54 protein-coding genes and 1 pseudogene (2 of these 55 only partly in view) are annotated in these 57,671 nt (G+C 62.5%); 32 read left to right on the top strand and 23 right to left on the bottom strand.

What is annotated here, in order from left to right; translation table 11 throughout:
• The 4 genes from alaS to ACVWWJ_RS16735 form a co-directional block, all read right to left on the bottom strand.
• A protein-coding gene (alaS, locus tag ACVWWJ_RS16720) for an alanine--tRNA ligase (RefSeq protein WP_456968773.1) crosses the window boundary here: on the bottom strand, nucleotides 1-1,954 show its 5' portion. The gene continues 680 nt to the left of window position 1, outside the view; the window shows 1,954 of its 2,634 coding nt (coding positions 1-1,954); its start codon is at nucleotides 1,952-1,954; the stop codon falls past the left edge of the window.
• Nucleotides 1,955-2,025: 71 nt separating this feature from the next.
• Complete coding sequence (locus tag ACVWWJ_RS16725; protein ID WP_456968774.1) at nucleotides 2,026-2,532, bottom strand: regulatory protein RecX; 507 nt, start codon at nucleotides 2,530-2,532, stop codon at nucleotides 2,026-2,028.
• Nucleotides 2,519-3,559, bottom strand: coding sequence for a recombinase RecA (gene recA / locus ACVWWJ_RS16730; RefSeq protein ID WP_159892397.1), 1,041 nt, complete (start codon nucleotides 3,557-3,559; stop codon nucleotides 2,519-2,521). Before recA ends, ACVWWJ_RS16725 begins: the two co-directional genes overlap by 14 nt.
• Before the next feature lie 100 nt (nucleotides 3,560-3,659).
• Nucleotides 3,660-4,169, bottom strand: coding sequence for a CinA family protein (locus tag ACVWWJ_RS16735; RefSeq protein WP_159892399.1), 510 nt, complete (start codon nucleotides 4,167-4,169; stop codon nucleotides 3,660-3,662).
• A gap of 998 nt (nucleotides 4,170-5,167) precedes the next feature.
• Between ACVWWJ_RS16735 and ACVWWJ_RS16740 the strand changes: the two genes are divergently transcribed.
• From ACVWWJ_RS16740 to ACVWWJ_RS16880, 29 genes and pseudogenes are all read left to right on the top strand, one after another.
• Nucleotides 5,168-5,671, top strand: a complete 504-nt coding sequence (locus ACVWWJ_RS16740; protein ID WP_456968775.1) for a hypothetical protein — start codon at nucleotides 5,168-5,170, stop codon at nucleotides 5,669-5,671.
• 38 nt (nucleotides 5,672-5,709) lie between these two features.
• A complete protein-coding gene (locus ACVWWJ_RS16745) occupies nucleotides 5,710-6,687 on the top strand; it encodes a virB8 family protein (protein WP_456968776.1) in 978 nt (325 codons plus the stop codon).
• 26 nt (nucleotides 6,688-6,713) lie between these two features.
• Nucleotides 6,714-7,451 carry a TrbG/VirB9 family P-type conjugative transfer protein gene (locus ACVWWJ_RS16750; protein WP_456969727.1) on the top strand — a complete coding sequence of 246 codons (738 nt, stop codon included), beginning with the start codon at nucleotides 6,714-6,716 and terminating at the stop codon, nucleotides 7,449-7,451.
• A complete protein-coding gene (locus ACVWWJ_RS16755; protein WP_456968777.1) occupies nucleotides 7,448-8,731 on the top strand; it encodes a TrbI/VirB10 family protein in 1,284 nt (427 codons plus the stop codon). Before ACVWWJ_RS16750 ends, ACVWWJ_RS16755 begins: the two co-directional genes overlap by 4 nt.
• A gap of 10 nt (nucleotides 8,732-8,741) precedes the next feature.
• Complete coding sequence (virB11, locus tag ACVWWJ_RS16760) at nucleotides 8,742-9,785, top strand: P-type DNA transfer ATPase VirB11 (RefSeq protein ID WP_456968778.1); 1,044 nt, start codon at nucleotides 8,742-8,744, stop codon at nucleotides 9,783-9,785.
• 50 nt (nucleotides 9,786-9,835) lie between these two features.
• Nucleotides 9,836-10,247 (top strand): annotated as a pseudogene (locus ACVWWJ_RS16765) (lytic transglycosylase domain-containing protein); the annotation flags it as partial.
• 846 nt (nucleotides 10,248-11,093) lie between these two features.
• A complete protein-coding gene (locus tag ACVWWJ_RS16770; protein ID WP_456968779.1) occupies nucleotides 11,094-11,528 on the top strand; it encodes a TrbC/VirB2 family protein in 435 nt (144 codons plus the stop codon).
• Nucleotides 11,521-11,829: a type IV secretion system protein VirB3 gene (locus tag ACVWWJ_RS16775; protein WP_456968780.1), complete on the top strand. Its 309-nt coding sequence runs from the start codon at nucleotides 11,521-11,523 to the stop codon at nucleotides 11,827-11,829. Before ACVWWJ_RS16770 ends, ACVWWJ_RS16775 begins: the two co-directional genes overlap by 8 nt.
• A 66-nt stretch (nucleotides 11,830-11,895) precedes the next feature.
• Nucleotides 11,896-14,367 carry a VirB4 family type IV secretion/conjugal transfer ATPase gene (locus tag ACVWWJ_RS16780; RefSeq protein WP_456968781.1) on the top strand — a complete coding sequence of 824 codons (2,472 nt, stop codon included), beginning with the start codon at nucleotides 11,896-11,898 and terminating at the stop codon, nucleotides 14,365-14,367.
• A 26-nt stretch (nucleotides 14,368-14,393) separates the two neighbouring features.
• Nucleotides 14,394-15,305 (top strand): hypothetical protein, encoded by a 912-nt coding sequence (locus ACVWWJ_RS16785; protein ID WP_456968782.1) that lies wholly within the window; start codon nucleotides 14,394-14,396, stop codon nucleotides 15,303-15,305.
• Nucleotides 15,306-15,392: 87 nt separating this feature from the next.
• Nucleotides 15,393-16,550, top strand: a complete 1,158-nt coding sequence (locus ACVWWJ_RS16790; RefSeq protein WP_456968783.1) for a type IV secretion system protein — start codon at nucleotides 15,393-15,395, stop codon at nucleotides 16,548-16,550.
• Nucleotides 16,551-16,710: 160 nt separating this feature from the next.
• Nucleotides 16,711-17,061: a DUF4189 domain-containing protein gene (locus tag ACVWWJ_RS16795; protein ID WP_456968784.1), complete on the top strand. Its 351-nt coding sequence runs from the start codon at nucleotides 16,711-16,713 to the stop codon at nucleotides 17,059-17,061.
• Between the two features lie 281 nt (nucleotides 17,062-17,342).
• A complete protein-coding gene (locus tag ACVWWJ_RS16800) occupies nucleotides 17,343-17,843 on the top strand; it encodes a DUF4189 domain-containing protein (RefSeq protein WP_456968785.1) in 501 nt (166 codons plus the stop codon).
• A gap of 481 nt (nucleotides 17,844-18,324) precedes the next feature.
• Complete coding sequence (locus ACVWWJ_RS16805; RefSeq protein ID WP_456969728.1) at nucleotides 18,325-18,822, top strand: DUF4189 domain-containing protein; 498 nt, start codon at nucleotides 18,325-18,327, stop codon at nucleotides 18,820-18,822.
• A gap of 602 nt (nucleotides 18,823-19,424) precedes the next feature.
• Entirely contained in the window at nucleotides 19,425-19,883 is a 459-nt protein-coding gene (locus tag ACVWWJ_RS16810; RefSeq protein WP_456969729.1) for a DUF4189 domain-containing protein, read from the top strand.
• Nucleotides 19,884-20,224: 341 nt separating this feature from the next.
• Nucleotides 20,225-20,815, top strand: coding sequence for a hypothetical protein (locus ACVWWJ_RS16815; protein ID WP_456968786.1), 591 nt, complete (start codon nucleotides 20,225-20,227; stop codon nucleotides 20,813-20,815).
• A gap of 81 nt (nucleotides 20,816-20,896) precedes the next feature.
• Entirely contained in the window at nucleotides 20,897-22,162 is a 1,266-nt protein-coding gene (locus ACVWWJ_RS16820) for an XVIPCD domain-containing protein (RefSeq protein WP_456968787.1), read from the top strand.
• Between the two features lie 61 nt (nucleotides 22,163-22,223).
• Nucleotides 22,224-22,793, top strand: a complete 570-nt coding sequence (locus ACVWWJ_RS16825; protein WP_456968788.1) for a hypothetical protein — start codon at nucleotides 22,224-22,226, stop codon at nucleotides 22,791-22,793.
• A 19-nt stretch (nucleotides 22,794-22,812) separates the two neighbouring features.
• Nucleotides 22,813-24,084 (top strand): XVIPCD domain-containing protein, encoded by a 1,272-nt coding sequence (locus tag ACVWWJ_RS16830; RefSeq protein WP_456968789.1) that lies wholly within the window; start codon nucleotides 22,813-22,815, stop codon nucleotides 24,082-24,084.
• Nucleotides 24,085-24,231: 147 nt separating this feature from the next.
• Nucleotides 24,232-24,693: a hypothetical protein gene (locus ACVWWJ_RS16835; protein WP_456968790.1), complete on the top strand. Its 462-nt coding sequence runs from the start codon at nucleotides 24,232-24,234 to the stop codon at nucleotides 24,691-24,693.
• 33 nt (nucleotides 24,694-24,726) lie between these two features.
• Nucleotides 24,727-25,992 (top strand): XVIPCD domain-containing protein, encoded by a 1,266-nt coding sequence (locus ACVWWJ_RS16840; RefSeq protein ID WP_456968791.1) that lies wholly within the window; start codon nucleotides 24,727-24,729, stop codon nucleotides 25,990-25,992.
• A gap of 113 nt (nucleotides 25,993-26,105) precedes the next feature.
• On the top strand, nucleotides 26,106-26,696 hold the full coding sequence (locus ACVWWJ_RS16845; protein ID WP_456968792.1) for a hypothetical protein: 591 nt from the start codon (nucleotides 26,106-26,108) through the stop codon (nucleotides 26,694-26,696).
• Nucleotides 26,693-28,147, top strand: a complete 1,455-nt coding sequence (locus tag ACVWWJ_RS16850; protein WP_456968793.1) for an XVIPCD domain-containing protein — start codon at nucleotides 26,693-26,695, stop codon at nucleotides 28,145-28,147. Before ACVWWJ_RS16845 ends, ACVWWJ_RS16850 begins: the two co-directional genes overlap by 4 nt.
• Nucleotides 28,148-28,163: 16 nt before the next feature.
• Nucleotides 28,164-28,778, top strand: a complete 615-nt coding sequence (locus ACVWWJ_RS16855) for a hypothetical protein (RefSeq protein ID WP_456968794.1) — start codon at nucleotides 28,164-28,166, stop codon at nucleotides 28,776-28,778.
• A 102-nt stretch (nucleotides 28,779-28,880) separates the two neighbouring features.
• Complete coding sequence (locus ACVWWJ_RS16860; RefSeq protein ID WP_456968795.1) at nucleotides 28,881-29,195, top strand: hypothetical protein; 315 nt, start codon at nucleotides 28,881-28,883, stop codon at nucleotides 29,193-29,195.
• Between the two features lie 85 nt (nucleotides 29,196-29,280).
• Nucleotides 29,281-30,963, top strand: coding sequence for a type IV secretory system conjugative DNA transfer family protein (locus tag ACVWWJ_RS16865; protein WP_456968796.1), 1,683 nt, complete (start codon nucleotides 29,281-29,283; stop codon nucleotides 30,961-30,963).
• Between the two features lie 100 nt (nucleotides 30,964-31,063).
• Nucleotides 31,064-31,846, top strand: coding sequence for a hypothetical protein (locus ACVWWJ_RS16870; RefSeq protein WP_456968797.1), 783 nt, complete (start codon nucleotides 31,064-31,066; stop codon nucleotides 31,844-31,846).
• Nucleotides 31,847-31,884: 38 nt separating this feature from the next.
• Nucleotides 31,885-33,288 carry an XVIPCD domain-containing protein gene (locus ACVWWJ_RS16875; RefSeq protein ID WP_456968798.1) on the top strand — a complete coding sequence of 468 codons (1,404 nt, stop codon included), beginning with the start codon at nucleotides 31,885-31,887 and terminating at the stop codon, nucleotides 33,286-33,288.
• Between the two features lie 475 nt (nucleotides 33,289-33,763).
• A complete protein-coding gene (locus ACVWWJ_RS16880) occupies nucleotides 33,764-34,006 on the top strand; it encodes a hypothetical protein (RefSeq protein ID WP_159892685.1) in 243 nt (80 codons plus the stop codon).
• Nucleotides 34,007-34,017: 11 nt separating this feature from the next.
• Here ACVWWJ_RS16880 and ACVWWJ_RS16885 read toward each other — a convergent pair whose 3' ends face one another.
• From ACVWWJ_RS16885 to ACVWWJ_RS16895, 3 genes are all read right to left on the bottom strand, one after another.
• Nucleotides 34,018-34,902: an alpha/beta fold hydrolase gene (locus ACVWWJ_RS16885; RefSeq protein WP_456968799.1), complete on the bottom strand. Its 885-nt coding sequence runs from the start codon at nucleotides 34,900-34,902 to the stop codon at nucleotides 34,018-34,020.
• A 76-nt stretch (nucleotides 34,903-34,978) separates the two neighbouring features.
• On the bottom strand, nucleotides 34,979-35,467 hold the full coding sequence (locus ACVWWJ_RS16890; protein WP_456968800.1) for a type II toxin-antitoxin system YhaV family toxin: 489 nt from the start codon (nucleotides 35,465-35,467) through the stop codon (nucleotides 34,979-34,981).
• Nucleotides 35,468-35,479: 12 nt separating this feature from the next.
• Nucleotides 35,480-35,812: a type II toxin-antitoxin system PrlF family antitoxin gene (locus tag ACVWWJ_RS16895; protein WP_456968801.1), complete on the bottom strand. Its 333-nt coding sequence runs from the start codon at nucleotides 35,810-35,812 to the stop codon at nucleotides 35,480-35,482.
• Nucleotides 35,813-35,971: 159 nt separating this feature from the next.
• Here ACVWWJ_RS16895 and mutS point away from each other — a divergent pair, with 159 nt between their 5' ends.
• The gene (mutS, locus tag ACVWWJ_RS16900) at nucleotides 35,972-38,557 is read left to right on the top strand and encodes a DNA mismatch repair protein MutS (protein ID WP_456968802.1); all 2,586 of its coding nucleotides are present in this window, start codon (nucleotides 35,972-35,974) and stop codon (nucleotides 38,555-38,557) included.
• Nucleotides 38,558-38,717: 160 nt separating this feature from the next.
• Here the strand turns inward: mutS and ACVWWJ_RS16905 are convergent, their stop codons facing one another.
• The 5 genes from ACVWWJ_RS16905 to htpX all read right to left on the bottom strand — a co-directional run bounded on the left by ACVWWJ_RS16905 (nucleotide 38,718) and on the right by htpX (nucleotide 43,941).
• On the bottom strand, nucleotides 38,718-39,458 hold the full coding sequence (locus tag ACVWWJ_RS16905) for a hypothetical protein (RefSeq protein ID WP_456968803.1): 741 nt from the start codon (nucleotides 39,456-39,458) through the stop codon (nucleotides 38,718-38,720).
• Between the two features lie 2 nt (nucleotides 39,459-39,460).
• Nucleotides 39,461-39,859, bottom strand: coding sequence for an RNA-binding S4 domain-containing protein (locus ACVWWJ_RS16910; protein WP_456968804.1), 399 nt, complete (start codon nucleotides 39,857-39,859; stop codon nucleotides 39,461-39,463).
• Between the two features lie 40 nt (nucleotides 39,860-39,899).
• Entirely contained in the window at nucleotides 39,900-40,805 is a 906-nt protein-coding gene (locus ACVWWJ_RS16915) for an AEC family transporter (RefSeq protein WP_456968805.1), read from the bottom strand.
• A gap of 147 nt (nucleotides 40,806-40,952) precedes the next feature.
• Complete coding sequence (gene htpG, locus ACVWWJ_RS16920; RefSeq protein ID WP_456968806.1) at nucleotides 40,953-42,818, bottom strand: molecular chaperone HtpG; 1,866 nt, start codon at nucleotides 42,816-42,818, stop codon at nucleotides 40,953-40,955.
• Nucleotides 42,819-43,050: 232 nt separating this feature from the next.
• On the bottom strand, nucleotides 43,051-43,941 hold the full coding sequence (gene htpX / locus ACVWWJ_RS16925) for a protease HtpX (protein WP_159892671.1): 891 nt from the start codon (nucleotides 43,939-43,941) through the stop codon (nucleotides 43,051-43,053).
• A gap of 208 nt (nucleotides 43,942-44,149) precedes the next feature.
• Here htpX and gluQRS point away from each other — a divergent pair, with 208 nt between their 5' ends.
• Nucleotides 44,150-45,022: a tRNA glutamyl-Q(34) synthetase GluQRS gene (gene gluQRS / locus ACVWWJ_RS16930; RefSeq protein ID WP_456968807.1), complete on the top strand. Its 873-nt coding sequence runs from the start codon at nucleotides 44,150-44,152 to the stop codon at nucleotides 45,020-45,022.
• 57 nt (nucleotides 45,023-45,079) lie between these two features.
• Nucleotides 45,080-45,820 carry an acetoacetyl-CoA reductase gene (gene phbB / locus ACVWWJ_RS16935; RefSeq protein WP_456969730.1) on the top strand — a complete coding sequence of 247 codons (741 nt, stop codon included), beginning with the start codon at nucleotides 45,080-45,082 and terminating at the stop codon, nucleotides 45,818-45,820.
• Nucleotides 45,821-45,827: 7 nt separating this feature from the next.
• Here phbB and ACVWWJ_RS16940 read toward each other — a convergent pair whose 3' ends face one another.
• The 11 genes from ACVWWJ_RS16940 to ACVWWJ_RS16990 form a co-directional block, all read right to left on the bottom strand.
• Entirely contained in the window at nucleotides 45,828-46,934 is a 1,107-nt protein-coding gene (locus tag ACVWWJ_RS16940) for a catalase family protein (protein ID WP_456968808.1), read from the bottom strand.
• Nucleotides 46,935-47,016: 82 nt separating this feature from the next.
• Entirely contained in the window at nucleotides 47,017-48,684 is a 1,668-nt protein-coding gene (locus ACVWWJ_RS16945) for a ShlB/FhaC/HecB family hemolysin secretion/activation protein (RefSeq protein WP_456968809.1), read from the bottom strand.
• 77 nt (nucleotides 48,685-48,761) lie between these two features.
• Nucleotides 48,762-50,267 (bottom strand): collagen-like triple helix repeat-containing protein, encoded by a 1,506-nt coding sequence (locus ACVWWJ_RS16950; RefSeq protein WP_456968810.1) that lies wholly within the window; start codon nucleotides 50,265-50,267, stop codon nucleotides 48,762-48,764.
• A gap of 603 nt (nucleotides 50,268-50,870) precedes the next feature.
• The gene (locus tag ACVWWJ_RS16955) at nucleotides 50,871-51,176 is read right to left on the bottom strand and encodes an STAS domain-containing protein (protein ID WP_456968811.1); all 306 of its coding nucleotides are present in this window, start codon (nucleotides 51,174-51,176) and stop codon (nucleotides 50,871-50,873) included.
• 11 nt (nucleotides 51,177-51,187) lie between these two features.
• Nucleotides 51,188-52,150 carry a methyl-accepting chemotaxis protein gene (locus tag ACVWWJ_RS16960; protein WP_456968812.1) on the bottom strand — a complete coding sequence of 321 codons (963 nt, stop codon included), beginning with the start codon at nucleotides 52,148-52,150 and terminating at the stop codon, nucleotides 51,188-51,190.
• 233 nt (nucleotides 52,151-52,383) lie between these two features.
• On the bottom strand, nucleotides 52,384-53,484 hold the full coding sequence (locus ACVWWJ_RS16965) for a protein-glutamate methylesterase/protein-glutamine glutaminase (protein WP_159893479.1): 1,101 nt from the start codon (nucleotides 53,482-53,484) through the stop codon (nucleotides 52,384-52,386).
• A 56-nt stretch (nucleotides 53,485-53,540) separates the two neighbouring features.
• Nucleotides 53,541-54,200 carry a chemoreceptor glutamine deamidase CheD gene (gene cheD, locus ACVWWJ_RS16970; RefSeq protein ID WP_456968813.1) on the bottom strand — a complete coding sequence of 220 codons (660 nt, stop codon included), beginning with the start codon at nucleotides 54,198-54,200 and terminating at the stop codon, nucleotides 53,541-53,543.
• On the bottom strand, nucleotides 54,197-55,069 hold the full coding sequence (locus ACVWWJ_RS16975) for a CheR family methyltransferase (protein ID WP_456968814.1): 873 nt from the start codon (nucleotides 55,067-55,069) through the stop codon (nucleotides 54,197-54,199). Before ACVWWJ_RS16975 ends, cheD begins: the two co-directional genes overlap by 4 nt.
• Before the next feature lie 3 nt (nucleotides 55,070-55,072).
• Nucleotides 55,073-56,788: a methyl-accepting chemotaxis protein gene (locus ACVWWJ_RS16980; protein WP_456968815.1), complete on the bottom strand. Its 1,716-nt coding sequence runs from the start codon at nucleotides 56,786-56,788 to the stop codon at nucleotides 55,073-55,075.
• Nucleotides 56,789-56,839: 51 nt separating this feature from the next.
• Nucleotides 56,840-57,355: a chemotaxis protein CheW gene (locus ACVWWJ_RS16985; protein WP_456968816.1), complete on the bottom strand. Its 516-nt coding sequence runs from the start codon at nucleotides 57,353-57,355 to the stop codon at nucleotides 56,840-56,842.
• Between the two features lie 271 nt (nucleotides 57,356-57,626).
• Nucleotides 57,627-57,671, bottom strand: the end of a protein-coding gene (locus tag ACVWWJ_RS16990) for a chemotaxis protein CheA (protein ID WP_456968817.1). It continues 1,935 nt past the right edge of the window; only the last 45 of its 1,980 coding nucleotides appear in the window; the start codon falls outside the window, past its right edge; it ends in the stop codon at nucleotides 57,627-57,629.

The raw sequence follows: 57,671 nt of genomic DNA on the forward strand, positions 1-57,671 counted from the left end.
CGCCGTACTTCTCGCCGAACAAGGCCATCGCGCCGAACTCGATCGCCTCGTCGTAGCCCATGTTGTGGATTTCGGCCTGGTCGTTGTGACGGACTTCGTCGTTGACCATGCGTTCGATAAGTGCGAGCTCTTCTGCCGTCACCGGCTTGAAGTGCGAGAAGTCGAAACGCAGGCGCTCCGGCGCAACCAGCGAGCCCTTCTGCGACACGTGATCGCCGAGCACCGTCCGCAGTGCGGCATGCAGCAGATGCGTGGCCGAATGGTTGAGCACCGTGGCCTGACGCTGCGACGCATCGACTGATGCGCCGACGACATCGCCCTTGTTGAGTGGCGCCGAACCCTGCCAGCTGCCGAAGTGCGCGAAAAACGCACCGCCGACCTTCTGCGTATCCTGCACCGCGAGGGCGCCGGACGGGTTGCGGATCATGCCGGTGTCACCGACCTGACCGCCGGATTCCGCGTAGAAAGGCGTGCGGTCCAGGAGGAGGAAAGCCTCCTGGCCGTCGGACAACTGGTCGACAGCCTTGCCGTCGCGCACGATGGCGACGACCTTCGCATCGGCCAGCTCGAGCGAGTCGTAGCCGGCGAAAACCGTCGGCGATACGGCGCTGGCCACGTCAGCCGGCAACTGGGCCTTGCTGCCAAAGTTGCTCGCCGCACGGGCACGCGCACGCTGCTCACCCATGGACTGCTCGAAGCCGTCCATGTCGACACTCATGCCACGCTCGCGGGCGATGTCGGCCGTGAGGTCGACCGGGAATCCGTAGGTGTCGTACAGACGGAAAGCGTCGGCACCAGGAATGACCTGGCCCGCCTTCGAAGCGATGTCGTCAAAGAGGCGCATGCCGTGCTCGAGCGTCTCGCCGAAGCGGTCTTCCTCGGTCTTCAGCGCCTGCTCCACGAAGGACTGCTTCTTCGCGATGTCCGGATAGGCATCACCCATCTCGGCCACCAGCGGCGCGACCATCTTCCAGAAGAAATCGCCTCGCACGCCCAGCATCCAGCCGTGGCGCAACGCGCGACGAATGATGCGACGGAGCACGTAGCCACGACCCTCGTTCGACGGCAGCACGCCATCGACGATGAGGAAGGAACAGGCACGGATGTGATCGGCGATGACACGCAGCGACTTGTTCGAGATGTCCGCCGTGCCGGTGAGGCGTGAGGCCTCTTCGATCAGGTGGGCGAAGAGGTCGATCTCGTAGTTCGAATGCATGTGCTGGAGCACGGCAGCCAGACGCTCGAGGCCCATGCCGGTATCGACGCAGGGCGCCGGCAGCGGCGACAGTGTCCCGTCGGGCGCACGGTCGAACTGCATGAACACGAGATTCCAGATCTCGATGTAACGGTCGCCATCTTCGTCCGGCGAACCCGGAGGGCCACCGGCCACATCCGGACCATGATCGAAGAAGATCTCCGTGCACGGACCGCAGGGGCCGGTATCGGCCATCTGCCAGAAGTTGTCGGAGGCGAACGGGGCGCCCTTGTTGTCGCCAATGCGGACGATGCGCTCCGCCGGGACGCCGACTTCCTTGTTCCAGATGTCGTACGCCTCGTCATCCGTGTGATACACGGTGACCCACAGCCGCTCGGCCGGCAGTTTGTAAACACTGGTGAGCAATTCCCACGCGTAGCGGATGGCATCGCGCTTGAAATAGTCGCCAAACGACCAGTTGCCCAGCATCTCGAAGAAGGTGTGATGGCGGGCGGTGTAGCCCACGGCATCGAGGTCGTTGTGCTTGCCGCCCGCGCGCAGGCAGCGCTGGACGTCGGCCGCACGAACGTAGCCCGGCTTTTCGCTGCCGAGGAAGACGTTCTTGAAGGGGACCATGCCCGAGTTGGTGAACAACAGGGTCGGATCGTTCGACGGCACCAGCGATGCCGACGGCACGATGGTGTGGTCCTTGGAACGGAAGAAGTCGAGGAAGGTCGAACGGATTTCGGCGGTTTTCATGAGCTATCGTGGCTTGGGAGCTGCGAGACATGTCGCGGAGACGCTCCGTCCAGAATCAAGGCTCGCTGCCTTCAATCGTCGTCGGTGTCTTCCGCATCGGCGTGGGTTAGAACACGTACTGTGGCGGCGGCGAAGCCTCGACGCAAGAGGAATTGCGCCCGTCGTACCCGCTCTGCGGGGTCAGCGGACGGCCCGCCGTAGCGGCGACGCAGCTGACTGGAGGCTAGATCATGCCAATCCACGTCGGCGGACTCGATGAGCTCGCGGATCACGGCGTCGGCGATGCCCTGGCTACGCAGCTCCATGCGGATGCGAGCCGGCCCGTAGCCCTGCCCTATCCGGCTGCGCATGAGCGACGCGGCAAAGCGGTCGTCATCCTGGTAGCCCTGGTCGCCGAGCCGGGCAACGGCATCGGTGGTCTCTTCACGAGCAAAACCGCCGCGATCAAGCTTCTGCTTGAGTTCGCGGCGGGAATGCTCGCGCCGGGCCAACAGGCCGAGCGCCTTGTCGTACGCGGTGCGGGTGGGACGATCGGCCGTGCCGTCGCCCTTCCCCGCGCCTTTATCAGACTTCCTCAAGCTCGTCGGCTTCCGTCGAGGCTTCAGCCTTCGGGCCGGCCTTGACGAGCAGACGCGAGCGCAGCTCGGCGTCCACTTCGTTGGCGATGGCCGGGTTGTCGCGCAGGAACTGACGGACGTTTTCCTTGCCCTGGCCGATCCGATCGCCCTTGTAGCTGTACCAGGCGCCCGCCTTGTCGATCAGGTTCTCGCGCACGCCCAGCTCGATGATCTCGCCTTCGCGCGAGGTACCTTCGCCGTAGAGGATCTCGAATTCAGCCTGACGGAACGGCGGCGCCACCTTGTTCTTCACGACCTTCACGCGGGTCTCCGAACCGATGACTTCGTCGCCCTTCTTGACCGCGCCGATACGGCGGATGTCGAGACGGACCGAGGCGTAGAACTTCAGTGCGTTACCACCGGTGGTGGTTTCCGGGCTGCCGAACATCACGCCGATCTTCATGCGGATCTGGTTGATGAAGATGACCAGGCAGTTCGTCTTTTTGATGTTGGCGGTCAGCTTGCGCAGCGCCTGGCTCATCAGACGGGCGTGAAGGCCGACGTGGGAATCGCCCATTTCGCCTTCGATTTCCGCCTTCGGGGTGAGCGCGGCGACCGAATCGACCACGACCATGTCCACGGCGCCCGACCGTACCAGCATGTCGGCGATCTCGAGAGCCTGCTCGCCGGTATCCGGCTGGCTGACCAGGAGGTCGGCGACATTGACGCCCAGCTTTTCGGCGTAGCTCGGGTCGAGCGCGTGCTCGGCGTCGACGAAGGCCGCCGTGCCGCCAGCGCGCTGGCAGGACGCGATGGCCTGAAGGGTCAGCGTGGTCTTACCCGAGGATTCCGGGCCATAGATTTCGACGACGCGGCCGCGCGGGAGACCGCCAATACCGAGGGCGATGTCCAGGCCGAGCGAGCCGGTCGACACGGTGTCGATCGTATCGTCGGCGCGGTCGCCAAGACGCATGACGGCACCCTTGCCGAACTGCTTTTCAATCTGGCCGAGGGCACTCGCCAGCGCCTTGCGCTTATTGTCGTCCATCGTCATATATCCGGGTCTCGTGTGTAGGTAAGTATCTTGCCCGACCGTGGTCTCAGGGACTGCGATCCGCAGTCGCCAAGTGTGCCACAGGGGAGGTGGCTCAGCCCCTGAGCTCGGAGGTCATTCCAGCAAGTGCCCGGGCCACCGTCTGTCGGCGTACTGCCTCGCGATCGCCGGAAAAATGGAAGAGTTCGGCACGGGCATACCCACCCCGGCGCTTCCAGCCGATCCACACCGTCCCCACCGGCTTGTCGGGCGTGCCACCCGACGGCCCGGCAATGCCGGTCACCGCCACGGCGACGCCGGCGCCGTATCGGGCCAGGGCGCCGGAGACCATCTCCAGAACAGTCTCCTCGCTCACCGCGCCGGTCCGCTCAAGCGTGCGTGGGTTGACCCCGAGCAGGGATTCTTTCGCACTGTAGCTATACGTAACGACGCCCGCCTCGAACCACGCCGAACTCCCGGCCAGGTCGGTGAGGGTCTTGGCGATCCACCCACCCGTACACGACTCGGCCGTCGCGACCATGACGCGCTTCTCCTGGGCGGCAGTGGCGACGTCCTGAGCCAACGCCATGAGGTCGGCGTCGGTGGGAATGGCTGGCGAATCCATGGGCAGGTCCTGGGGGGCTGGGAAAGGGAGAGTTTCTACTCCCGGAGCTTTCCGATGTCGATGCGAGGACCGGCACGACCGCGGCATTTTTCAGAAAACTTCTACGGTCCTTGCGTTGTCGCGGCGACCTCGCGTCGCTATCATGACAATCAATAGGTGACGTTATTTTGCCTCCTTTTGATTGCCGTAAGTTATCCGTTATATGCGACTTGCCTGGCGTCGCCCTACACCGCGCGAGGGCGAGACCGCGCCCATCTCGGGCATACGCCTACGTCTCTCGATGAGCGAGGGCGACTCACCAGTCCGCCTTCGTTCATTCAACATTTCTTCCGCCCCCCTCCTCCGTCGTGGAGCAATGTTCGATCGCTTGCCGCAACCTCCTGAAAACATCGCGGTGTCGCACGCCTGAAACGGAGCAATGACAACTTACCGGCTTCGAAAGCAGCCACAAAATGGTTACAACCGCAACATTCACGAGCCTTACACATTTCCGGCATTTGAGTGCGCCAATGCACACTTGTGCAGTGACGCACGTCGCGCCAGACGGCGTTTCACGCATGTTACATGCCAGCAATGTGTGACAAAGACCACAAAAACACGCACATGGACCACTAGTCAGAAATTTCTTGTTGCGTTATGTTTACGTTGCGGACAGGGATCCGCGAAAAGGGGTGGGGATACACGGTCGGTAAGACGCAACTATAAGTGGGCGATACCATTATCGCCCCTGAGGCGCGCGGCCACTCTTCGCTGGCACGTTATGCAAGGGGCGCAATTGCGCTCGTACAGGATGTTGTATGGATGATTTGCATGTCGCTCGGGGCCAGTTGGCCGCCGTTCCAGTCAGTTCCAGGGATACCGCTCAAGCCGCGCCTTCCGCGCGGTGGCTGCCCATTTCGTAGCGTTGTAAACGCCTTTCCGGCTGCGCCTTCGGCGAGGAGCCGTGGCGCCTGCTGCCTACGTTTTCACTTTGCCTTTCGATGACTTATGAGCCAAGCGTGAATAGAACCCTGAATCCCCTCGCCCTCGGCCTTGTTTCCGCACTCGCCATGCTCCTTTCCGCCTGCGGCACGCCCGCGGCGAAGGACTTCGGTGGCAGTTGGAAGCCGGTCAACCGCTACGACGACAAAACCGTCGAGATTCCCCTCGCCGTTCCGTACACCTACTACGCGGCGCCGATGGACGGCACGCTGAAGGTCATGCTCACGCGTTGGTCGACGGACACGGGCATAAAGCTCGATTACAAGCTTCGTTCCGACTTCACCCTGCCGAAGACAGCGTCGGCCATACACACGACTGAAGGGCGAGATGCGGCGTCGCAGCTGAGCGCGATCTACGCGCCGCAGGGCATCGTCGTGCTCATCGACGGACCAGAGATTGTCGTTGAGGAGGCAAGCGCCATCGTGCCGCCCGCTCCGGCCGCACCTGTCGCCGCGCCTGAAACCAAGAATAGCGCTGAAGGCCCGGCACCGGCTCCCAGCGCGAAAACGGCAGCAAAGTGATGCGATTCAGCGTTGTGACCAAGGCAGGCATTCGTTAAATGCGAAACAAAAAAGACTCCCCCAAGATCGATGCCGCCGTTTCGAAATCTGTCGATTTCGAAATCGCCGTCGGCGACCTCGCCCGCCGCAGCGAACGGCGTGCGTGGATGGTCGCGTCCGTGTCGGTCGTGATATCCCTGATTCTCATCGGCGGTTACTTCTACATGTTGCCGCTAAAAGAGAGGGTGCCGTACATCGTGATGGCCGACGCCAACTCCGGCCTCAGCTCCGTCGCACAACTTACGGACGACGTCGTAAACCGCCGCATTTCGGCCAGCGAAGCGATCAATCGCAGCAACATCGCTCACTTCATCCTGGCCCGCGAATCCTTCGACGTGGCAATCATCAACCTCCGCGACTGGGCGACCGTGCTGACAATGTCATCGCCCGGCGTAGCCCAGGTCTACGTGAATCTTCATGCGCAGTCGAATCCGGACGCTCCGTTCAAGACGTACGGCCGCGACCGCTCGATCCGCGTCAAGATCCTGAGCATCGTGCTGATCGGCGGTGGCGACGGTGTTACGCCGAAGGGCGCAACGGTTCGTTTCCAGCGCACCGTCTTCAACAAGCTGACGGGCCAAAGTGTGCCACTCGACAGCAAGATTGCCACCATCGAGTTCGTCTACAAGCCGAACCTGAAGATGGACGACCAATACCGTGTCGAGAACCCGCTGGGTTTTCAGGTAACCACATACCGCGTCGACAACGATTACGCCGAGGCACCCCACGCCGAGGTTCCGGCTAGCGCGGACGCGTCCAGCCAGCCTTCGGCGCAGCCGGCAGCTCCTGCGGCAGCGGCGCCGACAGCAGCACCCGGTGCAGGCGCATTGCCCGCGGCACCGATCACACAGGGAACGACGCTCGCTCCCGGTGCCGTGCCGGCCTCGCCCATCCCCGAGTCACCGGTTGCTACCGCGCCCGCAGCAGCCCCGGTCGCCGCTCCGCAAAACGCCGCCAATGGAGGGCGCCGTCGATGAATCGCTCCAGCACGCTTCGCCTTGCTATGTCGGCCTGCCTCGCGCTCGGCGCGCTGGCGGGATCGGTCAGCGCCCAGGTCGTCACGCCTTATGAGTACCAGCCCGACCACATTTACACGGTGCGTACCGGACTGGGCATCACCACGCAGATCGAACTGAACCCCAACGAGAAAGTGCTCGATTACAGCACGGGTTTCAGCAGCGGCTGGGACCTCACGCGTCGCGACAACGTTTTTTACATCAAGCCGAAGAACGTCGACGTCGATACGAACATGATGATTCGCACGGCGACGCACTCGTACATCTTCGAGCTAAAGGTCGTCGCGACGGACTGGAAAACACTCGATCAGGCCCGTCATGCGGGTGTGCAGTACAAAGTCACCTTCACCTACCCGGCCGACACGAGCTTCACATCGGAAACCAAGAAGGTGGCAGCGACGCCGGAGCTCGACACGAGCTTGGTGAAGGGGCGCGACTACAACTTCGATTACGACTACGCCAAGAAGCGAAAAACCGCGCCTTGGCTCGTGCCAGTAAACGTCTACGACGATGGTCGCTTCACCTACATCAAGATGCCGGATCTCAAGCAGTTCCCCACCGGTAACTTCCCAACGGTCTATATGCGCGAAAAGGAACACGGTGAGGATTCGGTGGTGAACACCACGGTCGAGGGCAACACGCTCGTCGTCCATGGCACGTACAACTACCTCGTCATCCGACACGACGACAACGTCGTGGGCCTGCGAAGGAACACAAAGAAGTGACCCCGAACAATCCATATCATCCGGACGACGAACATCAGCCAGATCAGGTGCCGCCGCGTGAAGACGCAGCAGAGCACCACGATCCATTGGCAGGTAATCCGTACTCGCAGCAGCGTGCTCAAGCGCCGCAGCCCGATCTGGACGCCGGTGCTCCACAGCTAGCCGCGAACGACATGCGTCGGATGAACCGGCGCGCCCTGGGTTTCCTCGGCGGCATCGTTGCGCTGCTCTTGCTTGCGGCGTTCTTCTTCCTCCATGGCGGCGCCGCCAAACAAGAGGTTGCCGAGAAGCCGCGCGAGGAAGAGGTCAACGTTCCCGAGGCACCGAAGGTCATGCCGACGCCGGCACTTCCGCAGCACGTCCAGGCGCAGCCAATCGCGCTCGCCCCGCCTCCCCCGCTTCCCACCCCGGAACAGCTGCGTCCCGCGCAGATGCCGACGAACCAGGGTCCGCGCGGCCCGTCGCTGCTTGAGCGCCGGATGATGAATGTCGGCGACGCTGCCCAGGCAGCTGGGCCGAACAGTGGCGGCGGCGGTCAGTACGGCGGTAGCCAGGGTGGTCAGCCGGGAATGATGGGTGGCATGGGCTTTCCTGGTTATCCGGGTGCGCCAGTCCCGAACGGCGGCGTGCCGGTCAATGGCGCGTATAGCTCGAAGCCGTTACCCGAAGTATCCAGCGCCGAGCCCCTGACGCATCCCGATACGCTCATGCTCCGGGGCACCTTCATTCGCTGCGTGCTCGAGACGCGGATCATCACGGATATCCCGGGCTTCACCTCGTGCGTGGTGACTGAGCCGGTGTACTCGTTCACGGGTAGAAGACTGCTGCTTCCCAAGGGCTCGAAAGTGATGGGTAAGTACGAGATGGAGCCCAACGGCCCACGCGTCGCGGTGATCTGGGACCGTGTGGTCACTCCCACCGGCATCGACGTCAATATGGCCAGTCCCGGGATCGACACGCTGGGCGGCGCCGGCCATCCCGGTTACTACAACGCCCACTGGGGAAGCCGTATCGGCTCCGCTCTGCTGATCTCGATGCTGAGCGACGCATTCAAGTACGAGGCCGCCGAGCACGGTCCGAAGCAGACGGCGATCAGCAACGGTGTGGTCACGCAGAATCCGTTCGAGAGCAATACCGCGTCCACCTTGCAGTCGATCTCGAACAGTGCCGTGCAGCGCGCTGCCAACCGGCCCGCAACCGTGACGATCAACCAGGGCACGGTCCTGGCAATCTATGTCGCCAAGGACGTCGACTTCAGCGGCGTTGTCGCTCGCTACTGATACGGCAGAAATGATGAACGAACCCGCCATGGCCTCGGTCGGCAACGACTTCCTGGACTACCAGTACGAAGTACTGGGCATCCAGGAGTTGCTTACGTCGACCGATGTGACCGAAATCTGCATCAATCGGCCGGGCGAGCTGTATCTGGAACGGCGCGGCGAGTGGGAGCGCGTGGATCTTCCCACGCTCACGTTCGAACGCGCCCGTCAGTTCTGTACCGCTGTGGTAAACGAGAGCAACACCGGCCAGCGCATCACCGATGCCGATCCCGTCGTGTCGCTCACCTTCCCCACCGGCCAGCGCGCCCAATTCGTGTTGCCACCCGCTGTGGAAGCGGGCCGGGTGTCGATCACGATTCGGCTGCCGTCCAAGCAGAGCAAATCGTTGGCGCAGTACCAGGAAGATGGCTTCTTCGACCAGATCCTCGAAGGCGCCAATGCGATCAGCCAGGCCGACAATGAGCTGCTCGAACTTCGCGCTGAACGTCGCTATGCCGATTTCTTCCGGCATGCCGTCATCAGCAAGAAGAACATCGTCGTTGCCGGCGCCACCGGCAGTGGCAAGACCACTTTCATGAAGTCGCTGGTCGGTCACATTCCCAGCTACGAGCGACTCGTCACCATCGAAGATGCCCGCGAGCTCTTCATCGATCAGCCTAACGTTGTTCACCTGCTTTATTCCAAGGGTGGGCAGAGCACCAGCAATGTCACCGCGAAGAGCTGCATGGAGGCCTGCCTGCGCATGAAGCCGGACCGGATCATCCTCGCCGAGCTCCGTGGCGACGAGTCGTTTTACTTCATCCGAAATTGCGCATCAGGACACCCGGGGTCGATCACAAGCTGCCATGCAGGCAGCGTGGAGCAGACCTGGGATCAGTTGGCGCTCATGGTGAAGGCATCCTCGGAAGGTGCCGGACTCGAATTCGAGACGATCAAACGACTGCTCATGATGACTATCGATATCGTCGTACACATAAAGGCACATGCCGGACGCCGCCACATAACCGGCATTGATTTCAACCCGGCCCGCGGTCTCACGGCGGGCGGGGGGTAGCACTAGAACTAACCGGTGATTAATCAGGAGTTGTATCGGTGGTACCAGGAATGGAAATGATGTCGTGCCCTAACCTTGCCGTCCCGGCCGAGGTGATGCAGCACGTGGTCAATGTCGAGTCGTCGCGCAACCCGTTTGCGATCGGCGTCGTCGGCGCGCAGCTCGTTCGCCAGCCTCAGAATCTCGACGAGGCGGTGGCGACCGTGCGCATGCTCGAAGACAAGGGCTACAACTATTCCCTGGGCGTGGCGCAGGTGAACCGTGCCAATTTCGGCAAGTTCGGCCTGGACAGCTACGAAAAAGCCTTTGACGTTTGCCCCAACCTTGTTGCCGGCTCACGAATCCTCGCGCAGTGCTATGCGAGTGCCGGCGGCGATTGGGGCAAGGCGTTCAGCTGCTACTACTCCGGCAACTTCACGACCGGATACCAGGATGGTTACGTCCAGAAAGTGTTCGCCTCCATGGCCCGTCAGGCTGCTGCGACCAATGCCAGTCCGATTCCTGTCCAGTTGATCAGCAACGGCGCGAGTAAGGCTGCCAACCGTGGCACGCCTCTCGTCGGTGCCGACAACGGCGCTTATCGCGTCGCCATGCGCAGCGTCGCGGATGCGGCACTGTCCGCCGCGCTCGCACCCGCCGTGGCGTCAGCAGCAGGCGTCAACCGCCCCGCCCCGGCTGGCTTCGTCGTTGATACGGATCCGGCAACGGCGACCTTGCTCGCGCAGGTCACCTCGCCCATGCCTGTGAATTCGCAGGGCGCACCCACGGGCCGGATTCCCACGGATCCGGCCACCGCGGCGGCCATGGCGCAGGTTGGGATGCAGATCCCGAACACCGCCGGCCCCGTCGCAAGGGCCATCGCGACGGATCCGGCGACGGCGGCGGCGATGGCACAGATCGGTATTTCGGCAAACGCGGCGGGTAATGCGCCGGCGGCCACCGAAGGCGCCAACGGAATCTTCGTGCCCGTGGTGCATGGGCCAAACGATCCGTCGCCGTCGGCAGCCGCACCGGCCAGCGCCGCGCCCGCTGTTCCCGGAAGGGATCAGGCCGATCTTCGACAAGGAGGGGGAGATGGCGCTTTCGTCTTTTGAGTATCAAGGACAGTCCGTACCAGGGACGTCCACCACGTATCGCCTGGCGACCGGTAACCCCGGTTGTCGCGATGGCCTTAGGGCCACCTCATGCAAGGGTGTTTTTCCTCGCATGCCGTTCGACAAAACGGCTGTCCTTCGGGCCGCCACCACCGCGCGGCGGTCATCCGACCTCCGCATTCACGATTGCACTGTTCAATAAGGAATTATTGAGATGGCCCTGTCCTCCCTCAACACCGTTTACGACTCGTCGAAGACTCCGCTGTCCCGCAAGCTCGCTTTCTTCGCGTTCGCAATGGTCCTGATGCTGCCGACGTTCGTTGTCGGCCAGGACGTCGGCGCGACCTCGACGAAGGTTTGTGGCTTCTTCCAGAACATCAACTCGCTGCTCAACGCCGCATCCATCGTCGTCGTCACGATTGCCGTGATCTTCTCCGGTTACCAGATCGCTTTCGCCCACAAGCGTATTGCCGATGTGGCGCCGGCGCTGATCGGCGGCGTGCTTATCGGCGCAGCAGCCCAGGTGGCCAGCATGGTCGTCGGTGGTAACGGCTCCGGCGGCAGCACCGCGTGCACCTCGAGCAGCGGCAAGGCGATCCTGATCGACGCCGCCAACGCTGCCATGCACCTGCTGCACCTCAGTGTATAAGAACGCGCTTTTTCGTGGCTGCACGCGTCCGCCCATGTTCATGGGGGTTCCCTATATCCCCTTTTTCGTGGGCGCGGGTGGCGGGCTGCTGATGGCGATGTACTTCAACATGTGGTTTCTCCTGCTGATTCCGATCAACGTCTTCACGATGCGCCAGATGGCTCGCCGTGACGAAATGATCTTCCGCCTGCTCGGTCTGCGCCTGCAGTTCCGCACGCGGGTCAGGAATCTTCCGGAGCACGAAGGCATGTGGGTGTTCACACCGAACAATTATCGCGAGCCCGGGAAGGCGAAACGGTAAGTAGCACAGACGCCCTGGCAGATGTCCTGCCAGGGCCTTTTTCGCGTTTCCTACGGTAGCCAGGCTATGTTCACTCCAGACGCACCCATCGGCGAATACATCCCCCTCTCCACCCACGTCTCGCCGACCGTCCTCAAGACGACCGGGGGCGACTACATGCTGGTCTGGCGACTGGCGGGCCTACCGTTCGTGGGACGCGAGGAGTGGGACCTCGAGCATCGTCACAACACCTTCAACCGCATGCTGCAGACGCTGCGTGCACCGGACTTCGTGAACGTGGCTTTCTGGGTGCACGACATCCGTCGCCGTCGCAGCCTCAAGACGAAGGACAAGTTCAATCACCAGTTCAATCAGACCATGTCGGATGCCTACTACGAGGCACTATCCACGCAGAAGCTGATGCAAAACGAGCTGTACGTCACGATGCTGTATCGCCCGATCGTTTCGGGCAAGCGCTTTGCTGAAAAATCCAGCGATCCTACCCGCCTGCTCTCCGAGCAGAACCAGGCGATCGCCACCATTCTGGAACTCGCCAGCAACGTCGAGGCCGTGCTCAAGGATTACGCACCGTCGCGGCTGGGGATGTACGAAGCGCCGAACGGCGTCGTCTTCTCGGAAGTGCTCGAGCTCTACGGTTACGTTCTCAACCGCATCGACGAGCCCGTTCCGGTGCTCGACGCTCCGGTGAAAGATTACCTACCGGTCAGCCGCCAACGTTTCTCGTCCAAGACGGGCGACTTCGTGCTGACCACGCCTTCAGGCGTCAATCACTTCGGCGCGATCCTGAATATCAAGGAATTCGTCGACGGTACGTACCCGGGCATCCTCAACGGCCTGAAGTACCTCGATTTCGAATACATCATCACGCATTCGTTCAGCCCCATGGGTCGCCAGGACGCGCTGAAGGCGCTCGAGCGGACCAAGGGCATGATGATCTCGTCCGGTGACAAGGCCGTCAGCCAGATCATCGAGATGGATCAGGCCATGGATCAGCTCGCCTCCGGTAACTTCGTGCTGGGCGAGTACCACTTCACCATGACGCTTTACGCCAACTCGCAGGAATCACTCTCGCAACACATCGCTGCCACGCGTGCCGAGCTCTCGAACGCCGGCTTCGTCTCGGTCAAGGAAGACCTTGCCGTTACCGCTGCGTTCTACGCGCAGTTCCCGGGTAACTGGAAGTACCGTACCCGTCTGGCCAACGTCAGCTCGCTGAACTTCCTCGGCCTGTCGCCGCTGCACAACTTCGCCACGGGCAAGAAAGAAAACAACCCCTGGGGCGGTTGCGTCACCACCCTGCAGACGACCAATGGGCAGCCGTACTACTTCAACTTCCACGCAACCCACCCCGCCGAGAACTCCTACGGTGAGAAGGCCATCGCAAACACCATGGTGATCGGTAAGTCGGGTACCGGTAAGACGGCGCTGATCAACTTCCTGCTCAGCCAGGTGCAGAAGCTCGACCCCGCACCGACGATCTTCTTCTTCGACAAGGATCGCGGCGCAGAGATCTTCGTGCGTGCCTGCGGCGGTAATTACCTCGCGCTGGAGAACGGCAAGCCCACGGGCTTCAACCCGTTCCACTGCGAACGTACCGAGGAAAACGCGCAATTCCTCGCTGACCTCATCAAAGTGCTGGCGGCTAAATCCGTGTACAGCTCGCGCGAGGAGGAAGACATCTTCCGCGCTGTCGAGAACATGCTCGACACGCCGATGCACCTGCGCAACATGACCAACTTCCAGAAGAGCCTGCCGAACCACGGCGACGACGGCCTGTTCATCCGCATGCGGAAATGGACCGCCGGCAACGCGCTGGGCTGGGTGTTTGACAACCCGAAGGACACGGTAGACCTGACCCGGGCCAACATCATCGGCTTCGACTACACGGACATCATCGACAACCCCGAAGTCCGGGCGCCGGTCATCAACTACCTCCTGCATCGCCTCGAGGCGCTGATCGACGGCCGCCGTCTTATCTACGTCATGGACGAGTTCTGGAAGATCCTCGATGGCAAGGGTGGCCTGAAGGAATTCGCGAAGAACAAGCAGAAGACCATCCGTAAACAGAACGGCATGGGCATCTTCGCCACGCAGAGCCCGGAAGACGCACTCGCCAGCGACATCTCCGCCGCCTTGATCGAGCAGACGGCGACGATGATCCTGCTGCCGAACCCGAACGCCAGCCGCGAAGACTATGTCGACGGCCTGAAGCTGACGGAAGCCGAGTACCAGGTCGTGGTCAGCCTCGACGAACGCTCGCGCCGATTCCTGGTCAAGCAGGGCCACGCTTCGGCAGTTTGCCAGCTCAACCTGCGCGGCATGGACGATGCACTTGCCGTTATTTCGGCCTCCACGGACAACATTGAAATCATGCACGAGGTCCTCGCGCAGCGTGCCGCCGCCGAAGGCGTCTCGTCGGACGAACTCCGCCCCGACCAGTGGCTCGAAACCTTTTATGAAAACCGGAAAGGCAGCGGCAAGAAGCCCACGCCATCCGGCCCGCAAGCGACGCGCCCCACGCGCAGCGCTGCCGTTTGATCTTCCCCTTGACGATGGAGGCTCCCATGCCAACGATCAAAATCAATCGACCTGTGTCGCGCGTCCTTGGCCGCCGGCTCCAAGCCCTGGTTGCCGCCCTACTGCTGGCATGCGTCATCGCGCCTGTCGCTCATGCGCAGGATGCATGGTCAGTCAACGACTCGCAGGCGAACGACAAGCTATCCGACATCAAGGACAACACCAAGAACACGAACAACGACACGACGGACATGAAGAAGGCCCTCGGTGATTCCCAGTCCGGTGGCGGCAATACGCTCAACGCAAACCTCGACGCCATCAATAAAAAGATGGTTATCGGCAACAAGACCAATGGCCAGCCGTTCACCCGGCCGGGTGACCGTGTCGCCGATCCGGACCAGGCGCTTCCCGCGTCGGCATCGACTTCTGCGACGCTCGACGACGGCAGCAACTGCACGCAGTTGCCGAGTGCCCAGCAACCCAACTGCAAGCAGATCGTTGCCATCCAGAACGCGCAGTACAAGTACATGCTCCTGATGTACGAGACCAACGCGAAACGCAATGCGATCTTGACCAGCCTGCTCGATGAGCGAGCAAAGATCGATGAAAACGACGCCAACCAGTACGGCAAGCTCGAAGACAACACCAACAAACTCACCGCCCTCTACAACCTCATTGCGCTCGATCAGCAGCAGATGGCGACGGTCAATTATGCCTACACCGCGAACCTGACCTATCTGCGAACGGCGCAGGCGCAGCTCTCTCGCTCGGCCAACACAGGCAAGCCCAAAGCCTCGTGGACGCAGGTAAATTTGCCTGGCGTTGGCTCGATCGACCTCAGCTCCCAGATTAGCAGCCTGATCAGCGGCGTGGCGCTAACCGGCGCGCTGAAGGGCGTGCAATCAAGCAAGCCAGATGGCATTCAAACGCTGACCATCGGACAGTCCAATGGCTGGTAAGTCTCTCGTTGCTCGGGCAGGCATCACGCATTCCACGCCGCAGATGCCTCGCGACGTGACTCTCAACATGGCAAGGAATTCGCTCACATGGTGATGGGAAGCCTACTCGGCAAGTCGGCCGTCGCGTTCATGAGCGATCCGGGCGGAGTTGCGACCAACTTCGTTTTCTTCACGGAGATCAACAACTTTCTCCGCACCGAAATCGACTATATGCAGTGGCGCCTGCTCTCCGGGGCCGCCACCGTTATCGGCTTCGTTGCCGTGAGCGTGCTCACGGTGTGGATCATGTTCCAGGGCTTCCGTATCGTCACCGGCCAGTCGCGCCAGCCCATGATGGTGCTCGTGGGCGACGCGCTTCGTGCCACGCTCATCGTCTTCGTTGCCACCACTGCGGCTTACTCGTCGAGTTCGGCGTATTGGGTACTCAGTGACGGCATGTCATCGGCCATCGCCAGCTACGTCACCTCCGATGGCGATACTCCCTTCCAATCCATCGACAAGAATCTCGCCCAGATGGAGGTGGCACTGGCGATCATCGACAGTGTGGATACAGGAAAGCAGGATCCCGAGCAGCAATCCAAAGACCGTAACCGATGGTTCACCGGCATTGGCATTGCCGGGCCCAGCGTCATCGCCGGCTCCATGTTGCTGCTCAACAAGATCGCCCTCGCCCTCTTCATAGGCTTCGGACCGTTCTTCATCATGTGCCTGCTCTTCGACCAGACAAAGCAACTATTCAGTAAGTGGTTGCTATACGGCATAGGAACCGTGTTCTCACTGGCCGTCCTATCCGTCATGGTGGGTATTGCAATGAAGATGATGGAGGCGATCACCGCAGCCTTCGCGGTGAAGTACCTTGCGGCCATGGCCGGCGTCGGCGACACGGACGGCATCAACAGCATGGCCTTGCAGCAAGGCGGCGTCGGCCTCTTGCTGTCGACCCTGATCGTCATGGCTCCGCCCATGGCGGCCGCGTTCTTCCAGGGCACGCTTGGCCAGTTCGCCTCCTACTCGTCGTTCGGCAACGTGGGCTCGCAGTTGGGTGGGCAGGATCAGCAGGCGATTGCGCAGGGGCGGCAGGCTGCCGCGAGCAGTGGTAGTTACAACCCTCCGCCCCAACAAGACGCACAGCGGCAGTTCCAGACTCAGTCGCAAGGGTCGCGCCAAGCAAGCCTAATGGCGTATGGCTCAAGCCCAGCACCAACAAATGGCGACGATATAAAGCCGGGCGAATTCAAGCATTAGGGTCACCAATTCGATGAAATTGACGAAAATTCTCTTGATAGCCTCGCTTGTGCACGCGCCCATCGCTTGGTCGCAGTGCGCGCCCGGAATTCCGGGCGCCGGTAATCCGGGATGCATTCCACCTACACAACCCGGATCCCCATATAACCAAGGTGGAGATATGCCAGCCGCACCCGTCGCACCCGCCGTGAGGTGGGTGGGGGGTTGGGGAGCCGTCGCGATGGATGAGGACTATAGAGGTGGAACTGTCGAAGACCGCGACAGTCAGAACGAGGCAGAGAGCATTGCTCTCGATCTCTGCAAGAGGAACGGTGGGAACAAGTGCAAGGTGCTGGTTACGTTCGACAACCAGTGCGCCGCAATGGTGCAGGAGCCTGATGGCGGAACGGTGCACGGCAACACCGGCGCGACCACTGAACTCGCTGAACAACGGGCGCTCGGAGCATGCAAGGGCGGGAATCGCTGCGAGGTCATCTATAGCAAATGTAGCCATCCGCATCCCGCGCGTTGAAGCACACTGCTGGATCAATCATCGCAGCCGAAGATGCGACGAAGATTGTAAAGCCGAATGCATGTTGGAGACCTCTGGGAACTCGCACTTGCTTTTCGCTTGGTCTCAATGCAAGACCGGAACCTGAAACCGGCGAGCCTGGGTGTACGCCACCAAACCCTAACGCTCGGATGATGATCCGCACTTCTCTAGTCTTTCAGGGATATGCGACAGTCGGCTGGACCCAGGTCATTCATAGCCTATGTTCTTACGCTGTCCGCGTGCACTAATGGGGGATGTCGATGAAATTAGAAAAAATCTTCTTTCTAGCCTTACTTAGTCAGGCGCCTGTTGCATGGTCGCAGTGCGCACCCGGAATTCCGGGCGCTGGCAATCCCGGATGCATCCCACCTACGGCTCCTGGCTCGCCCTATGCGCAACCATATGATTCGGCACCACCCGCGGCGCTTCCTCCCCAACAGGTGTGGCAGCAGCAATGGGGCGCCGCCGCTATGGATTTCGATAACGGTGCTTCCGGATCAGTAACTGACGGTCAAACAAAGGATCTCGCGTCGCGAAGTGCCATCTCAGACTGCGAAGGGCAAGGCGGCATACACTGCGTAACCATTCTCGTTTTCGAGAATCAGTGCGCTGCAATCGCTCAGTCAGCCAATGGAGTGGTAAGCACGGCGACCGCCGCAAGACAACCAGAGGCCGAATCACGTGTTCGGGCCAAATGCACCGCCGGGGCCGCCTGCACGCTTATATACAGCCAGTGCGCATTCCCGATTAGAGTGAAGTAAAGGTACATAACGTGTTCTCACGGGCTGTCTTATCCGAAATGGCGGGTTGCAATGAAGATGATGGAGGCGATCACCGCAGCCTTCGCGGTGAAGTACCTTGCGGCCATGGCCGGCGTCGGTGACACCGACGGCATGGCCTTGCAGCAAGGCGGCGTCGCTGTCGGCCCTGATCGTCATGGCTCCGCCCATGGCGGCCGCGTTCTTCCAGGGCACGCTTGGCCAGTTCGCCTCCTACTCGTCGTTCGGCAACGTGGGCTCGCAGTTGCGTGGGGAAGGATCAGCAGGCAATTGCGCAGGGGCGGCAGGCTGCTATGGGCGGCGGTGGATAGAGTCAAACACCGATGACTAAACAGGATGCTGGCAATCGCACGTTCGGCGGGCAGGGGCAGCAAGCTCACGCGCGTGGTCTCCAACTCCCGACCGATAATGTTGCCGTAACCGATTCGACCAAATACCGCACTACTGATCGCGACCAGACATGATGAGACTCAGAATCGCTGTGTGCGCATTGTTGGTTTACGCGCCGTTAGCGTGGGCCCAATGCGGTGCGGGCATACCCGGTGCAGGGAATCCTGGTTGTATCCCCCCGACCGCTCCCGGCTCACCGTATGGCCAGCCATCAGACCCCGGTGCGTTTACATCTGCACCGGCCCGAGCTGTTTGGGAAGACCGATGGGGAGCCGTCGCAATGGACTTCGCCGCAGACGCGAGCGGCACTGTCACCAACAGCACTTCAGAAGATCGGGCGACTAGTAGCGCGCTCGCGAATTGCAAAGATCAAGGAGGGAGGCATTGCGAGATTGTCCTCACTTATCACAATCAGTGCGCTGCGATCACTCAAGCTGCAGCCGGATTTTTCAGTAGCGCAACCGCGGCTACTAAGACCGAGGCCGAGTCTCGGGTCATTGCCAAGTGCGGCGACCCACAGACCTGCCGCGTGCTCTACAGCCAATGCGCGGTTCCGATTCGTGTTCAGTAAGACGAAAAGCGATCATACAAAACGCCGCCTGCGAGCAGTCAAATCGTGCACCTTCGATTGGCTGCCCGTGTTGCCAGGACCGGAAACATTCTCGGAGCGCGAACCCAGTGCTTGACGAGTTTCAGAAAACCAATCGGACCGCTTGACCATGAACCATTTCAAGCTCCTCGCCTTAGTGCTGTTCGCCTAACAGAGTGTGTGCTCAGTATTCCAGGCGCGCGCAATGCGTAGTAACGATCGCGGTCGAGAATTATTGCGTAGCGGTCGCGCAGAACACTTTAAGCGGGGGCAATTAGCACCGCAACCGCCGCCGATCCCAATGAAGCTACCTCGCGGGTGTTGCAGCGTTACGGAGATGGATCGATGTGCAAAGTCGTTTATGAGTTCTGTGTACACCCTTTTCGCGTGAAGTGATCCGACAATTTTCTCAAACGAGAGCCTGTCATCAACGCTAAGAACAGACCTATGCACAGACGAACAGAATTGAATGATCGATGCGCAACTCCTCCACGCCATCAGAGAATTCCTACCGCGTCGAACAAACGAGTGCCGTGTACGACATGACCAAGATGAAAATTATCGCGTGCGCGCTTCTGATCTACATGCCATTGGCGTGGGCACAATGTGGGGCTGGCATTCCTGGCGCGGGGAATCCAGGTTGCATCCCGCCTACTGTGTCGGGCTCGCCGTATGGTCAGCCGTCTGAGGCGGGCACCTTCATACCTGCGCCTGCGCGAGCCGTTTGGGAAGATAGATGGGGGGCCGTTGCAATGGATCTCGACGCTGATGCAAGCGGGTCAACTTCCGACGGCTTCAATGAGGATCGGGCAAGCCACAGTGCGCTCGACGATTGCGCGGCCCAGGGAGGAATCCATTGTCAGGTTGTGCTGACATACCATAATCAGTGTGCCGCCATAACGCAGTCCGCTGCCGGCATTTACAGTAGCGCAACTGCAGCCAACAAGAGCGAGGCCGAGTCGAGGGTCATTGCTAAGTGCGGTGATGCACAGACCTGCCGCGTGCTCTATAGCCAGTGCGCGGTTCCGGTTCGTATTCAGTAGGATGCAAGTCGATTGCCGTGACGAATCTCCACGGGGAGCCAATCTCGTGAACCGGCTACGGATTCTCCAATATCAACAGGGCTGCGAAACACGCTTGGAACGAAAATCTAGTGAAGTACGGGTCACTCACCGTGGATCCGAGCGCTTGATCATGAACCTGTTACAACCAGGATCGCCGTATAACCAAGATCAGAGCAATGCAGAACACTGCCGTCGAAATGGCTATGCGCCAATGCGGCGAAAACGGCGGCAAAAATTGCCAGCTGCTCACCCCGCTACGCAGCGACAATAACCATTGACCCACCGGCCCAAAGGCCGAGTTTCAAAAGCAAAGGACAAACGTGAAGGCTAACCTACAACTCAGCGCACTCTGCCTTGTCGCCTTGTCATGGTCCAACTGGGCCATGGCCGCTACCGCCCCTGCGGACGACCTGAAGTCGTTCGCGACCGGTGGCTCGCGCATCCTCGAATCCCAGAAGGGCGACCTCAACGATGATGGCCGTCCGGATGCGCTGCTAATTCTCGACCCGCCCGCCCCTGCCGATGCCAAGCTTGGCGAAGGTCCGGCCCGCGACGTGGTCCTGCTGATACGCGATGCCTCCGGGCAGCTGCGGAAAGTCGCCTCCAACGCGCACATCGTGCCCTGCGAAGCATGCGGCGGTACGTCGGGCGATCCGTTTGGCTACAGCAAGGTCGCCAAGGGCAGCTTCACCATCGTCAATGGCGGCGGCGGACGCGAGCACTGGTCGGACGAGTACACCTTCACGTACTCGGTCGATAAGAAGGATTGGTTCGTCAGTCTGGTGACGCGTCAGGTGACCGACAACGTTACGGGCAAGCAGAAGTCATTGCAGTTGACCCCGAAAGAGCTCGGCCAGGTCAGGTTCGAGACATTCGATCCATCGCACCTGAAGGAGGTAACGCTCCCCTGATCCATCGCACCACCCCGCCAGGACAGGTGGGCACAGGCATTCCAGGAGGACAGCCGACAGAGAGTCAAACAGGAGTTACACATGACGATTGATCGTGAAACACAGGTGTTGTCCGACGCCTACGCGTCGGGCATCCGCTCTCCCAGGGAACTGGCCAACTTCATGGCCCAGGTTACCCATGAGTCCAATGGGTTAAACCGCCTGCAGGAGAGCTTTCGCTATACCAAGGGCATCGCCCAGATTCCCGTTGAATCCGCATGGCGCCAGGGTGCCCAGATGCTCGACTCGGCACGCAAGGAAGCCCTGCGCGGTAGCCCGGAAAAGCTGGCTGAGCTGATGTACGGCGGTCGCAACGGTAACGACGAGCCGGGTGACGGCTATCGATATCACGGGCGTGGCTATATCCAGCTCACTGGCAAGGCCAACTATGTGGCCGCTGGCGCCGCATTGAACCTGGATCTGGCCGACAAGCCCGAACTCGCGGCCGAGCCCGCAAACGCATCGAAGATCGCGGTGTGGTACTGGCAGAACCGCGTTCCGGAAGCCGCGCGCATGGACGTCAAGGCAGCGACCAAGGCAGTGAATGGCAAATTCAACGGCCTCCAGGATCGCATGGATCGTTTCGATGCCTGGGACAAGCGCCTGACACCCGAGGTCATGCAGCGGATGGGTGCCGATGCCTACGGCGATGACGAACGCAAACGGGATAGCCGGACCCATGGCCACCATGATCGGGCCACACGACATGCGGCCAGGGCGGCACAGCGCCGGATGGGCGGAGACGACGATGGCGTCGCCGGCCCCGACCCGTTGCTCGAGATGGAGCAGCAGCGGGATGTGATGGAAGACTCGATCGATTTCGCGCCATTACCGCAAGTGCATCGACATGGCCACCACCATCGCCAGCTCGCACCCTACGGCTACCCTGCCGGCGAGGTGGCGGGCATGTGCGCGGCGCCGATGATGAACCAGCCGGAGCACCCGCATCACGGCCTTTTTGCGCAGGCTCGCGACGCCGTGCATCGTCTCGATGAACAGCACAAAAGGGCACCCGACGCCCAGAGTGAAAACCTCGCCGCCGCCCTGGCCGCAGCCGCGCACAAGGAAGGCATGCATCGTATCGACCACGCGGTACTGAGTGAGGACGCCAGTCGTGCTTTTGTCGTGCAAGGAGATCCCAGCTCGCCGCTCAAACGTGTGGCTGAGGTCCCGACGCAGCAAGCGGTGACAACACCTATCGCGAAGAGCACGGAAGCGCTCGATAGCGTGGCCAAGCCAACGCAGCCGGCTCAGGAACATGCCCAGCAGCCATCGCCACATCCTCTGGTGCATGGCCATGGCAATTAATCGAAGCCGCCGGCTCACGCCGCCAACGACGCACTCTCCCTTTCACAACCTGGGAACCTCGATGATTTCACGACGCATCACCGCACTCCTCGCACTCTTCATGGTGGTTCAGGGCGCCTTCGCGGCCGCGCCAAATCCGGCACGCGCACCCGCCGCCCTGCAAGCCCGCCTGCTCAAGATCGATCCCGGCGCAAAAGCGGAGTGCCACAAGGACAGCTACGGAAATGCCGCCTGCACCTCGGATGGGTATGCCGTCGACCTCTCCGATTGCAGCGGCGACATGTCATTCGGTCAGGTGATGGATGACGCCGGGGCCACCCTGGGCACGCGCCTGGATGCCAGCCTGTCCAAGCCGATGGCCAAGCTCAAGCAGCATCAGTTTCTCTGTGTCATCGCCACGGCGAAGAAGGCGGGCGCCTCACAGCGTTACTACGTTGCGGCCTACCCGGCAGAGCGCGTTCCCGCTTGCAAAGGCAGCGACCTGTGCAAGGCGCAGCCCATCGAGTGGGTCGGCACGCCGCCCGCCGCCAAGTGCGACTGGCTCGGTACCTCGGGCGACTTCACCGGCGGCTGTGCGGCCGGCTGGGTCGACGAGGATTCGGTCGAACTCTATTCCATGGGCCTGAAGTGACCTTGACGGAGACGATGCCATGAGCCGCGATATCTACGAGCACGCGAACGATCACTACTTCAACGCCGGTGTCGGTTACGAGTACGGCCGCCCTGACATGCAGCGCGCGAACCATGGTGGCAACCACGTCACCGACAGCAGCCGCACCGAGCAGGACAACGACCACGATGGCCTGCGGGGCGTCGATTGCTCGTCGTTCGTCTGGCGTGGCCTGAAGGACGCTGGCTACGATGTCGGCAATGAGCCGTTTGCCACATCCAGGCTCTACAACGGCCACAACGTCACGCCCTACAGCCGGCAGCACTTCGACGTCATCCCGCCGGCCCAGGGCGGCAAGCCGCCCGCCAACCTGCAGCCTGGCGACATCATCATGCTCAAGAGCCGCACCGGCTCCGACCAGCACGTTGGCATCGTCAAAGGCTATGACGCGAAGGGCAACCTGGAGTTCATCGGCTCGCAGGCCAGTACCGGTCCCGGCCAGGTCACGATGAAGGATGGCGGCTACTGGACCTCGCACATGGAGGTCGTCGGCGCCCTGCGTGCCAAGGCCGAATTTCGTACGCATGAGCCGGCGCCGATGCATGGCACGCCGGCCAACGCGCAGCCTGCCGTCGCCACGCCCTCCCCGGCTTCCCCGCCTGCTGCGCACGCTCCGCCAACCGCTGCGTCCACCGCTGGTGCCATGCGCAAGGGCGACGAAGGGACGCACGTGCAGGCGATGCAGGAGTCGCTCAAGCGTCTGGGCTACCGCGATGAACATGGGCACGAGCTCAAGCCGGACGGCCATTTCGGTGCCCATACAAAAGCCGCATTGGAACGCTTCCAGGAGGCAAATCATCTCCACAAGGATGGCGTCGCAGGCAACGACACCATGGCCGCGCTGGGCAAGTTGAATCACGTCGGCCCCCGCCTCGACTCGTCCGACCATCCGGCAAACGGCCTTTTCAACCAGGCACGCGATGCCGTGCATAAGCTGGACGCTCAGCATGGCCGCGCCCCGGATCACCAGAGCAGCCAGTTTGCCGGCTCGCTCACCGCTGGCGCGGCTAAGGAAGGCCTCACGCGTATCGACCACGTCGCGCTGAGCGACGATGCCAGCCGGGCCTATGCCGTGCAGGGCGAGCTCGATTCGCCGTTCAAGCGCGTGGCCGAAGTGCAGACACAACAGGCCATGTCTACCTCGCTCGAGCAGAGCACGGCGACGCTGGCCCAGAGCGCACAACAGACGCCGTTGCCGGGGCCGACGCAGCAGGATCAGCAGCAACAGCAACAGCAGGCGCGCCCGGTGTGAACGTGCTCCTCGAAGAATCGCCACCGAGACGTGGCGACTACACCGAAAAACAAACGTCTCGATTACTATTGCGGGACGGACAGGACGGGAAAAGTGCCAGATGGATGACCTGAAGGCGTCGCAACGCAGGGGGCGAAAATCCTCGACATGCTGATCGGCGATCTCACCGGTGACGGGAGGGAGGGAGCACTCCTTGTGCTCGACCCGCCCGCGCCTCACAGACCGAAACTGGGCGAAGGGCCCGCACGCGAACTCGTACTGCTCCTGCGTAACCCGGGTGGCCAGTTCGAGAAAGCCGCTTCCAGCCTCAGCGTGATTCCGAGCGCTGGCAGCGGAGGCGTGGCTGGCGATCCCTACGGCTACACGCGCATTGACGACGGTGGTTTCACCATCGCCAATGGCGGCGGCAGCAGGGAGCGCTGGTCGGATGAATACAACTTTCGCTACGTCGCATCGGCCGCCACCTGGCGGCTGGTACGCGTCGTGCGGCAGGTAGAGGACACCGAATCGGGAGAGCACCGGCAACTCGTTCTCACCGCGGAAACGCTGGGCGATGTCGCGTTTGCAGACTTCGACCCTACGAGTCTTCCCGAGGTGACGCTGCCCTGAGAAGGGCGTGCACAGGATCCACAGGAGCTACACATGGCGATTGATCGTGAAACCCAGGTGCTGAACGACGCCGCGGCGGCGGGCATCACCTCACCCAAAGAACTGGCCAACTTCATGGCGCAGGTCACCCATGAGTCCAATGGGTTGAACCGCCTCGAGGAGAGCTTTCGTTATACCCGCGATATCTCGCAGATACCGGTGCAGTCCGCGTGGCGCGAGGGCCCCAAGGTGCTCGAAGCCGCGCGCAAAGAGGCGCTGCAGGGTAAGCCGGAACATCTGGCCGAACTGATGTACGGCGGCCGCAACGGCAACGACGAACCCGGCGATGGCTGGAAGTACCACGGCCGGGGGTATATCCAGCTCACGGGTAAGGACAACTATCGGGCCGCAGGCGAAGCCCTCGACCTGGATCTGGTCAAGCATCCCGAGCTTGCCGCCGATCCGAAGAACGCCGCGAAGATCGCTACCTGGTATTGGGAAAACCGCGTTCCCGAGAGCGCCCGCGAGGACGTCAAGGCGGCGACCAAGGCAATCAACGGCAAATACAACGGCCTCGAAGATCGTGAAGACCGCTTCGCGCAATGGCAGAAGAAGCTCACGCCCGAAGTCATGGACCGCCTGGACAAGGGCGCTGGCGCTGGCGAGTTGTTCAACACCTCGCGTGAGGTCATGAAAGAGGGCATGCAAGGCGAGGACGTCCGCATGTTGCAGGCCAATCTCGCACGCCTGGGTTACAAGGACGCCGCCGGCCACGACTTGCATACCGATGGCAAGTTCGGTCCCGGTACCGAAACCGCCCTGAAGGCGTTCCAGCGCGATCATCAGCTCACCGCCGATGGCGTAGCCGGGCCAGGCTCGCTCGCCGCTATCGAGACGCAGAAGCAGGTTGATGCCGCACGACAGGCGCTGGTCAGTCCGCGGCTCGACGACAAGGCGAATCCCGACAATGGCATGTACACACAAGCCCTGGACGCCGTACACCGCCTCGACGCGAAGCATGGACGCGAGCCCGACCAGCAGAGCAGCCAGTTCGCAGGCTCGCTCACGGCTTCGGCCAAAGCGCAGGGGCTCACGCGCATCGACAGCGTCGTGCTCAGCGACGATGCCAAACACGCCTATGCGGTGCAAGGTGACCTGAATTCACCGCACAAGAAGGTGGCCGAGGTGGAAACGCAGAAAGCCGTGAGCACGCCGCTGGAGCAAAGCAGCGTCGCGGCGACCAAGGCCCAATCATCTGACCCGACGCAGGGTCAGCCGACACGGCAACCGCAAGGCCCGGCAGCACCGGGCATGCCCTGACCCCAAATAAGGACCAAGAATGCCTGGCGTGAACGTGCATTCCGCAAAAGTTAGCCACCTGGCTCAAGCAAGGGAGAGACCCCGATGACACATCGCAACTGCACAGGTGCCGCATGGTGAAGACATCACTCACCATCGCTGCCCTGCTCCTTTCCCTGACCTCCCTTGCTTACGGTGCCACCATGAAGAACCCTGATATCAAGCTCAACCCGAATCCGCGCATGCGTTACGAGATTACCGCCGTCGTCCAGGGAGCGCCTGGCCCATTCGACCGGATCGAAGGTGCCGTGCAATACAAGGTAACGGACCGCCAATGCGTGCCGCTGACACCTATTACGGGGGCTGCTCAGTTTCCGGAGAAACGGGTACCCATTGAGCTCCATCGCGTCGACGATCACACGTTCAAAGGCGACCTGTACGTCGATCTGCTTCGTGACGAAGACTACTTCGGCATGGGAATCTGCCACTGGAACCTGATTGGCGCTGATGTCAGCTTCAAGGTAAACGAGCTCTACTTCTCGCCGAGCTTGTTTCATGACGAACTGATCGCCGGAAAACCGGTGATCCGGTTTTTCTCTGACCGATCGTACGAACTGTCGGCGACGCAGCGCGTCGATACCGGTAACTCCCATCGCGAAGACTTCAAGGAAGATGCTGACCGCACCTTCTCGATCGAGCTCACGGCCAAGGAGAAAGCGCCGTGACCCTGAGCTCAACAGACTACGCCTTACTGGCGGAAAACTCGTACCAGAATCCTGAGCTAAAGAAGGAAATTACCCTCGGCGGTGTCGCTTACAAGGCCATCGACTTCATGGATGATCCTGCAACGGGCTTTCAGGGGACGGCTTACCGGCGCCTTGATACCAATGAGGTTGTCATTGCATATCGAGGCACTGAGTTCGGTCGGGAACCGGTACACGACGGCGGCGTCGATGCTGGCATGGTGCTGACAGGCGTGAACGCGCAGGCGCACGACGCAGCCACCTTCACGCAGCGGGTGCTCGACGCGGAGAAGATCGACGCCGAGGTGAATCACCATCCTATGAACGTGACCGTGACGGGGCACTCGCTGGGTGGCACGCTCGCCGAAATTCAGGCGGCAAAGTTTGGCCTGAAGGGCGAAACCTTCAATGCGTACGGCGCGGCCAGCCTTTACGGTGTACCAGAAGGCGGTAATCAGGTGATCGATCACGTGCGGGCGGGCGATGTCGTCAGCGCCGCAAGCCCGCATTTCGGTGAAGTACGCGTCTACGCGGATCAGAAAGACATCGACACGTTGTCGAAAGCCGGATATCGCGACAACGGCGGGATACTCAGTCCGCGTAATCCGGTAGCTGCCATCGATTTCAGCTCGCACGCCATTGATAACTTCGTTCCTGATGGCAAGACGCTCGGCCACAGCATCATCAACCCCGAAGCCGAAAACCTCTACAAAGAACACGCGGGCATGATCGACCGCTACCGCGACGATGTCATGGATATCCGCAAGGGCCTTTCCGCGCCTTGGGAGGTGCCCAAGACGATTGCCGAGGAAGTCGGGGCTGTGGGTCACGCCGTGGTCGACAAGGTTGAGCAGGGAGTCCACGCCGTCGAACAGACGGCGGAGAACGTAGCCCATGAGGTCAGGGAGACTTACGAGCACGTCAAGGAAGACGTCTCCGAAGGTCTGCACGCGATCGGCGAGAAGGCCTCGCACGCCTGGGATACCGTGAGTCATCCGTCGTCGTGGTTCAAGCACGATACACCACCACGCCTCGACTCGCCGGACCACCCGCAGAATGCCATGTTCCAGCAGGCGCGCGACGGCGTGTACAAGCTCGACGCCCAGCACGGGCGTACGCCCGACGCACAGAGTGACCAGTTTGCCGGCTCGCTCGCGGCGAGTGCGGTGACCCAGGGCCTTACGCGGATCGATCAGGTCGCCCTGAACGGCGATGCCAGCCGAGCCTACGCTGTCCAGGGCGATGTCAATTCGCCCTTCAAGCAGGTCGCTGAAGTAGACACCCAGCAGGCCATGGCCACTCCGCTGGAGAAGAGCAGCGAGACTATTCAGCAGCAGGCCATACAGCAGGCGCGGGTGCAGAGCCAACCGGTCGCCGAGCAGCAGACGCCGCAGAACCAGCAGCGACAAGGTCCGTCACCTCATGGACCGTGAGCGGGAGAGCCGACATATGACTTATCGCAACGAGCCAGGTGCGTCGGTGACGCTATCGATCGTCATTTGCGCCCTGCTCGTTTCCGCCGCCCCTGTTTCGTACGGTGCCGACGTGAAGGACGTCGACATCAAGCTAAATCCCGCCCCTCGTATTCGTCGTGGCCTTACCGTCACGGTGCAGAATGCGCCGGGCGTATTTGACCACGTCGATGGCACTGTCGATTATAAAGTTGTGAATCGGGATTGCGTACCCTTGGCACCAGCTATTGGTGCGACATTGGTACCCGAGAAGCGCATCGCCATTGAGCTGACGCCGACAGCCCGAAATAGCTACAGAGCCAGCCTTGTGGCCGATCTCGTGCAGGACGAGGACTATTTCGGCTTGGGCGTCTGCCGTTGGGCCGTCGTCGGTGCTAACGCGAACTTTTCGCACGACATCGTCAGCTTCAGTGCTGCGATCTTCAACAATAACGTCATGAAGAACGGCACTGTAACGAAGTATTTCTCTGATGACTCTTACACCGATATCGACATGAAGCGCGTCGATATCGGTGAAGAAAGCCCCGCGAGGTACAAGGATCGCGTTCACACGTTTTCGATAAGCATCACATCCGGCACGCCCCATCAGTAGACCTGATCCTGTGGCAGATCATGAACGTTTCACCCCCGCCACCACAACATTCAACTGCGACCGATACTTGCAACCGCGCACCCATCACAGTAAGGAACGACGATGAAAAAGTTGGTTCTGATCACCCTGATATTCGGCCTCACAACCGGCCTCGCCGCTGCAGAAGGCTTCTACCGATACATTCCGTACTACAACAATGATCCGTTTACGTTCTGCACCTACGGCGTCCCCGAAGACTGCTGGTTCCCGATCAGCAAGGAGCTGGGAACGTATGGTGTTATTAGCCAGTACTGCTTCAATCCCGTGTCGGCTCAATTGTTCGCCGACGTCTGCCCTCATGCGTTCGTTCTGGGCGGCCCAGGGCCGAGCGCGAAGGCGTCGACGGTGAAGCGTGATGACGCGGACATGAGTCCCTGAACTAGCGATCCAAAGTTGCTCCCGAGCACGGCCACGACTTGAGACGTGACAACGAAACACCCAGGGATAAAAGGCAAGATTTCACATGAGTAAAAACAGGGGATATTGGGCAGCCGGCCTCGGCGCAGCTGCTCTCGTTGCGGGCAACTTCTTTTCCGGCTACCTCACCCTCCTCTTCCTGAGGTTGCGTGACGTACCGCTGAAGTGGGACACCTACTGGGGCTACATCCGGGCCATGGGCCTGCCGGAAGTGAAGCCGTATGTCTGGAAGATCGAAGTCGCGGGGGCGATTGGCTTCCTGCTTCCCCTGATTGCATGGCTGGTCGTTCTCTACTTCCTGATGAAGAAGAAGAAACAGGCCATGCATGGTGACGCGCGCTTCGCGACCGCTTCCGACCTGCGCAAGCAGAAGATGCTCTCGCCGGCGGACAACGGCATCCTGGTGGGGAAGTACAAGGGAGACCTCGTCCGTCTCCCCGGCCAGCAGTTCGTCATCCTCGCCGCCCCGACCCGTTCGGGCAAAGGCGTCGGCGTGGTGATCCCCAACCTGCTCGACTACCAGGAATCCATCGTGGTGCTCGACATCAAGCAGGAGAACTTCGACCTGACCAGTGGTTGGCGTAAATCGCAGGGACAGGAAATCTACCTGTTCAATCCGTTCGCCGAGGACCGCCGCACGCATCGCTGGAATCCGCTGAGTTATGTGTCGAAGGATCCCGCGTTCCGCGTCTCGGACCTGATGAGCATTGCCTCCATGCTTTATCCCGACGGCTCGGATGACCAGAAGTTCTGGGTCAGCCAGGCGCGTAACGCTTTCATGGCGTTCTCGCTGTACCTGTGCGAGAAATGGGAATACGACGAGATGCGCGGCCGCCCCCTCGTGGTCCGTAGCAAGCCGACCCTTGGCATGATCTACCGACTCTCGTCCGGCGATGGCACCGATCTGCGCGAGCTCTACACCACGCTCTCGAAGGAGTCCTTCCTGAGCGCAAACGCGCAATCCGCCTTCGCTAACATGCTCTCCCAGGCCAACGAAACGTTTGCTTCGATCCTTGGCACGTTCAAGGAACCGCTGAACGCGTGGATCAATCCCGTGTTGGACGCCGCGACCAGCGAGGACGATTTCCTCCTGACCGACGTGCGCAAGAAGCGCATGACGATCTACATCGGCATTCAGCCCAACAAGCTCGCCGAGAGCCGCCTGATCGTCAACCTGTTCTTCAGCCAGTTGATCAATCTCAACACGAAGGAATTGCCGCAGAACAATCCGGAGCTCAAGCACCAGTGCCTGCTGCTCATGGACGAGTTCACGTCGATCGGCAAGGTGGAAATCATCGCCTCGGCGGTGTCGTACATGGCGGGTTACAACATTCGCCTGCTTCCGATCATCCAGAGCATGGCCCAGCTGGACGCAACGTACGGCAAGGACGTTTCACGCACGGTCATCACCAACCACGCACTGCAGATCGTGTTCGCGCCACGTGAGCAACAGGATGCCAACGATTACTCCGACATGCTGGGCTACACGACCGTACGTCGGGAGAACATCACCAAGAGCAAGAACGGCGATGTATCCAGGAGCCACTCGGAAGAGAAACGCGCGCTGATGCTGCCGCAGGAACTGAAGGCGATGGGGACGGACAAGGAGGTGTTCTTGTACGAGGGCATCCCGCACCCGGTGATGTGCGAGAAGATCCGGTATTACGAGGATAAGTACTTCACGGCGCGGCTGTTGAAGAAGGCGGACGTGACAGCGCTTTCGATCTGAAGTAGTCCAGCGCACTTCGCAGGGGCAGTCGCGTGAGTCGACAGCTCCTCCCCGTCTTAGCCGCAGTTAGAATCCGTAAAGACCAGCTATGGACCTACTTATGCTCACCGCACACCGCCAACATCTCGCCGTTGTCGCCGGCCTGACTTTCGCAGCCGCCCTGGCGCTGCCGCCTCAGGCACGGGCGCAAGCTGCCCCTTCCCCCACACCAGACATCGCCGCCACCGTCAAAGCCGTCATGGACGACCAATACGGCGCGACCTACGACGCGAAGCACACCTGCTGGACGTACAGCTACAGCGGAAGTGGCAACGACGATGGCGCCGACTATTGCATGCGCCCCGGCAAGCCCGAGGTCCTGGATGTCAACGGTTCGAAGATCCTTTACTTCACGGCCGCGAATGCGACCGATATCACCGATGTAGCGGCCTACGGATATAGCCAGGCGCAGCCGGGCCTGATGGGTGCGTTCAAGATCCGCCTGGGTGGCAAGCAGGGTTGGACCTTCATCGCCATGGAACCGGCCATGACCTTCGGAACGGCTGGCGAATGCGGTTGCCGCGACGCAAAACTGGAGAAGCTGACCAACAAGGGCGACTACGGCTGGGTATTTACCAGCGGTGGCGTGTGGCAAGGCACGGTGGTGTCCAACTACAGCATCGTAACGGCGTGGAAGAACAAGTTTCAGGACATTAGCGAGATTCCGCAGATCGGCGAGAATGATCAGTCGGTTCGCTACGAGATGACAGTACAGGCAGATCCGTCGGCGCCGGGCCTTTTCCCGCTTAAGGTCATCAAGACCAAAGCCAAGGCGAAGGTTGCCGAGTTCACCGTGCCCTTCGACACGAAGAAGGCCCGCTACGAACTACCCGCCAAATCCTGATCGTTCTTTCGCCACACCTCCTGACATAAGGAACCGCCATGAGTAAGCCGAACAAGCTTGACGAACGTTGGGAAGCGGCCATGCCCGACCTGGCCGAAGCCGCGCAGAAAGCCGGGATCGATCCCGGCATCATGGCGAAGATCGCCGGCTTCGAATCCCACTACGACCCTCATGCGCGCCCGATCGCGGGAGAGAAGCACCATAAGCTCAATACCATCACGCAGTTCGACGGCAGCAAGGCGATGTCAAGCGCCTACGGTTATGGGCAGTTCCTCAACAAGACCTGGGCTGGCATGGTGCGGGAATACGGCGAAAAATACGGCGTGCCCGGTGCTGCGGATCTGACCGACGCACAAACCAACACCGCCGAGCTTCGCAACAATACGAAGCTTCAGGCCGGCATGCTCGCCGAATTCACCCGCATGAACATCGAAAAGGGTAACGCCCTTGGCGGCGCAGATCCTGCTGCCAACGTCTACGCCATGCACAATTTAGGTGGTGGCGACGGCCCGGCCTTCCTCAAGGCGCTTGCGCAGGATGGTTCCAAGCGAGTCGACAGCGTCCTTTCGGACGATGTGATCAAGCGTAACCCGGCGCTGTACGGCGACGGCAGCATGTCGCTCGAAGCAGCCTATAAGAACATGGGCGCCGAGATGGAGCGCTATCAGAACTATGCGGACGAGATCACGCATGCGCCGAAGGCGACGCCCACGAACCAGGATGCGACGCAAAAGGAACCAGCACATACCGCGATGAAGCAGGAATCCACTGCCAATCCCACCGTTTTGAAAGAAGGCTCCCGGGGTGACGATGTCGAGGCACTACAAAATCAGCTCAACAAGCTCGGTTATACCGATGCAAAGGGCCACGCGTTGAAAGCAGACGGCCACTTCGGACCTGCCACGACGGCAGCAGTGGAAGAGTTCCAGACCAAGAACAGGCTCGACGCAGATGGCCTTGTCGGCCCCTCCACACAGGCGCGCCTTGAAAGGCAGCTGGAACAGCACGTCCCTGCCGCTGAGAAAACCGCCTCACCATCTGCTCTGCGACTGGACCAGGATTCTCACCCCGCCAACGGCATGTTCAAACAGGCCTTGGCCGGCATGGAACATGTAGACAAACAGCAGGGCCGCACTTCCGATGGCATCACCGCCAACATCGCTGGCTGCCTTGTCGTCGCCGCCAGGCGCGAGGGCATGCACACGATCGACCAGGTTGCACTGTCAGGGGACGCCTCGACGGCCTACGCCATACAGGGCGAAGCGAACTCTCCATTCAAGAAACACGCTTCCGTCGACGTGCTCGCCGGAATCAACACGCCTCTCGAACAGAGCAGCGCTGATGTGATGAAGCCCCAGAATCCCATGCCGGAGCTTAGCCAGCAGGCAGAGCAAACTCAGGCGCGTGCGCAATCACACGCGAGTCCGGCACAAAGCATCTGAGCGTCCGGGGCCCGCCCCTACAGACAACCCCAAATTGTTTTGCTACGGTCACTCCGTCACCCGCGTTCATCGACAAAAACACGTCGCAGGTAACCATCGCTCGATGCGGTGAAAAGCGCGGGCCAAGGGTGCCTTAGGAACACCCCTGACCCGCTAACCAAACCAACTGAAGTAGGAGTTGATAATGGCTGCCCACCATTCTACGGCACTCGCCCGCCCGCCTGATCCCCACGGCGACGCCCCCAGCGGAAACCGGGTCGCCTGCGTCCCGCGCAGGCACGGTTGAAGAACCGCGGAGTCGGCCTGTTTTCTAAGATATTTCTTGGCTGGCCCCGCTACCCACTTCATCAATCACACCCCCGACGCCCGATCACGGGCAGCCGGTGAAACCGCGAGTCCGATGGGCCGCGGCACGTCGCGTTTCGGCTCGACGTGCCGCGTCCGGAAAGACGCGGATGGACGAGAGGAGCACACGATGGTTCTGGAACACGACGCCAACGCACATGAGCTTTTGAACGAAGCCACCGAGTGGCTGCAGTACGCGCGCAACGTCACGCAGATGCTGGCCGAGCTTGTCCACGAGTCCGACACCGTGGACTGCACACGGCTGTCGATGACACTGGAAGCGATCGGCGCGATGACGCACCGGGGCATCCAGTGCGCGGCCGAGGCGCATGCACGGATCCATCTGACGGATGCGCTCACGCATAAGCACTGACGTCTAAGTGGTCAGGACGACCACGCCCTGACAGTCAGTAAAGCATCGGCAAAGGCCTCTGGCGACTCGTGAGGAAAGTTATGCCCCGAGCGGGACGTGCGGTGCTCGTGCTTGCCGGTGAACAGGGATGCATGGTCTGCCGTTCCACCCGGTTTGAGAGGGTCGCTCGTGCCATCCAGGGTGACCGTGGGCACGCTTATCCGTGGCCGTGAAGCCAGCCGGTCTTCGATATCCTGCATGGCAGGATCCCCGCTTTCCAGGCCTAACATGCACCGGTAAGCGTGGATGACCACATCGACGAAGTCGGGGTTATCAAAACTCTCCGCCGAGCGGGCGAAAGTCACATCGTCGAACGCCCATTCTGGCGACCATTCACGCCACAACAACCTGCACAGGTCTCGCCTGTTCTCGGACAGACACTCGCGACCGCGTTCTGACTGAAACAGATGCTGGTACCAGCACACACGCTCCAGGGAGGGCGGCGCGGAATGGCGCTGTCCGTTAACGTCGATGATGTCGTAGCTGGCATAAGACACCAGGCCGCCGATACGTTCGGGCCAGAGCGCCGCCACTACGCACGACGCATTACCACCCCAGTCGAATCCACCGAGGATGGGGCGCTCCAGCTCCAATGCGTCGGCGAGTTGAACGATGTCGCATGCGCGCGCCGCCTGCTGGCCGCTACGCATCGTGTCCCGAGAGAGAAAGCGAGTCGGACCGAAGCCACGCGTGTACGGCACGATGACCCTCGCTCCTGCTTGAGCGAGCAGTGGCGCTACCTCGTCGTATCCATGCACGTCGTAGGGAAAGCCGTGCGAGAGGATGACTGGCCAGCCGTCGCCGGGGCCGTGCTCTTCATAGGCGATGCTGAGTACCGGGGTGTCTACGTTCTTCATCCGGAGTTATCTCCTGTGATTGCCGAGCCGCCGTCATCGTACCGACGCAAGGTCGACCCATCGCGACTAAGGCCGGCTAACGCGTCAACGCTCGCATCTGTTCCGCCAATTCGCCCACTTCAGTGTCGCTACGAATCTGGCTCCTCAGTGCGGCCCAATCACCGGGTGGAATACCCCGATCCAACATTCGACGAAAGGTTGCATAGGCGTCAGTTTTTTCGCCGTAAGCCCTCAGCGTGTCCTCGTCATTCACCCAAGCGTAAATGATCGTCTTTTCCTTCTCGCTGAAACGGAAGAACAGCCGATATTGCTGGAAGAACTTTGCCCGGAACCATCCCTTGTTCGCGCCGCCCAAGGTGTCGCCCTGACGATATTTCGGGTTGGCTGGGTCGGATGGAATGTCGTGGAACGCTAGCTTGGTGATGGCAGCCAAAACCAGGAAGGCTCTCTTCTTTCGGTATTTCGAAGCATCTCTCGCGGCGTCGACTGTCATCTGCGTAATCAGGGCCTGCAATTGATCGCCGAAAAACGAGTGGTGGGCGATCGTCCATCCCTGGATTTTCATCAACGCTTCCCTTTAATCGTCACAATCGGCCGGCAATGGCGCATCAAGATCCAGCTCGACGCCCGCCGTGAGAGCACGCAGGCTCTCGACGAGACGCTCATCCAACAACATCACGTTTTCGGGGTGGTTTTGCATATCTGCAGCCAAGAATAAGGTGAATTTCGCTACCACCGGGTCGTCGTGGGCAGGCTCCTCTCGCTGAAGCAAAACCCCGCCATCTGAAAGGATCTGGTATCGGATGCGATCACGGCGATTGAGCTGCAGAGACTGCCGGACCGCCTCTGGCACGGTCGTCTGATAGCGATCTGTCAGCGTTGAGCTGACTTCCAACACACAGTCGGTCATGTCACGCCTCCCGAGGAACGTGGTCACACGGTAATGCAATTGCATTGCCGTGTCAAAAATGGCTGCCAGTGGGATTTTGTAGGCGAAAGCCTAACGACGGTATCATGGTGAATCTGCGCGCCGGAGTGGCGCGCCTTCGGCATTGAATCTCGGAAAATCATGGCTTTAGCAGAAGATACCTCGGTCGGCGCCGGGCATACGCCCTTTATGCGGCAGTACCTGACGGCCAAGGCGGAGCATCCGGACATCCTGCTGTTTTTCCGGATGGGCGACTTCTACGAGCTGTTCTACGACGACGCCCGCAAAGCGGCTCGCCTGCTGGATATCACGCTGACGCAGCGTGGCCAGTCGGCCGGTGCGCCGATCCCCATGGCGGGCGTGCCGTACCACGCGGTCGAGAATTACCTGGCGCGCCTGGTGAAGCTGGGCGAGTCCGTGGCGCTGTGCGAGCAGATCGGCGACCCGGCCCTTTCCAAGGGTCCGGTGAAGCGCGAAGTCGTGCGTATCGTCACCCCGGGCACGGTGACCGACGCCGCGCTGATGGAAGAGCGTCGCGACAACCTGCTGCTCTCTATCGCGGCAGGCCAGACCGGCTACGGCCTGGCCTGGGTGGACCTCTCCACCGGCCGCTTCCTGCTCACCGAGGTGCCGACCGCCGAAGGCCTGGCTGCGGAACTCGCGCGCCTGCAGCCTGCGGAAACCCTGGTCGGCGAAGACGTCGCCTGGCCCAAGCTTGTTTCCACCCTGCCCGGCCTGCGCAAGCGCCAGCCCTGGCACTTCGATGGCGATGCCGCGCGGCGCGAGCTGTGCCGCTTCTTCAAGACACGTGACCTGCTCGGTTTTGGTGTGGACGGCATGCCCCTCGCCGTGGCTGCGGCGGGTTGCCTGCTCGGCTATGTCGAAGAAACCCAGAAGGCTGCCCTGCCCCACCTCACCGGCATGGCGGTTGAGAACGCGGGCGAAACGATCGCCATGGATGCGGCCACCCGGCGCAACCTGGAAATCGACACGCACCAGAGTGGTCGCGTGGAGAACACGCTACTCGGCGTGCTCGACGAGACCGTGACGCCCATGGGCGCGCGCCTGCTGCGTCGCTGGCTCAATCGCCCCCTGCGGGATCGCCAGGTGCTGCGTGGCCGTCACCAGGCCATCGGCAGCCTGATCGACGCTCGCCGCCACGCGACGCTGCGCGAACGCCTGCGGGGCATCGGCGACCTCGAACGCATTCTCGCGCGTGTCGCGTTGCGCTCTGCGCGCCCGCGTGACCTTTCCACCTTGCGTGATGGCCTCGCTGCGGCGCCGGCGCTGCGCGAAGACATAGATGGTCTCGACAGTCCGTTGCTGCATAGCCTGGTGGAGCGCATCGGCGATCACGCCGACACCGCTGCCCTGCTCGCGCGTGCCGTGATCGCCCAGCCGCCCGTACTCCTGCGCGATGGCGGTGTGCTGGCCGAAGGCTACGACGAAGAGCTCGACGAACTGCGCCAGCTCTCCACCAATGCCGATCAGTTCCTGGTCGACATGGAAGAGCGCGAGAAAGCGTCCAGCGGCATCTCCACGCTGAAGGTCGGCTACAACCGCGTGCACGGGTATTACATCGAGATCACCAAGGCGCATTCGGAGAAGGCACCGCAGCATTACACGCGTCGCCAGACCACGAAGAACGCCGAGCGCTATATCACCGAAGAGCTCAAGCAGTTCGAGGATAAAGTGCTCTCTGCGAAGGAACGTTCGTTGATGCGCGAACGCGCGCTCTACGAACTGCTTCTCGACAAGCTGACGGATCGCCTTTCCGAACTGAAGATCGCGGCCACCGCGATGGCCGAGCTCGACGTACTCGCGAATCTCGCCGAGCGCGCCGAAACGCTTGACTGGGCAGCGCCTGCACTCACCGATGAGCAAGGTATCCACATCGAGCGCGGTCGCCATCCCGTGGTCGAGAAAGTGCGCGATGAGCCGTTCGAGCCGAACGACCTCGTGCTCGATCGCGGCCGTCGCATGCTGGTCATCACCGGCCCGAACATGGGCGGTAAGTCCACCTATATGCGGCAGAACGCATTGATCGTGTTGCTGGCCCATGTCGGCAGTTACGTGCCGGCATCCGGAGCCACCATCGGGCCAATCGATCGCATCTTCACGCGCATCGGCGCGGGTGACGATCTCTCTCGCGGCCAGTCGACCTTCATGGTCGAGATGAGCGAGACGGCGAACATCCTGCATAACGCGACCGAATGCAGCCTCGTGCTGATGGACGAAGTCGGCCGCGGTACCAGCACGTACGACGGCCTTTCGCTTGCGCGTGCGGCCGCCGTGCACCTGGCCGCCACCAGCTGCGCCTACACGCTGTTCGCCACGCACTACTTCGAGCTGACCGAACTAGCCGGGGACTTCGCCACCATCGCCAACGTGCACCTGGACGCGGTCGAGTACGGCGAGCAACTGGTCTTCATGCACACGGTGAAGGACGGCCCGGCCAACCGGAGCTTCGGCCTGCAGGTCGCCGCGCTGGCCGGTTTGCCCAAGGCCGTGATCGCCGATGCGCGACGCTACCTTGCCGCTTTAGAGCAGGGACACGAGGTAACCGCGGCGGTCGCCACGCCGCCTGCCGCGACGCCGCAGATGGGCCTGTTCGCTCCGTCACTGCCTTCGCCGGTTGAAGAGGCGCTCCGCGCCATCGATCCGGACGACCTCTCGCCGCGGGATGCGCTGGATCGGCTCTATAAGCTGAAGAAAATGCTGCGCTGAACCATTGAGACGCCCTATGGGGACGATCTGAACAATCGAATTCCCCTCTAGTCAGCGCGTACCTATAGTGACTCTGCGGTCCGGGCCTCTGGCCTGACCGCAACGGGGCTTACGACTCTCCATCTTTCAGCCCCGTGGCGCCCCCCGCCTCATCCCCGCGTCAGCAGCCCGGGCCTGAGTTACGGGGGGCGGTTTTTTTTGCGAGGCCGTACTGGTGCGCTTCGATCATCGTACGCATCAGTACGATGAAGAGGTCGGCGCTGAACATCGAAAGGTAATGCACGCGCCAAAGCACCTGGCCCTGCGCATCGAGCAAGCGCAGCGAACCATCCGGGCCACCTTCGTCGAGCCTCGCGATGTCCGCGATCGAAATCGGCTCGCCGTCGACCTCGACACCGCCGCTGCTTAGTGCAATGACACTGGTCGTGCCGAACGTCGTCGCAGTCGCCGAACGTTTTGCCAGCCGATCCGCGTCAGTGATGGCATGAAACGTCAGCACCTCGCCCGCCTCCAGTGAGCGCAAGGCGAGTGGGCCGCGCTCACGCAACTGGCCGCCGATGATTTCGCCGCGCAGCCGGAACGCATCGCCGTGATCGTCGAGCACATCGACCCACGCATCGTCGGGGCCACGACGGAACGCGAGCGCATTGGCCGGACCAAACAGACGACCGCCAGTTCGATAGAGGTAGAGATCGGCCATCGCCATGAACGGGACGAAGGCTTGCTTGCGATGCGAAGCGTGATGGACGACCACGCCGTGCTGGTGCAGATCGAACGAGGTCTTCGTTTTGTTCGCCGACCAGGGGAGCAGCCGGCTGAAAGCCCGCGTGAGCGGATGCGCGCGCGTGCGGCCGTGACGACTGAGCAGTCGGCCAGGCAAGATGTCAGTGGGCACGAGCATGGTCAGAGCGTCTTCTTCAGATCCTGGATCAAGCGACGCGCGTGCTTATCGGGCTTACCCTGGGGCCGCAGCAACGCGCCGCCGGTCAGTCGACGATCCTCTCGTTGTCGTTCCCGCTCGGCGAGACTCTCATCCGTTTCGGTGTAGAGCTTGCGCGCTTCGGGCGCGGGACCACGCTTCTCGGACAACGCAGCGACGACCGCGACGAAGCGCTCTTCGCCACGAGTGATCTTGAGGTGATCACCGACCTGCACCGTCTTCGCTGGCTTGCAGGCGGCATCGTTGAGTTCGACCTTGCCGCCGACGATCGCTTCCTTGGCCAGCGCGCGGGTCTTGAAGAAGCGCGCGGCCCATAGCCACACGTCGGCGCGTACGCCAGGAGTCGTCGAGATGTCGGTCATGGGAAAAGTGTGAGGTCGTCGCTGTGCAAAGCCAACCCCTTCAGCCTGCGGGTAGCAACAGGTTGCCCAAGGGCACCGTGACCAGGCAAAGCAGGATGCCGGCGCCAAGCACCGTGTTGGCCAGGCGCGGCTCGAGATCGTACTGATCGGCCAGGATGGCGGCCGAGATCATCGGCGCCATGGCGGCCTGAAGGACGCCGACCGTAAGCGTCAGCCCACCGATACCGGCGGCGATACCGATACCGAACACCACCAGTGGCGCGAGGAACAGCTTCCAGCCGAGGCCGGCGATCAGCGCACCCACCTGGTCCCGCTGCAGGTGAAGACGAAACTGCAGGCCCACCGAGAACAGCGCCAGCGGCGTCAGCGTCGCGCCAATCTGCAGCATCACCTTCTCGACACCGCCGGGCCACCCACCAAGCAGGCCGACGATGACGCCAATGACGAGGCAGACGAAAGCCGGAAAGGTCAGCACACGGCGAACGATGGCTGGCACGCTCGCCCCCCTGCCCGAATACATCGACGCCACCACGATGCCGCCGGCAGCGAGCATCGGGAAGCAACCTAGCTGATCGGCGATGACGGCCACCGAGAGGCCCGCCTTGCCATGCAGGGCTTCCATCATGGGGTAGCCCATGAAAGAGGTATTACCCAGGCCGCAGACGAGGGTCAGGCAGCCGATGCGCGCCGGCGACCACGCGAAGATGCGACCGAGCATGGCGAAAAGCGCCCATGCCCCGAAGAAGGTGACGTACATGCCGACCACGGGAAACCACAGGCGTGCGTCGATCGTGACGTGTGGCACGAGGGCCAGCACGAGCGCCGGTAACGCGATGTTGAGCACCCACCAGTTGATACCGGGAACGATGCCTTCGGGCAGCGTGGCAAAGCGCCGGCAGAGAATGCCGAGCGCGAGGCAGGCGAAGAGGATGAGCAGTGCGGACATGAGGCAGGACGATAACAGCGCATCCTCCTGCCCGAAAGCCGGCAGCTCTGTGTGGGAGCCGCTTCAGCGGCGATAGCCAGATCCCCTCAGGCCCATCGCCGCTGAAGCGGCTCCCACATGGAGCATCCCACCGGGCTCGCCGCTTCGTTACCCGAGGAGGACTCGGTTCATGCGTTGAACGAAGGCAGCGGGATCGGCGAGCTGGGCGCCAGCGGTGATCTCGGCTTGCTCAAGGAGCAGGCCGGCGATATCGCCAGCTTTCGCGTCGTCGGTCTCGGCGGCGAGGCGCTTGACCAGCGGATGCTCGGGGTTGAGCTCGAGCACAGCCTTCGACTCGGGTACGTCCTGGCCGGCTTCGCGCAGAAGGCGGGCAAGATGCGGTGCGAGATCGAAGTCCGCCAGCGCGAGGCACGACGGGGAATCGGTAAGGCGTGCAGAGACGCGAACGTCACCCACGCGGTCGCCGAGGAGCGCCTTGGTGCGGTCGATCAACGGGGCGGCTTCGGCGCTGGCTGCCTCTTGCTTGGCCTTGTCAGCCTCGTCGAGCGGGAACTCACCCTTGGACACGTTGCGCAGGCGCTTGCCGTCGTACTCGGTGAGATAACCGAGCATCCATTCGTCGACGCGATCGGACATCAGCAGCACTTCGATGCCCTTGGCCTTGAGGGCCTCGAGCTGCGGGCTACCGGCAGCGGCGGCGTAGCTATCCGCCGTGACGTACCAGATCGTGTCCTGGCCTTCGCCCATGCGAGTGATGTAATCGTCGAACGATACCGTCTTCGCGGCGCCGTCGCCCTTGGTCGAAGCAAAGCGCAGCAGCTTGGCGATGCGGTCGCGGTTGGCCGTGTCTTCGACAATGCCTTCCTTCAGCGTGTTGCCGAAGCCCGCGAGGAACGTGGCGAACTTCTCCGGCTCGTCGCGCGATACCTTTTCGAGCAGGTCCAGTACGCGCTTGGTGCACGCGGCCTTGATGCGTTCGAGCTGGCGGTTCTGCTGGAGGATTTCGCGGCTGACATTGAGCGGCAGGTCGTCGGCGTCCACTACACCACGCACAAAGCGCAGGTAGTTCGGCAGCAACTCTTCCGCGGCGTCCATGATGAAGACGCGCTTGATGTAGAGCTTGAGACCCTTGCGCTCCTCGCGGCCGCCCATCATCAGGTCGAACGGCGGCTGTTCCGGCACGTAGAGCAATGTGGTGAAGCTCTGGCTGCCTTCGACGCGGTTGTGCGTCCAGGCGAGAGCGTCGTTGAAGTCGTGGCCGAGCGCCTTGTAGAAGTTCTGGTATTCCTCGTCCGTGATCTCGCTCTTCGGACGGCTCCACAGGGCCGAGGCCGAATTGATCGTCTGCCAGTCCGTCGGATCCGGCTTGCCGTCTTTCTCGGCCGGCATGCGGATCGGGAAGGCCACGTGGTCGGAGTACTTGGTCACGGCCGCGCGCAGCGTCCAGAACTTCAGGAACTCGTCTTCGTCGGCCTTGAGGTGCAGCACGACGGTGGTGCCACGCTCGGTGACATTCATGTCCTCGAGGGTGTACTCGCCCTTGCCATCGCTTTCCCAACGCACGCCAGCCTCGGTCGGCTCGCCGGCACGACGGGTGATGACCGTGACCTTGTCGGCCACGACGAAGGCGGAGTAGAAGCCCACACCGAACTGGCCGATCAGGCGCGCGTCGTTCTTCTGCTCGCCCGAGAGAGCCTCGAGGTAGCGGCGGGTACCCGAGCTGGCGATCGTGCCGATGTTGGCGACGACTTCGTCCTTGCTCATGCCGATGCCGTTGTCGCGCACGCTGACGGTGCGCGCTTCCGGATCCCAGGTGATCTGGATACGGAGTTCCGGGTCGTCGGAGGTGAGATCGGGGTTGCCCACGGCCTCGAAGCGCAGCTTGTCGCAGGCGTCGGAGGCGTTGGAAATGAGCTCGCGGAGGAAGATTTCCTTGTGCGAGTAGAGGGAATGGGTGACCAGGTGCAGGACCTGGGCGACCTCGGCTTCGAACTTACGTGTTTCCTGGCTCACGGTGCCGTTCCTTCAGTTAGGACAGCACCGGATTATGGGGGCGCGAGGCGCGCGAAAAAAGGTAACCGGACATGTGGGAGCCGCTTCAGCGGCGATACCAGGACATGTGGGAGCCGCTTCAGCGGCGAAAAGCCAACGGAGCGGTGAGGCGGCAGCCCCCCATCGCCGATGAATCGGCTCCCACACAGGGCATCGCCGATGAAACGGCTCCCACAGAGAGCGGGCCGGCCGCTTATCGGGCGGCCTGGAGGGCGGCGATGCGCTGCTCGATGGGCGGGTGGCTCATGAACAGGCGCTTGAAACCGCTGGCCAGGTGGCCGGAGATGCCGAAGGCCTGGATGGTCTGCGGCAGGCTGGTGTCGCCGTGGTTGGCCGACAGGCGCTGCAGGGCGGAGATCATGGAGGCGCGGCCGGCCAGGTTGGCACCGGCGGCGTCGGCGCGGAACTCGCGCCAGCGGGAGAACCACGACACGATGATCGAGGCGAACAGGCCGAACACGATCTGCAGGACCATGACGACGACGAAGTAGCCGATGCCGCCCTCCCCGTCACGCTCGCGACCGCCGCTCATCCAGCTGTCGACCACGCGGCCGACCACGCGCGCCAGCACGATCACCAGGGTATTGAGCACGCCCTGGATCAGGGTGAGCGTGACCATGTCGCCATTGGCGACGTGACCGATCTCATGGCCCAGCACGGCCGATACCTGCTCACGGTCCATCTGCTGGAGCAGGCCACTGCTGACTGCCACGAGGGCGTTATTGCGGCTCATGCCGGTCGCGAAGGCGTTCATCTCGGGGGCGTCGTAGACGGCCACCTCAGGCATGCCGATGCCGGCCTTCTCGGCATGGCGGCGCACGGTCTCGACGAGCCAGCGCTCGGTTTCGTTTGCCGGGGAGGTGATCACCTTGGCGCCGGTGCTCATCTTCGCCATCCACTTGGAGATGGCCAGCGAGATGAATGCGCCGCCCATGCCGAAGATCGAGGCGAACACGATCAGGCCCGTAAGGCCCATGCCGCGCTGGGCGGCCCACTGGTCGATACCCAGCACACGACACACGATGCTGAGCAGAAGAACGACCGCGAGGTTGGTCGCGATGAAGAGCCCGATGCGTTTGAACATGTCTTTCTCTCTCATTGGCAGCTGACTGTTTGACGCCGCCTTACGCGAAGTTTTCGGGGCGAACGCTGAATGATTCAATCCCCGCAGCCCGCGCCGCTCGGGGGATGGCGCCCCAGCGCCCTTCTGCGCTTGAGCGCTTCGCCTACACTGTCGCTCCCGCGCCCTGTGCGTTGTGAGAAACGTCTCAACCCGTGTTCGGTTACAGCCCATGAGCTATCGCGGACGGTTCGCCCCGTCGCCCACTGGCGCACTTCACTTCGGCTCCCTGGTTGCCGCGGTCGGCAGCTGGCTGGTTGCCCGCTACCACCACGGGGAATGGGTCGTCCGCATCGAAGACATCGATCCCCCACGCGAGGTTCCCGGATCGGCGGCATCGATCCTGGCCACGCTCGAGGCCTTCGGTATGCCGCCAGACGGTCCGGTGCTATATCAGTCGGCACGCGGCGAGGCCTACGAGATGGCCTTCGGACGATTGAAGGTCGAGGGTCACGTCTTCCCCTGCTGGTGCAGCCGGGCCGACCTGGCCGTTCACGGTGGCATGCACCGTCATGGCCAGTGCGTCGCCCTGCCCGACCCGGAACGGGCGCCGGCGTGGCGCCTGCGCACGCCCGATGAAATCATTCACTGGCACGACGACCTGCAGGGCCCTCAGTCCGAAAATCTCATGGAAGTCGCCGGAGATTTCGTCATCCGTCGGGTCGAGGGTCTCTGGGCATACCAGCTGGCCTGCGTGGTCGACGACGGCCAGCAAGGCATCACCCATGTGGTCCGGGGCGCCGACCTGCTCGATTCGACGGCCCGGCAGATCTACCTGCAGCGGCTCCTGGGCCTGGCAACGCCCGGTTACCTCCACCTGCCCCTGGTCCTGGATACGGATGGCCGAAAGCTCTCAAAGTCGACGTCCGCCCTGCCCGTGGACCCCGCCGACCCACTGCCTGCCCTTCGCCAAGCACTCGAGCGCCTGGGCCTGAATACCCCCTCCGGGCCCGCCACGCCGCGCGACCTGCTTCATGCCGGGCTAAACGAGTTCAAGCCTGCGTCGCTCCGCCGCAGTAGTCTTGATGGCGATGGGGCGCTATAACAATCGTTTGCCCGCGCGGCGGGCCATTACGGGAAACGGGCGAGGATGAGTCAAGGCATTACGCAACGCACGGCACTGGTGACCGGCGGCACGGGCGGCATCGGTACTGCGATCGTGCGCTACCTTGCGCGCCAGGGCCACCGGGTCGCCACCAACTACCGTGACGAAGCCAAGGCTGCGGCCTGGCGTGAAGACATGATCCGCGACGGCATCGATGTGGTCATGGTCCCCGGCGACGTGGCGGATCCTGTCTCCGCCGCCACCATGGTGCGCAGCATCGAGGATCTCGCCGGTCCGATCGAAATCCTGATCAACAACGCCGGCATCACCCGCGATACCACCTTCCACAAGATGGATTTTCAGCAGTGGACGGACGTGGTTAACACCAACCTCAATGCCGTCTTCAACGTCACCCGCCCGGTAATCGAAGGCATGCGCTCCCGCCAGTGGGGTCGCATCGTGCAGATCAGCTCGATCAATGGCCAGAAAGGCCAATACGGCCAGGCGAACTACGCCGCGGCCAAGGCGGGCATGCACGGCTTTACGATTTCGCTGGCACAGGAAAACGCGCGCTTCGGCATCACCGTGAATACGGTTTCGCCGGGCTACGTCGGTACCGATCTGGTCATGGCCGTGCCTGACGACATCCGCCAGAAGATCATCGCGCAGATTCCAGTAGGCCGACTTGGCCGTCCGGAGGAAATCGCCCATGCGGTGGCCTTCCTGACCAGCGAGGACTCGAGCTGGATCACCGGCTCGAACCTTGCCATCAACGGCGGCCACTACATGGGCTGGTGAGGCTGCCTCAGAGCCGGAGTTCGTCGACGGACTTCGGCTCGTGGATCGGCACCTTGTTGTGGTGCGCGCGGAATTTCGCCATCACCTTGTATGCCACGCGACGCGCACGCATCACCGAGCCCAGTGGCCGGTGTGCGGCGACACCATGCCAGGGACTGAAGGCCAGGCCATCGTCGATCGCCTGGCGCCGCGCTTCATTCCACGCCGGCTGCGGCGGTATGACAATGCGTGCCACATCGATATACGGGCTCTTCTCTTCCGGCCAAGGCACCGACGCATCCTCGATCGGCATGGATTCGAGATCCGTGCAGAACTGCACGCGTACGTCCCACTCGCCACCTTCGGCCGCAAAGTGTTCGATCATCGCGTCGCGCAGGCCGTTCGGCTTGCCGTTGACGTTGAGTTCAGCGTCGGTGAGCGCCGTGAGGTTTGGCGAGCGCGGCGCAACCGACACCTTCACCACGTACTCGCCGAAGCGCAGCGGCGCCTGGCTGAAATAGCTGTCGCCCAGCGGGTTGGTCTCGGGCTGGCCACCCAGGGCAAGCAAGGTGGAGCTCTTGCCACCGAACGCCTCGACCAGCCGTTCCGTGCCACGAAGCACCGCGGAAAGCGCCTTCTTTGCACCTTCCGCGCGATCGGTTGTTGCCGCGACGAGCTTGAGCGTGCTGGCAAACTTCTTCGCCGTCGGCGCGGAAAAGGCAGGACCGTTGACCATGACGAAATCCTGGGTGACATCGCCCTCGCTACCGGGCAGTCGGTCGCCCTCCACGCCGAAAATCTTCACGGCCATGCCGCGTGGCGTCGAAACGCTGTCGTCGAGGATGTCGCCGGGGACGGTCGACAGGCGCATCGCTACGCCGTAGGTCCCCGCCTTTGCAAAGATGCCCTGCGCGAGTTCGCGAGGCAGGTCGTCAGCGACAATCATCTCACCGGTGAGCAGCGCATGACTCTTCGCGTGAACCGAGCGGAACGCATGCTTTTCATGCTCGAGGGTGGTCTGGTTGATGCCGGTGAGCGTTTCGATCAGTTCTTCGGCCGTCTCGGCCTCATCGGGCTCGACGTGCTCGAGGGATTCGTCGAAGCGAATCGGGGGCGGACTGAGGGAGAGGGGCATGGCGATCTCGGCATCGGAGTGACGCTTTATCGTGCGGTCGCCCCCGTGAAGGCGATGTCCCTCCCCCGCCTTCGCCCCTCCGTCACATCAGCTTGTAACTGAACGTGAGATTCCAGCGCACGTTCCTGTTGTTGCTCTCAGGTGGCTTGTCACCCGTCGGCTGGGCAAGCGCGAAGTCCACGGTGTAGTGCTTGTTGTCTGATGCCCGGACGCCGATCGCTGCGGAATCGAGCTTGTTGATGAGCGGCCGCGCACCGTTGAGATATACGTGCGCCGTCTGGTAAGCCACATAGGGCACGAGCGATTTGACCCACGTGGTGCCGGAGACAAAGGCGCGATTCAACTCGATCGACGCCGCCCAGCCGCTATCACCTGCCGCATCGCCCGGGTCGTAGGCGTAGGCGAAGCTTGGGCCGCCAAAGTTGATCTGCTCCGTCGAGGGCAAGGCATTGTTGCTGTACTGCCCGGTGGCCCGGAATACCGTGCCAACCTTGTGCGCCCACTGCTCCGACCAGGCCAGGCTCATGGTGTAACGCGTGAAGTTGACGTCGGGCATGGCGACGGCGAGCGGGCCGCCGACGTTGGATGTGGCACGGGAACTGGCACCGAACGCGTCGAAGCCGTGCGCAACGGCGAAGCTGAATTGCTCCGTGCGTTTCTCGGCGGCCTTCAACCAGGACAGCTCCGCGTTGAGCACGCGCACGCTCGACCGAAGAGAAATCGCTGCTCCCGTGTCGACGTTACGATAGCGGTCGTCCTGCGTGGATGCATAGACGCCCGTCGTCAGGTTGAGGCGCTTGCTGTTGGTCAATACCAGCGGGTAGATCGCCGTCAGTGCCACGCGCTCCTGCGAGAGCCGGTGATCGAGATACGACGGCAACTCGTCATCGCTGTCGGGACTGCCCCAGTAATGACTGCCATCGATGCGACCCTGCCAGCCGCGTGAGCCGATGGGCTCCAGCCAGCCCACGGAATACAGACGCTGTCCGCCGCCGTTGGGAAACAAGGTGGACACGCTGAGCTGTTCGCCGAGCGGGGTCGCGCCGTTCTCCAGCGCGGTGAACACGCCTTGCGCACCCGGATGATTGAGATCCATGCCGTAGCTTGCGTCGTAGCGCTGTCGCGTCACGCCAAGGTCGAGCGTGGTCGCGCCGTCCGTCGTGGTCGGTGGCGGCACGTTCGCCGCGATCTTCGCACCAGGCAATTGTCCGAGCAGCTGGGTATAGCGCTCGAACGTTTCCTGGCGCAATGGCCGCTCATCCACGATGTGCGCCGCCATGGCACGGATGCGTCCTTCGAGGTTGCCCGCATCGCCGTGCACTGTCACGCCCGATACGTACCCTTCAACGACGGTGATCTGTACCACGCCGCCGGAGAACGTCTGCCCGGGCACGAAGGCGAACGACAGCGCGTAGCCATGCGCCTTGTACATCGCCGTTACCTTGTCGCACGCGGCCACGAGCTCGCGCACGGTCGTGTCCTTGCCACGCATCGGCGCAAACAGCGCGGCGACGTCGGCAAACGAAATCGAACGCACACCGGTGACGTCAAAACGCGTCGGCGTGAGGTGGCTGGCGAGCAGGGCTTCCAGCGCCGGGTTAGGCGCCTGAACGTTTACCGTGACCGAAGGCGCTTCCTTGGGCGTCTCGGTGCGCGGCAGGGTCTGCAGTGGATTGGCCGGCGCACGAACCTGCGCCTGGGTGGAACACACGACGGTCATGCCTAGCAGGCAGCCGAGCCATCGGTTCATGAACTCCCCCTACGAACGATGACTAATCGAAGAACAACGGAACGCGGGCGGTGTCGCCACCGCCCGCTTCGATCGCATTACAGGCCGTGGTTGCCCTTGCCGAGATCCTTCAGGCGGCCCAGCAGGCTGCTCACCGGATCCGCGCCTGCACCGTTGTTGCTGCCGGCGCCGGTGGTCGAGGAGAGCCCGGTCGCGGAAGCGACGTTGTTGACCACGGTGTTCAACGTGTTCGTCACCGGCGCGATCGCCGGGCTGCTGACGACGTTACCGACGCCGGTACCCACGTTGTTCACGACGCTTGCCACGGCGTTGGTCGCCGGAGCGAGGCCGCTGAGGCCACCGGTGCCAAGCGAGCTGACGACGGGAGCGACGCTGCTGACCAGATTGGCACTGCCGTCCAACGTCTTCGTCACCGGTGCCGCGCCGACGGCGCCTGCTGAACCGAGACCCGTGCCAAGCGTCACGCTGGCCATGTTCAACGAACCAGCGGCGCTGGCAAGCGTGTTACCCACCGGCTGCGACAGGCCACCCAGGGCACCCGGCGCCTGCACGCCCTTGATGTCCGTCGCGAGCGAATTCACGCCCGTGCTGAGGCCACCGGTGATGCCGCTTCCCGCCATGCCCGTGGCAGCGACGAGGTTCGTGGATGCGACCGGCGATGCCGTGGAGCCAAGCGATGCAGCCACCGGCGTGATGACATTACTGACGGCCTGGGTCAGCGCATTAGCCTGCGCCGAACCGAGAGCGGCACCCAGCTGCGTGCCAATGCCCTCGACGCCGCCGCCAACCTTGGTGACGACATCACCCAGGCCAGAGGTGATCGGATTGATCGGCGTCGATGCACCGATACCGCCAACGCCCGTGCCGAGATCCTTGACGCCAGTACCGACATCGATCACCACGTTGTCGAGGCTGCTCGTCGTGGTGCCGACAGGATTGGCGATGTTACCGATCTGGCCGACGCCGCCAGCGAGACCGTCACCGAGCGCGGTGACCGCGTTGCCGATGTCGCCCACGGTGTTGCCCAGCGCCGGCGTCAGACCATTGGTTCCACCGAGCAGGGTCACCGCCGGGAGCTGTGCACCGATACCGGAGACCGTGCCGCCCAGGGTAGAGACGATGTTGCCCGCGCCGGTCGCGATGGCGCCGACTGCGTTGGAAGGAGCCGCAGCGCCCGTACCGCCGGTGCCGCCACCACCCGTGCCACCGCCGCCCGTTCCGCCACCGCCGGTGCCGCCACCATCGCCACCGCCGCCGGTGCCACCTGTCCCGCCGCCGCCCGTGCCGCCAGTTCCGCCGGTGCCACCACCGTCGCCACCACCGGTACCGCCTGTTCCGCCGCCGCCGGAGCCCGATCCGCCCGATCCGCCCGTGCCGCCGCTATCGCCACCACCGGTCCCGCCCGTGCCGCCGCCCGTATCACCCGAACCGCCGGCGCCGCCGGGGTTCACCGTGCCACCGGAACCACCGCCCGAATGGGTCGAACCGTGTCCGCTGCACGCGGCCATAGAAACCGAAGCGGCCAGGATGCAGCTGACCAGAAGGGTACGGGTAAAGACCTTGCTGAACTTGAGTTCGCTCACGACTCACTCCTCGAACGCATGGCGTTCTGGGTAGTGCCCCCTGCCTGTGGGAGCGATACATCGAATGTGACCCACGTCACAACCGTGGATCCATAAAACGCCCACGCCCCCTTTTCTAGTACGCAAAAAAGGCCACTAAGTAGGAATACGTAGAGCGTTTTCGGCCATCTGTTCAGGCGCGTCGCAGCGCCGTGAATATGGATCGAATGAAGTGCGAAATGTGCGTAAAACGCTCGTGTAGGCGACACATTGGCAAGGCCCTGAGGAATTCAAAGCGGATCACGCCGCGGCAGGCGCAGGCGGAGCGGCGCAGAGCCTTCGGTGCCCACCCTCGATGCGAGTTCCGGACAAGTGGAGCGGCCGTAGGCCAAATAAGTACATGAGCCGCGGTAGCGGCCTTCCGGTACGAAACGCGGAGGACTGTTTGAGCAGCGAGGGTGGGCACCAAGGTCTCCTCGCGAGACGCCCAAGTGTGCGGCTAACGGGCATCGCCGCTGAAGCGGCTCCCACATGGCAGAAGGCGAGCCATGTTGTGGTGCAAACAGAACCAAAAAAAACGCCCCGGAAGCCGAGGCGTTTCTTGCGAACTGGAACCGGCGACGATCAGTGCACGGTGAACAGCTTGTCGAACCCGGCAATGCGCAGGGTGTTACGCAGGTCGGCGCTCGCATTGACGATGCGGATCTCAGCGCGGTCGCCGCCGGCGTGTTCGCGCAGGAGCATCAGCATGCCCAGCGCGGAACTATCCATGCCGGTGACCTGCTCAAGGTCGAGCACGTAGCTGCGCGAGGCCACCACATCGCCCAGGCAGGCATCGTGGAAGGCGCGGTGGATGGAGAAGTCGAAGCGCTCGCCCAGGTGAAGGGTCAGGCAGCCGTGTTCGGTATCGTTGTGCACGTTAATGGACATGGTGGCTTCCCTTAAAACAGATCGATGTCACCAGCAGCCATGGACTGCTGGAGGGCGGGACCACGCGAACGCAGGCGGGCACGCTCACGCTGCTCGGCCAGGCGCGAGCGGACGCGCTGGGCGCGGGCGCCAAGTTCGGCCGGATCGGCCGGCGCGCACGCGAGTTCTTCGATATCGCGGGTGCAGTCGGCGGTGATCTCCTGCAGCTCGACCAGGCGCGAGCGCGTCTGGTGCAGCAGCTGGCTGAGGATGTCTTCGAACTGAAGCGAGCGGATGGTGGTGGAAACGTCGTTGCCGAGACCACGGTTGATGGAGGCAGCTTCGTCGGCGGCGGCGCTGGTGCGCGCGTTGGATTCGGTGATCGTCGACATCATGCGGTCGATATCGCCCTTGGCCGAAAGCGCCACGTTCATGTCCTGCGAGGCCATGTGGCCGACCAGCTCGCGCAGCTGCTCCATCGCCGTACGCGAACGCTCGACGTGGGTGCCGATCTTCTCGTTGAACTGGTTGCTGTGCTGCGCGAGGTTACGGATCTCACCGGCAACCACCGCGAAGCCACGACCTGACTCACCGGCACGCGCCGCTTCGATCGCCGCGTTCAGCGCCAGCAAGTTGGTTTCTTCGGCAATCGTGTTGACGTTCTTCAGCAGCGCGAAGACGGCGTCCATTTCCTTGGCCATGCCGTCGATGCGGTAGACGATGCGCAGGCTCTCGCGCGAGAGCTGCACGATGAGGCCGACGAAGTGTTCGAGCAGGCCGGCCGTGCGGGAGGCGAAGTCCTGCACCGAGATGCCATTGCCGCCGCTCTCGATGATCTCGGTGAGCAGCTTCTGCTGCTTGCCGGTCTTGTGCGACAGGCCGTTGAAGCCACCGCCGAGTTCGGCAACGGCGTCACGCACCAGATCGAGTGCCTGGTGCAGTTCGCGGCTGGCGTGGCCGAGCTCGTCGACGATGGCGCTACGCACATCTTCCATCGCCTCGCGTACCGATGCCTCGTCCGCGCGGACGGGGAATGCAGCACCACTTCCACGTCCGGCAGCGCAGCCTGGCGCAGGCTGATCGCGATCCAGGTCGCGGTCAGGAGCGCCACCACGACCGGGGAGACCCAGGCCGAGTGGAACACCAGCACCAGGACCAGGGCGATGGCACTGGCGGCAAAGCCGATGCTTCGGTCGTTCTTCGGGATGAGCATGATGACGTCTCGCTATCAGGTGCCGACGCGCGAGGCGGCGGCGGAAACAGGTGTATGGGCGAGCGCGAGCAAGCGCGCTGCGATCGCGTCGAGCGGAAGCATTTCGTCGGCGGCGCCGGCTTTCCAGGCGGCGCCGGGCATACCCCAGACCACCGAGCTGGCTTCGTCCTGGACCAGGGTCGGCGCGCCGATTTCCTTCAGTTCGCCGAGGCCGCGAGCGCCGTCGTCACCCATGCCGGTGAGCAGTACACCGATGGCAGCGGCTCCGACACTGGCGACCATGGAACGGAACAGCACGTCCACGGCGGGCTTGTGACGATTGACTGGCGGACCGTCGTGCAGGCGGCAGACATGCTTCGCGCCGTCCCACATCACCAGCAGGTGCTGGCTACCGGGGGCGATATAAGCATGACCGGCCTGGATGGGCTGGCCATCACGGGCCTCCATCACGCGCATGGCGGAGCAGGAATCCATGCGCGCCGCGAACGGACCGCTGAAAGCCGCGGGAATGTGCTGAGTAATCACGATCGGCGGTGCCGTAGGCGGCATCGCCTCGAGCACCACGCGAATCGCCTCGGTACCGCCGGTGGAGGCACCGATGGCGATGATGCGCGTACCACCGCGCGTTCCCGCCGTCTGTGCGCGCGGCAGCACGGCGTCGGCAGAGAGGCGCGGGGCGACATCCAGCTTACTGACCGACGCGCGCTCACGCGGCCTGGCGCCCGCCGCGAGGCGCACCTTGGCGCAGATCTCCGGCGCGTGGTCCATGAAGGTGTTGGCGAGGTCCGCCGGCGGCTTGGTGAAGAAGTCCACAGCGCCGAGCTCGAGCGCGCGCAGGGTCACGTCGGCGCCCCGCTCCGTCAGCGTCGAGACCATGACCACCGGCATCGGACGCAGGCGCATCAGGTTGTCGAGGAAGGTCAGGCCGTCCATGCGCGGCATCTCGACGTCCAGCGTCAGCACGTCGGGATTGAGCAGCTTGATCTTCTCGCGGGCGATCAGCGGATCCGCGGCCGTGCCAACCACTTCGATGCCCGGATCGGACTCGAGCATGGTCGTCAGCACCTTTCGGACCAGGGCCGAATCGTCGACGATAAGGACGCGTACTTTCTGCATGGGCGCTAGCGACTCGGGTGGCGGAATGAGTAAGGGGGAACGACTGACGACGAGCGTCAAAAAAGCTCCACCTCTCCCTTTATCGGATCGTCAGCCAATCGCTTGAGGTATCGTTTCTCGCGATCGGCCAGATTGTTGTCGTGCGTGGCGCGCAACTGGCGCACGCGCACCTTGCCGCTGACCGGGAAGAACTGCACCTGGCGCGGGTAGATATCGCCCACATCCGCGGCGCAGAGCTTCAGGTTCTCGGTCGCGATATAGCGCTGGACGAAGGTGATGTTGCGCTGGCCGATATCGGTCATCGTCGCCAGCACGCGTCCACCGCCGAAAATCTTCACTTCCAGATCGTCGCGACGACCACCGGCCTTGAGAATGGAGTTGATCAGCTGCTCCATCGCATCGTTGCCATATCGCGCCGCACGGCCGACCGTGGAGGTCCAGCTGTCGCGGTCGCCGGCCGGTTCCGGCAACATGAAATGATTCATGCCGCCGATGCGACGACGGGCATCGCGCACACAGGCCGAAACGCAGGAACCCAACACGGTCGAGATCATCTCTTCCTGGGTGCTCACGTAGTACTCGCCCGGCAGGATCTTTACCGTGACCACTTCCTGGGCAGGATCCCAGAAGCGGCGGACGTGCTCGAACCCGGGCAGCACGCTTTTCGGATCGAAGCCGATGAAGGTTCTCGGCTGCGCGACGAACGTGTCGCTCATGTGCGTTTCCGGTAGACCGTTCGGCCGATCAGATCGAAGTCCTCGGACAGTCCGTACATGGACTCCGAGTGCCCCAGGAACAGGTAGCCGCGGCTTTCCAGCATGCCGGCATAACGGGAGAACAGGCGCTGTTTGGTCGGCTTGTCGAAATAGATGACGACGTTGCGGCAGAAAATGGCGTCGAACTTGCCCTGCATCGGCCACTCGTGCAGCAGGTTCAACGGCTGGATGGCGACCAGTTCGCGTAGACGCGGATGCACCTGCACGAAGCCATCGAACGAGCCTTCACCGCGCAGGAACCAGCGCTTGCGACGGGCGTCGCTCACGCCACCGAGGCGATCCACCGGATACACACCTTTGCGCGCTGCTTCGAGCGCCTGCGGTGACAGGTCGGTGGCGAGGATCTTCGCGTCGATCTGAAGACCTGTCCGCTCGATGGCTTCCGCCAGCACCATCGCGATCGCGTACGGCTCTTCGCCAGTGGAGCAACCCGCCGACCAGATACGAAGCCGACCGCCGCGCTTCTCCGCCAGCCAGCGCGGGAGCAGCTCGTCGACCAGCATGTCGTAGTGGTGCATCTCGCGGAAGAACGAGGTGACGTTGGTGCTGATACAGCTGGCCAGCTCGCCGAGTTCCGACTCGGGATCGCGGCGCAGCAGGTCGCAATACGCCTCGAAACCCGAAAGATTCAGCGCGCGTAGCCGGCGAAGCAAGCGACCCTGGACCAGCTGCCGCTTGTGATCGCCCAGCGAGATACCGCAATGCTGCAGCACGAACTCACGCAGGAAACCGAACTCTTTCTCGCCGAGATTCGGCCCCGTCGCGCCCGCCAGCCCGACGGCATCGCCGTTGTTGACGAGCGCGTTCATCGATCAGAACTCCTTCCACACACCGGCGTCAGCGGCAGACTCGACCGGACGCTGGGCACGCGGCGCTGGCGTGCTGCGCACGGCGGCGAACACGGTTTCCATTTCTTCGCGGGCGGCATCCTTGCGCGGCGCCTTCGCGGCCGGCGTGTTGGAAGCCTGGCCGGTGATCTGGAAGAACGACACCTGGCGGCTCAGCTCGTTGGCCTGCTCGTGCATGGCGCGGGCGGCAGCGGCGGACTCTTCGACCAGCGCGGCGTTCTGCTGGGTCATTTCGTCCATCTGCAGCACGGCGTGGTTGACCTGGTCGATACCGGCCGACTGCTCCGAGCTGGCGGCAGCGATCTCGGCGACGATGTCCGTCACCTTCTTCACGCTCTCGACGATCTCGGCGAGTGCCTTGCCCGACTGGTCGACCAGCTCGGAACCGGCCTTGACCTTGCCCGCGCTGTCGTTGATGAGACCCTTGATCTCCTTCGCAGCACCGGCCGAACGCTGGGCCAGGTTACGCACCTCGGTAGCGACCACGGCGAAGCCGCGACCCTGCTCACCGGCACGTGCCGCTTCCACCGCCGCGTTCAGCGCGAGCAGGTTGGTCTGGAAGGCGATTTCGTCGATGAGGCTGACGATGTCGGAAATCTTCTTGCTGGAGCTGTTGATCTCGCGCATGGCGACCACGGTCTGCGCGACGACTTCGCCACCGCGCTCGGCCTGCTCGCGGGCGCCGCGGGCCAGCTGGTTGGCGTGGCTGGCATTCTCGGCGTTCTGCTTCACGGTGGAGGTCATTTCCTCCATCGACGAGGCGGTCTCTTCCAGGCTGGAGGCCTGTTCCTGCGTACGCTGCGAGAGGTCGTCGTTGCCGCGCGAGATCTGCTGCGCGGCGGTGCTGACCGAACCCGAACCGTGGCGCACTTCGCCGACGATCGCGCTGAGGCGCTCGTCCATGGCGCGGAAGGCTTCCTGCAACTGACCGAGTTCGTCGCTACGCGTGACCTGGATATCGTGCCCGAGCTTGCCTTCGGCGATCTGGTGCGCGACCGACACGGTGTGCGACAGCGTGCGGATGATGGAGCGAACAACCAGCACACCGATCAGCAGGCAGATAAACAGGCCGATGGCCAGCGAACCGATGCTGAGTGCGCGAACCGTCTGGTACTGCGCGGTTTCCTTGGCGTAGATGGCCGAGGCTTCGTCGCGCTTGGCTTCGATGAGCTTGCCGAGCTGGGTCTGGCGGTCCATCAGAAGCGGGCGAACCTGCAGTTCGAGCACGTCGCTGGAACCTTCGTCACCCTGATTCAGGGCGTCGACCATGTCCGACTTGGCCTGGTCGTAGTCGGCGTTTGTGGACTGCCACTTGTCGTAGAGCTTCTTGACGTCGGCCGACATCGGTACCTTGACGAAGTCAGCCTTCAGCTTGTTCATCTCGTCCTGGTACTTCTGGAACTCGGCGACCTTCTGCTTCACCGCGTCCTTGTTGCTGACCTTGCTGGCGGCTTCGCCGAGAACCACAAAGGACATCAGCGAGTCGGTATTGATGCGGCTCAGGGTCTCGGTGGGAGCAAGCTCTTCCTCGTAGATCTGGCGCATGCCTTCGTTCTGGAAGTGCATCGCACCCAGGCCGACGGCCGCACCACCCAGGAGCATGAGCGTGAGCAAACCGAGCACGCCGTAGAGGCGGCCGCGAACGGTCAGGGCGGGTACTTTGAACTTGAACTTCTTCATCACGGTTCCAATCAGCAAAGTGCGGCTAGGGCTACGCGGCGTTCGTTACGCTCAGGCGACGGCTTTGACATCCGTGGAGGCCAAAGCGGCCTCCAGCATCTGTGCGTCCTGCGGCTGGAGCAGGCGATCGACGTCGAGCAAAAGCACCATGCGCTCGGCGACGGACGTGAGTCCTTTCAGGTATTCGGTGTCGACGGTGGTACCCATGTCGGGGACCGGGCGGATGTCGCCCGGGGCGACCTCGACCACGTCGGACACGGCATCGACCACGATGCCGAACTGGCGGCCGTTGACCATCACGATGACCGTGACGGTGGTGGCGGTGTATTCCTCACGTGCCAGGCCGAAGCGCAGGCGCAGGTCGAGCACGGGCACGATGGCACCGCGCAGGTTGAGCACGCCGAGCACATAGCCGGGCGCCTGGGGAATGCGGGTCACCGGCGTCCAGCCGCGAATTTCGCGGACGGCGAGGATATCGACGCCATATTCCTCGTTGCCGAGGTTCACGGTGAGGTACTGCGCGGCCTCTTCAGGCACGGCGGTGGCGGAGCTGGCTTGCTGGTTCATGTCGTTCCCACGGCGGATCGGATCGGCGGTTCGGGACCCCTTCCCTTGGGGTATCGGCCATCGCGGTGGGTTCTTGAGGGCAAATCTGTCGAAAATTGCTCAGGGGATGGGGCTTTGCCACGCCCTTGCCATACCCTTGTGGGAGCCGATTCATCGGCGATCCCGCGGCAGCGGGCCGGGTTGCGGCTAGCGCCCTATCGCCGCTGAAGCGGCTCCCACACAGAGCAGAGCCCACACAGAGCAGGGCCCCTCCAGAAAGGGGTCCTGGCAATCAGGCGGCTTTGCGGCGCGCCTGCATGCGGACCAGGCCGGTGAC

Source organism: Luteibacter sp. HA06, assembly GCF_054061215.1.

Coding starts and splice junctions, on each gene's coding strand:
- ACVWWJ_RS16840 (WP_456968791.1), top strand. CDS start 24,727: ATGGCGATTGATCGTGAAACCCAGGTGCTGAACGACGCCGCGGCGGCG.
- ACVWWJ_RS16880 (WP_159892685.1), top strand. CDS start 33,764: ATGGTTCTGGAACACGACGCCAACGCACATGAGCTTTTGAACGAAGCC.
- ACVWWJ_RS16820 (WP_456968787.1), top strand. CDS start 20,897: ATGACGATTGATCGTGAAACACAGGTGTTGTCCGACGCCTACGCGTCG.
- mutS (WP_456968802.1), top strand. CDS start 35,972: ATGGCTTTAGCAGAAGATACCTCGGTCGGCGCCGGGCATACGCCCTTT.
- ACVWWJ_RS16985 (WP_456968816.1), bottom strand. CDS start 57,355: ATGAACCAGCAAGCCAGCTCCGCCACCGCCGTGCCTGAAGAGGCCGCG.
- ACVWWJ_RS16805 (WP_456969728.1), top strand. CDS start 18,325: ATGAGACTCAGAATCGCTGTGTGCGCATTGTTGGTTTACGCGCCGTTA.
- ACVWWJ_RS16860 (WP_456968795.1), top strand. CDS start 28,881: ATGAAAAAGTTGGTTCTGATCACCCTGATATTCGGCCTCACAACCGGC.
- ACVWWJ_RS16855 (WP_456968794.1), top strand. CDS start 28,164: ATGACTTATCGCAACGAGCCAGGTGCGTCGGTGACGCTATCGATCGTC.
- ACVWWJ_RS16795 (WP_456968784.1), top strand. CDS start 16,711: ATGCCAGCCGCACCCGTCGCACCCGCCGTGAGGTGGGTGGGGGGTTGG.
- ACVWWJ_RS16870 (WP_456968797.1), top strand. CDS start 31,064: ATGCTCACCGCACACCGCCAACATCTCGCCGTTGTCGCCGGCCTGACT.
- ACVWWJ_RS16750 (WP_456969727.1), top strand. CDS start 6,714: ATGTCGGCCTGCCTCGCGCTCGGCGCGCTGGCGGGATCGGTCAGCGCC.
- htpX (WP_159892671.1), bottom strand. CDS start 43,941: ATGTTCAAACGCATCGGGCTCTTCATCGCGACCAACCTCGCGGTCGTT.
- ACVWWJ_RS16835 (WP_456968790.1), top strand. CDS start 24,232: ATGCTGATCGGCGATCTCACCGGTGACGGGAGGGAGGGAGCACTCCTT.
- ACVWWJ_RS16875 (WP_456968798.1), top strand. CDS start 31,885: ATGAGTAAGCCGAACAAGCTTGACGAACGTTGGGAAGCGGCCATGCCC.
- ACVWWJ_RS16940 (WP_456968808.1), bottom strand. CDS start 46,934: ATGCCCCTCTCCCTCAGTCCGCCCCCGATTCGCTTCGACGAATCCCTC.
- ACVWWJ_RS16845 (WP_456968792.1), top strand. CDS start 26,106: ATGGTGAAGACATCACTCACCATCGCTGCCCTGCTCCTTTCCCTGACC.
- ACVWWJ_RS16960 (WP_456968812.1), bottom strand. CDS start 52,150: ATGGAAGATGTGCGTAGCGCCATCGTCGACGAGCTCGGCCACGCCAGC.
- ACVWWJ_RS16885 (WP_456968799.1), bottom strand. CDS start 34,902: ATGAAGAACGTAGACACCCCGGTACTCAGCATCGCCTATGAAGAGCAC.
- gluQRS (WP_456968807.1), top strand. CDS start 44,150: ATGAGCTATCGCGGACGGTTCGCCCCGTCGCCCACTGGCGCACTTCAC.
- ACVWWJ_RS16810 (WP_456969729.1), top strand. CDS start 19,425: ATGCCATTGGCGTGGGCACAATGTGGGGCTGGCATTCCTGGCGCGGGG.
- ACVWWJ_RS16825 (WP_456968788.1), top strand. CDS start 22,224: ATGATTTCACGACGCATCACCGCACTCCTCGCACTCTTCATGGTGGTT.
- ACVWWJ_RS16830 (WP_456968789.1), top strand. CDS start 22,813: ATGAGCCGCGATATCTACGAGCACGCGAACGATCACTACTTCAACGCC.
- virB11 (WP_456968778.1), top strand. CDS start 8,742: ATGATGAACGAACCCGCCATGGCCTCGGTCGGCAACGACTTCCTGGAC.
- ACVWWJ_RS16910 (WP_456968804.1), bottom strand. CDS start 39,859: ATGACCGACATCTCGACGACTCCTGGCGTACGCGCCGACGTGTGGCTA.
- ACVWWJ_RS16770 (WP_456968779.1), top strand. CDS start 11,094: ATGGCCCTGTCCTCCCTCAACACCGTTTACGACTCGTCGAAGACTCCG.
- ACVWWJ_RS16785 (WP_456968782.1), top strand. CDS start 14,394: ATGCCAACGATCAAAATCAATCGACCTGTGTCGCGCGTCCTTGGCCGC.
- ACVWWJ_RS16865 (WP_456968796.1), top strand. CDS start 29,281: ATGAGTAAAAACAGGGGATATTGGGCAGCCGGCCTCGGCGCAGCTGCT.
- ACVWWJ_RS16780 (WP_456968781.1), top strand. CDS start 11,896: ATGTTCACTCCAGACGCACCCATCGGCGAATACATCCCCCTCTCCACC.
- ACVWWJ_RS16905 (WP_456968803.1), bottom strand. CDS start 39,458: ATGCTCGTGCCCACTGACATCTTGCCTGGCCGACTGCTCAGTCGTCAC.
- ACVWWJ_RS16895 (WP_456968801.1), bottom strand. CDS start 35,812: ATGACCGACTGTGTGTTGGAAGTCAGCTCAACGCTGACAGATCGCTAT.
- ACVWWJ_RS16890 (WP_456968800.1), bottom strand. CDS start 35,467: ATGAAAATCCAGGGATGGACGATCGCCCACCACTCGTTTTTCGGCGAT.
- ACVWWJ_RS16735 (WP_159892399.1), bottom strand. CDS start 4,169: ATGGATTCGCCAGCCATTCCCACCGACGCCGACCTCATGGCGTTGGCT.
- ACVWWJ_RS16975 (WP_456968814.1), bottom strand. CDS start 55,069: ATGAACGCGCTCGTCAACAACGGCGATGCCGTCGGGCTGGCGGGCGCG.
- ACVWWJ_RS16945 (WP_456968809.1), bottom strand. CDS start 48,684: ATGAACCGATGGCTCGGCTGCCTGCTAGGCATGACCGTCGTGTGTTCC.
- ACVWWJ_RS16955 (WP_456968811.1), bottom strand. CDS start 51,176: ATGTCCATTAACGTGCACAACGATACCGAACACGGCTGCCTGACCCTT.
- ACVWWJ_RS16745 (WP_456968776.1), top strand. CDS start 5,710: ATGCGAAACAAAAAAGACTCCCCCAAGATCGATGCCGCCGTTTCGAAA.
- ACVWWJ_RS16965 (WP_159893479.1), bottom strand. CDS start 53,484: ATGCAGAAAGTACGCGTCCTTATCGTCGACGATTCGGCCCTGGTCCGA.
- ACVWWJ_RS16800 (WP_456968785.1), top strand. CDS start 17,343: ATGAAATTAGAAAAAATCTTCTTTCTAGCCTTACTTAGTCAGGCGCCT.
- ACVWWJ_RS16915 (WP_456968805.1), bottom strand. CDS start 40,805: ATGTCCGCACTGCTCATCCTCTTCGCCTGCCTCGCGCTCGGCATTCTC.
- cheD (WP_456968813.1), bottom strand. CDS start 54,200: ATGAGCGACACGTTCGTCGCGCAGCCGAGAACCTTCATCGGCTTCGAT.
- ACVWWJ_RS16980 (WP_456968815.1), bottom strand. CDS start 56,788: ATGAAGAAGTTCAAGTTCAAAGTACCCGCCCTGACCGTTCGCGGCCGC.
- recA (WP_159892397.1), bottom strand. CDS start 3,559: ATGGACGACAATAAGCGCAAGGCGCTGGCGAGTGCCCTCGGCCAGATT.
- ACVWWJ_RS16790 (WP_456968783.1), top strand. CDS start 15,393: ATGGTGATGGGAAGCCTACTCGGCAAGTCGGCCGTCGCGTTCATGAGC.